Origin of the sequence: Natrialba sp. INN-245 (genome assembly GCF_009807105.1) — an archaeon.
Classification (GTDB): Archaea; Halobacteriota; Halobacteria; order Halobacteriales; family Natrialbaceae; genus Natrarchaeobius; species Natrarchaeobius swarupiae.
Genome location: NZ_WUBV01000059.1, coordinates 1 through 55,318, shown reverse-complemented (window position 1 = coordinate 55,318; position 55,318 = coordinate 1). Strand labels below are relative to the sequence as shown.

Below are 55,318 nucleotides of genomic sequence, written 5' to 3'. Positions count from 1 at the left end.
CAACGGTCACGCTGTACTACGAGGGAGTCCCCGTCGGAACGGCCTCGAGTGCGGACGTCGATGTGTGCGATCCGGTCGTGAACAGGACGCAGGGGGAGAGTTACGACTCGATTCAGGATGCGATCGACGATGCCGATGAGAACGACCGTATCAGAGTGTTCGGGAAGCGGTTCGAAGAGAACGTCACGGTCGACGTGGACGGGCTCACCCTGACGGGAGACTCGAAAAAGAAGAAGAAGGCGGATAAGAAATGGAAGCGGGACAATAAGACGAAGTGGAAGGACGACAAATCGAGGAAAGACGGCAAGAAGGCGAGGAAGAAAGACGACAAGAAGCAGGACGGGAAGGGGAAAACGAAAGCCGGCAAGACGGCGAAGAAGCCAGTCATCGACGGTGGCGTTTCGATCGAGGCGGACGGTGTTACGCTCCGCGGGTTCAGAATCGAAAATGATGACGGCCGAGGCATCGACCTCGATCCAGGGATCTCGGATGTGAAGATTCTGTGCAACAAGATCACCGCCTCGGAACAAGCTATCGCGGACAGTCTACCGGGAGGGATCTCGGATCTCAAGATCGCGAACAACGTCCTTCACACGAGCGGATCAGGTTCCCAGGTGGTGTACATCCACGGTGAGGCGAGTGGAGGGACGGATGCGGAAAACGTCAACCTCGTCAGCAACGTGATCAAGGCAGACGATCTCGATGGCGGACTCGCAGTGGGCCTCGAGGTCGACGGCGGAACCGTGGCGAAAAACACCTTCGCCGATCCGCCGACGGACTTCGGCCACCTCGAGCTGTGGGGTCCGGACGTGACAGTCAAATCCAACAAGTTCCGAGGACACAACCTCGGGGAGGACGCCTTCTACGTCGTGGACCAAGACAACACGTACCACCTAAACGCAATCCGCAAGCACAACCGCTTCGATCCACGGGCCAAAGTCGACGATAACGAAATTATCCCAAAGTAACCGTCACCGTCGGACACTGCTCGCTAATTCGTTGACCGATCCAGCCCGTCGCTGGCTTTCGATTATCCTCTCAAACGCTCTCATCAGCCGATTTACTATAGTAATCGTTGAAACGATTTACACACCGCTCGCACTCGAGCGGCCAGCACCGGTCGTGCTGGCCGCTGATTCGCGAGCGGGAGTGCAATGACTTTCAACGATCACTATAGACGACATGGGGATAACCCTATGACATATATCACGCACCAGGTATTTCAGCGGGATTCTCATGGAGTCACGCTCTATCGAGACGAACTTCGCCCCAGAACGATTCGCAGGTCGCGCAGAACGCCGGTCCCACCGTATCAGAGACGAACCGGAACACCACGCTCGTCCAGGTACTCTTTGGTCTCCTCGATCGAGTACTCGTCGAAGTGGAAGATCGAAGCCGCGAGTCCGGCGTCGGCGTTCGCTTCGGTGAAGACGTCGTACATGTCTTCGGGGCTGCCACAGCCGGAGGACGCTATCACCGGCGTGTCGACGACGTCACAGACCGCACTCGTCAGCGGCAGGTCGTAGCCGTCTTTGGTCCCGTCCTTGTCGATCGAGTTCACGAACAGTTCGCCCGCACCGCGGGACTCGGCCTCGGCCGCCCACTCGAGGACGTCGATGCCGGTCCCCTCGCGGCCGCCTTTCTTGGTGCACTCGAACCAGCAGGATTCGCCGTCGATCTCGACGTAGTGTTCGCCGCCCTCGTCGTACCGCCGCCGAGCGTCGACGCTGATGACGATACACTGGCTGCCGAACGCGCGGGCCCCCTCGTTGACGAGTTCGGGCCGCTCGAGCGCCCCAGTGGTGATCGAGACCTTGTCCGCGCCGGCCCGGAGCGTTTCCTTGATGTCCTCGGTCGTTCGGATACCGCCGCCGACGGTCAGCGGGATGAACACCTCGTCGGCGACGTCGCGGACGACGTCGAGCATCGTCTCTCGCCCCTCCGCCGAGGCGGTGATGTCGAGGAAGACGAATTCGTCGGCCCCGGACTCGTTGTACGCTTTGGCCATCTCGACCGGGTCGCCGGTGTATTTGAGGTCCTCGAAGTGAACGCCCGTATAGACCGCCGGATTCCCGTCGTCGTCGAGATCGACGTCGATACACGGGATGATTCGTTTGGTCAGCACCATTTCCTACGCGTCCGTTCGCACCGGGGATAGTAAAGGCGAGTGGATCGTGCAACGATCGTCAACAGATCGATCCGCGGACCTGCCCCAGACGATAGTCGCGGCGGACGATCGCCTCGTGGCGAACGACGGCTCGAGTCGGCGACGCCGACACCGCCAGACGGCGAAACGGAAGACGACGACTCGAGTCGACAAACGGCGACGATCACTCGGGTCGGCGAGACCGTTCGGTCACTCGAGCAGCCGTTCGCGGACCGCCGCGGCGGCGTCCGAAAGCGCGTCGAACCGGGCCCGCAGACAGGCGTACTCGCTGTACTCGTCGCTTACCGACACCTGCCGGTCGGGATCGCGATCGGCGTCTCGCTGAATCCGGTCGTCGGTCCACTCGAGCGTCTGGAGCGTCTCGGCGAGTCGTGCCGACGCGAGCGAGGGTCTCGTGAACGCCGCCATCGCGGACTCCGCTGCGTCGATGGCGGCCTCCCGTTCGGCCCGCACCTCGTCGATCGACGCCGGCGTCTCGAGGTCGCCGTCCTCGAACCGATCGCGGACGGTTCGGAAGGCGCGGTACTCCTGTTCGAATCGGATCGCGGCCGCGAGACCCGTCCCCAGGCGGCCGTCCTCGCGGGCGTCGATCATCCGATCCCGCGCGTCGTACACGGGGCGAACGGCGTCCCAGAGGAGCGTCTGCGGGAATCCCATCTCGAGTTCTCCCTCGACGAGTTCGTCGAGCCAGTCCGACTCGCCCTGATCCGGGAGGTCGACCTCCCCGGCGGCGTCGATCGAGACCGCGAGTGCGTCCGAAAAGACTGGCTCGAGGTCGACGCCGTCGACGTCCGCGTCGTATCGGTCGGCCAGGTGATCCCAGGCGTCGACCGTCGCTTCGACGAACTCGACATCGCCCGCACTCTCGCCGAGGTCAACGACGTTCGTGTGTTCGGTCACCCGCCAGCGATCGACGGTTCGCCGAGCGGAAGCCAGGTCGTCCTCGCGGTCGGCGGCGACGAGCGCCGCACGGAGCCGTCCGTCGTCGGAATCGTCGCCGCGGTACTCGAGCCCCTCGAGGCGGTCGTCGACGGTCGACTGGGCCTCGTCGTACTCGGCGGCGAGGTCGTCGAGATCGGGGTCCGCGTCGACGGCCGAGAGGGTCACGGCTGCCCCTCGAGCGGACTCGCGTGCTCCGGGGACGGAGACCCGGAGCGCACGGTAGCTCGGCTCCGGGGGCTCGAGTGCGTCCGAACGGTCGTCCGTCGCGCTCTCCCGTCGGCGATCGATCGACTCGCGAACGACGCCGTTGGGGACCGTCTCGACGGGGACTGGATCGGGAACGTCGGCGAGCAGGTCGTCGACGCGCTCGATCCCGCTCCCGATGACGTCGTCGTCGGGTTCGATCGGCACCGGTCGATCGGCTTCCGGCCGGGATTGCTCGAGGATTGGATCGACTTCCGACGGAGAGAAGCGGGTCGGGCCGTCGTCCCCGCCGATCGAGGTCTCGTTACAACCGGCGGCGACGGCCATCGACGCGGCGGCGACGCCGGCGAGGAACCGACGCCGGCTCGCGACCGGTCGGTCCGTCATGGCTCGCCTCCGGTCGCTCCGCCGGTGGTTTCGTCCGCCGATCCGTTCGTCTCGGACGCTCCGTCCAGCGAGTCGTGGACCGTCGGTGGACACGACATGCTCTCGCTGCTCGAGCGACTCGAGGGGGAATCCTCGTACGCACGCTGGACCCGGAAGAACAGCGCCTCCATCACCTCGCGGTCCGCTTTGCAGGGCGTCGTCGGGCTCTTCAGTGTCCGACAGTACTCCGTTCGGAAATTGTCGTCTCCCGCCTGCACGCTCAGCACGCGGCGTTCGTAACAGTCCTCGATCGTCCGCTGTACGACGACGACGGACTCGGTCTCGAAGTCGGTCTCCTCGATGAACGCCCGCGCCTCCGGTTCGTCTGGCGAATTGATCACGAGGTCGGCGGCGTCGTCGCCGTCAAGGAGAAACTGTGGGCGGCGTCGCGAGAGTTTCGCGTGACGATCGTCGTCGTCCGGCGGATCGTCGCTCGGATAGACGATCGCCTCGGCGTCGTCCGACCGAAGCGTGAGCAGGTCGTACTCGTCCGACGGTGTCGGATCCGTCCTCACACCTTCGGTTGCGTTGTGCTCGGCGGTCGTCGTTTCACCGACGTCGGTTCCCGTACAGCCGGCGACCAGCGCCGTGAGAGATCCGACTCCGCAGGCTACCAGCCGGCGGCGGGTGCATTCGCTGGAGGGCATTCACAGCGAGTTGTCGTTCTGCCAGTAAATACTCTCTGGATCGACGACTGGTTTTCGGATCGTCGCTGGCACGATTGAGACCCGAGGGGCGACCGCGCAGCGAACAGTATAAGGTCTCGAGTCGGCAAGGGCCGAATATGGTAGCCGATACCGAACACACGGACGACGATACAGCCGCCGACGTCGGTCACGACCTCGAGGCCGAACGGACGACCGCACCGATGAGCGAGTACACCGCGCGGGACGTCGGCGTCGGCGTCGCTATCTTTCTGGTCGGTACGGTGATCGCGTTCGGGATACCTCTCCTGTCGCTTGGCTTATAAGGAGATCAGAAGACGTACTCGTCGTCGTGGCCCATCATGCCGTCGTCCTCGAGTCCGGGGCCGCCGGTTCCTTCCTCTTCGTCCATCGGTCCGCTGGTCTTGTAGGCTTTGATACCCGTCGAGAGCAGATCCTCGATGGCTTCCTCGCGGTTGACGAACTCGCCGCGCTCGACCATCTGGGCGATCTGCATCTCGAGGTGTTCCGGGATAGTGATCTCTACTTTCGGCATCTGATTCGGCTTTCGGCGAGGGGGTATTTAGGTTTGACGGGGATTTTCCTCGGGTGTGCCTCTCAGGTGGTTTCCGTCGAGAAGAACGGCTATTGGGGCCCCTGTCGGAAAATCGGGACTGACGGTGAACGTGATACGGCTTGTTGTCGCGTTGTACCGGTGATCGCTCGGACGGGGTCATCGATCACCGGTACCGAACGACAACGGTCCGTATGAGTATCCGCAGAATCCGGCGGTTCAGGGCTCCGGTCGACGGCGGGACCGACGGTTACGAGTTCCCCATCATCGAGTCGATCGCGTTTTTGATCGACGTCCCCGGTTTGGTGATCGTCTCGAGCTGTTGGCTCATCTTTTGCTGATTGAAGTAACTCGCGAACGCGAGGATAGTCGGCGGCCAGAGCCCGACGAATAGTCCTCGTTGGCGGTCCCCGCGGACGAAGAAATAATACCACGAGAGTCCGACGGAGGCCACTGATGCGAGAAACGCCGGTCCCATCGCTTGTTCGCCGACCTCTTCGGCTGCCTGTGTGGATACGTCCTGTTCTGTCATCTGTTGTCTACTCGCCATACGCTACTTGAGTAGCCGAGACGCTACTAAGGGGTGGCGAGGGTTTCACGAGAAAGGCCACGACTGGGTTCGATCGATCGGCCTGTTCGAACCGTTTCGACCGCTACGCCGTCCTCCAAATATCGAATTACCACCAAGAGACGGACAGGAACGTTCGGTTCGCGATCGGCACGACGCCGTCTCCGACGCCAGTCGTGGCGGCTCGGTATTGGGTGAACGCCACACCTACGTCCGTTCGGCTACGATGGGGGAGTATGCGCGAAACCGACGTAACCGATCTCTACCAGGAGTTCGGCGAGGAGCGTCTTCCACCGGGACAACACGAGACATCGACGTTTCCGGTGCTCTCGATGGGAGAGACGCCCTCCTGGGACCCCGACAGCTGGGAGTTTACCGTGACCGGTGCCGTCGAGGAGGAGTTGTCGTTTACGTGGGCGGAGTTTCGGGAGTTGCCAGCCGAAACGCAGACGCAGGATTTTCATTGTGTCACCGGCTGGAGCAAACTCGACTGCGCGTTCACGGGAGTTCCGTTTCCCGAACTCGCGAGTCGCGCCGGCGTGATCGACGATCCGAACGATCGCGATTCCACGGGGAACCGAACCGAATCAGGCCGGGCCACCCACGTCGTGTTCTCGGCGCTCGATGGCTACACGACGGATCTGCCACTCGAGGACTGTCTCCGGGAGGAAGTGTTGTTCGCGTGGTCGTACGACGGCGATTCGTTACCGCCGGGACACGGGGGTCCACTCCGAGTCGTCACCCCCCACAAGTACGCGTACAAGGGTGCCAAGTGGGTCGACGGGATCGAGTTCCTGACGGAGGCCGAACCTGGCTACTGGGAGAAACGGGGCTACTCCCGGACGGCGAACCCGTGGCGAGAGGAGCGATATAGTTAGGCTGAAGACGGACCGGTCCTGAGTCTCGGTCGATGGATCGTACGTCGGGGGAGGGGCAACTGACGGCCGAATCGCCAGCGGATTCGAATCCGGACGAGCAGGCGAACGACCTGGTCGCCCGCAGCCGAGCCGTCGGTGACGTCTCGTTCGCCGCCGTCGTCGACGACGCGGAGCTCCCACGGATCCTGTGGGCCGCACCCGACGGTCTCGAGATCGCCGGACAGGGAATTGCGACCCACATTACTGCGACGGGCCCGGATCGATTCGACCGGCTCCAGGCCCAAGCGGAGCAGGTGTTCGACACGCTCGAGTACGACGGACCGGCGGTCGCCCGTCCCCGAGCGTTCGGCGGGTTTTCGTTTCACGACGGCCACGAGCCGACGCCGCCGTGGACCGGGTTCGACGCCGCCTCGTTCGTCGTTCCTCGCGCGTTCGTCACTCGGACCGAACGCGACGGCGTGTGGTTGACGGTCGTCTCGGACTCGGCGGGCGACGCCGACGATGTGCTCGAGCGGTGGGACGACCAGTTGACCGAGGGGCCGACGATGTGCTCGAGCGGCTCCGGCCCCGGGGTCGGCTCGACGCACAGAACGACGTCACCCTCTGCGTGGGCCTCACAGATCGAACACGCCCTCGACCGGATCGAAAACGACCGGCTGGTCAAAGTCGTGCTCGCACAAGCGCTGTCGGTCGACCTCGAGGCACCCGTCGACGTTCCGGAGACGCTCGAGCGCCTCCGTCGGCGGTATCCCAACTGTTATCGGTTTCTGGTCGGTCAGCGTGATGGCGGAACGTTCTTTGGGGCACCTCCGGAACGGCTGGTCTCGAAACACGGCGCGGACGTCGAAACCGAGGCGCTCGCCGGCTCGGCACCCCGGGGCGAGACGCCCGAATCCGACGACGAGTACGCGGATCGAATGTTCGACGACGAGAAACTCCAGCACGAACACGACCTCGTTGTTCGGGCGATCCGCGAGCAACTCGACTCCCTCGCACGCGAGTTGACGATCGACGACCGTCGCATTCGAAAGCTGGCGACGATACAACACCTGCAGACCCCGATCACGGCGACGCTCGAGCGCGACCGTCACGTCCTCGAACTCGTCGAAGCGCTTCACCCGACGCCGGCCGTCGGCGGCGTCCCGCCCGACCGGGCCTGGGAGACGATTCGCGAGACGGAAACGTTCGACCGCGGCTGGTACGCCGCACCGATCGGCTGGTTCGACGGCGACGGCGACGGCGAGTTCGCGGTCGGCCTTCGATCAGCGGTTGCGAGCGGCGACACCGCTACGCTGTTCGCCGGCAACGGCATCGTCGCCGACAGCGACCCCGACGAGGAGTGGGAGGAAGTGGAGCTGAAGTTCCGACCGATCCTCGACGAGCTTCGCGACCGATGACCGCACCGAACCGATCGACTCTCTGGGGCCGGATTCTCGTCGACGAACTGGCCAGCGGCGGCATCGAGGCGGTCTGTATCGCGCCTGGGAGTCGATCTACGCCGTTGACCGTCGCGTTCGCCGAACATCCCGACGTCGATGTCTACTCGCACCTCGACGAACGGTCGGCTGCGTACTTCGCGCTCGGACGGGCTCGACGAACCAGCGAACCGACTGCCCTCGTCTGTACGTCCGGCACTGCGGCGGCGAACTTTCATCCTGCCATCCTCGAGGCCGACCGCGCGAGGGTGCCGTTGCTCGCGCTCACCGCCGATCGGCCCCCGGAGCTTCGAGACAGCGGCGCGAACCAGACGGCCGACCAGGTCAAACTCTACGGTGACGCCGTTCGGTGGTACGCCGACCTGCCCGAACCCGAAGCGGACGAGCGGAAGGGTCGCAGCCTCAGAACGACGGCCGCGCGGGCACTCGCCCAGACGGTCGGCGTCCCCCCGGGTCCGGTTCACCTCAACTGTCCGTTTCGGAAGCCACTCGAACCGATCGACGTCCCGGGTTCGGTTCCGGAGGCGTTCTCGGAGACGCTCGCCGGATCGGGACGCGAGAAGGCGTTCGTCGAGACGGAAAAGGGGCGAGTGGTTCCGAGCGACGAGGCGATCCGATCGCTGGCGACGGCGCTCGAGGGAGCTGACCGACCGCTGATCGTCGCCGGACCGGCTGATCCCGCCGACCTGTGCGCCCTCGATCCCGACCGGATCGTCGCCGTCGCCGAGCGGGTCGGTGCACCGGTTCTCGCGGATCCGCTGTCGGGCCTTCGATTCGGTCCACACGTGGCTGATTCGGGCGATTCGACGGGATCGGCCACGATCGTCGGCGGCTACGACGCGTACGTCTCGGAGCTTCCCGAACCCGACGTCGTCGTCCGGTTCGGTGCGTCTCCGACGTCGAAGTCACTGCGCCACGCGCTTCGCGACGCGGACGCAGCGCAGACGCTGATCGATCCCGCAGGCGCGTGGCGCGAGGCGACGTTCACCGCGACAGATCACCTCGTCGCCTCGCCCGATGCGGTCTTCGAGCGATTGCTCGCGGAGCTCGCCGACTCTCCCGACGGAAGCGCTGATCCCGATCGGGACGGCTGGCTCGAGACGGTTTCCGAGGCGGAGCGTCGACACTGGGCGGTCCGCGACGATGCGACGACGGACGAAGCGCTCGCGGAAGATCCCTTCGAGGGAGCGATCCTCGCATCCGTTCTCGAGCACGCACCGGATCCAGCGACCGTGTTCGTCTCGAACAGTATGCCGATCCGGGACGCAGACCGGTTCGGCCGTCCGAACGATTCGAAGTTGTCCGTCATCGGGAACCGGGGTGTAAGCGGTATCGACGGGATCACGAGCACTGCTCTCGGCGCCGGAAGCGCGACCGACGAACCGCTCGTTCTCGTGACCGGCGACCTCGCGTTCTATCACGACGCGAACGGTCTGCTCGCGGTCGATCGCTGTGACGTCGACGCCACGATCGTCCTCCTTGACAACGACGGTGGCGGCATCTTCCACAAACTGCCGATCGAGGCGTTCGATCCGCCGTTTACGGAGCAGTTCAAGACACCCCACGGCCTCGAGTTCGAGGACCTCACAGCGCTCTACGACCTCGAGTTCGTGCCGGTCGATCCCGTCGACTTCGTGGACGCGTACTGCCGCTCGCTCGAACGCGACGGAACGCAGGTGCTCTCTGTCACGTTCGACTCCGAACGGAGCCACCATCGACGGGACGCACTCGAGGAACGGCTCCTGGAAGAACTCGTCACCGAGTGATCGAGTACAGGAATTTTCCTTGACACGTTCACGGCCGCAGGGCCCACCACAGCGCCATCGCGTAGCCGAGGGGGATCCAGACAAATCCGATCGCGAGCAGTCCGCGAAGCGAGAGTGGATCGACGAGCGAGAATCCGGCGAATCCGACCGGGAGTACGACGGCCCAGGATCCAAACAGCGCGGTCGCGATTCGTGGCATGGTGAGGAGGTAGGCGACGATTCCGAGCGTACACAGAACCAGGATTCCGTTGAACACCGGCGAAACCAGTGGCGTCACGCTCGTGTAGACGAGCACCGGATACAGCAGCCAGATACAGACGAGCGTCACCGCGGTCGAGTGTTCGATCGATCGGCCGTCCCACTCGAGGTCGACGTCGCCGTCCCAGTCTTTGACGGTGTACCGAAAGCTGGACGATCCGTCGCTCTCAGCCGTCGCGCCACCGGTTTCGTCGGTGGTCGCTCGCGTCGAACCCACTCGATCGGTGTTCGTTCGTGCCGTTCGCTTTCGACCGGTATCCGCGCTCGTACCGGTTGTAAACCGGTCGGCCGACGTCTGGCGTGCTTTCTCCCGCTGGCGTCGCCACCGCTGGCGAGCGTGATGACTCGAGTCGCGTCCGCCAACCGACGTCCCGCTGGCGTGTCGTCTGCTCGTCCCGCTGGTAGCGTATCGGTTGCTCGAGGAACCGCTCGTCTGTCGACCACTCGAAGCCCTGGTACTGTGTTTGCCCCTCGAGTCCGATTCGGCGACGGTTCGTCCCGTTTTCCCGCCCCGAGTCCCCGACGGGCCACTGTCGTCGTCCGAATCATGGCTCGAGTCCGCGGTCGTCTGACCCGCGTGTTCGGCGAGTCGAACGTAGGCGTCGTGTTCGAGTCGGTCGTACCGGGCGCGTTCCGTCTCGTCGGTGAGAATCGACTCGGCCGTCGACACGCGCTGGAACTGCTCGGCGGCGTCGGGAGCGTCGTTGTGATCGGGATGGGTCTCGAGAACGCGTTCACGGTATGCGTCCTGAATCTGGTCTTCGGTCGCATCCGGGTCGACCTCGAGTACGTCGTAGTACGTTTTACCCATCCGCCGACCTCGATTCTGCTGCCCGTCGTGAAAAACCATTCGGGTTAGTGAACTGTCAGCTTCGTGGAGGTGTCTTCGTGGCGGCTGTTCTCCGCGAGGAAACGAGACAGGCAAATTCCATATCGCTATATAGAATAGATGGCTGTGGGAGACGGTTTCGGAGTGTCGTTCTGTCCATTCGATCCTGCGGTCGGTTCGAACGGTGGTTTGCAGGATGGAAAGAAAGCGGAGACGTTCGTGTTCGATTCTTCACTTTCTCGACGGGGGACGTACCTTCGCTTCCGTCACGTTCGTCAACCGGACCGTAACTCGCACACGCTCTCCGGGAAAAACAGACGCGTTCTCCGCCGTGACGAGCGGTGGTCCAGTCGTGGTCGATATTGCTGTGACCCCGCGTTCTCGGATGGGATCAATCGATACTGATCGCTCTCGCAGCGGTCGCCTTGAACGAGGCGATAATCGGTTCCCCTCGAGCGATTTCCAACCGGTCCGAACTGGCATTCGTGACGAGCGCTTGCAACGTGACGTCGTCGGCGAGAGTGATCGTCACTCTCGAGACCGCCTCACCCGTGTCCAGCCGGCTAACCTCGCCCGTAAATCGATTTCGAAGACTCGTCTGATCCGTTCTGGGGGTTTCCGCCGGATCTGTGAGGACGACTGCATCGGAGCGGACAGTAATCTGTACAGTGGTCGCAGCTTCGGGGGTCCGTGCGAGTATCGGCCCGACCTCCGTCGCGACGGTCGCCAGTTCCCCGGTTCGGTCCGCGACGGTTCCCGTGAACACGGACTCCGTAACCCGTGCGACGCCGTCGAGTTCCGCGTCGTGTCGATCGTACTGGTTGAGTAACTCGCGGGCAGTCCGGGTCAGTTCTGTCCCGCCGCCGTCGCTTCCGCCTCGCTGTCGTTCCGTAATCGGTCCGACCGCGTCTTCGATCTCGACGACCCGGTTTTGCAATCGGGCGTAGGATCGTCCAAGCGCCTCGGCTGCTTTGTGCATCGATCCGTGTTGGTCGATCGCCTCGAGCATGTCGACGTCGCGTCGATCGATCGTGACGCCGTCGGCGGTCAGTTTCGTACTGTATTCCTTTTCGATCGTCATCGGTTTTCTCTCTCACGGAGGTGGCGACAGACCGGTTTGCCGGTCTCAGTATACCAGTTCGCCGTCGATAAACTTCCGGGTGCGTTCGTCTGCCGGATTCTCGAAGACGGTTTCGGGCGACCCGATCTCGATGACGTCGTTCTCGAGAAGCACCGCCACCCTGTCTGCGATTCGCTCGGCCTGGTGCATATCGTGGGTCGCGATTCCGACGCCGATTCCACGGTTTTTCGCCTCGAGGACGGCATCTTCGATGACCGCTGTATTTCGCGGATCGAGGTCCGACGTCGGCTCGTCGAGCAACAGCACGTCCGGTTCGTAGGCCAGCGCGCGGGCGAACGCGACTCGCTGGGCCTCGCCCCCGGAGAGTGACGACGCGTCCTGATCGGCTTTCTCCCGTAGCCCGACGGTGTCGAGGGCGTCGATCGCATCACCGGTTCCGTTCGTCCGTCCGACGAGCGTCGCGAGTTCGTGGCGAATCCGGTCTGGCCACGACTGACGGACTCGAAGCCCGTACTCGGCGTTGCGCCGAACGCTCGCGTCGAAGAGACTCGCCTCCTGAAACACCATCCCGATTCGCCGGCGGTACTCGAGTCGCCGTCGCTGTGAGATCTGCCAGACGGGTTCGCCCCCGTATTTAACCGATCCCCGGTCGGGGGCGTCGAACAGCGCGAGCAAGCGAAGCAGCGTCGACTTTCCGACACCTGACGGCCCGATGATCGCGAGGACTTCCCCTTGACGAACAGAGAGGGAGACGCCGTCGAACACCGTCTCGGTTCCGTAGCCGTGGTGAACGTCGATCGTGTCGAGCGTCATCCGTAGCGTCCACCTCCTCCGTTCCCGAGACGAACGACGAGCGCGTTGACGAGCAGTACGAGCGCGACGAGGATCGCACCGAGTATCATCGCCGTCCTGAACCGTCCCTGTCGCGCCTCGAGTTGGATCGCCGTCGTCAGGGTGCGGGTAACCGACGTTCCATCCGCGCTCGCGATATTTCCGCCGACGATGAGAACGGAGCCGACTTCGCTAATCGCTCGGCCGAATCCCGCGAGCACCGCCGTCGCGATACCGTATCTGGCTTCCTTGATCGTCACGAGGGCGACGTCGACTCTCGTCCCGCCCATCGCGTAGGCCGCATCGCGGACGTTCTGTTCGACGCTACTCACCGCGGCCAGGCTGACGCCCGTGATGACCGGCGCGGCGAGAGCAAACTGTGAGAGGATCATCGCCTCGGGCGTGAACACGAGATCCCACGTGCCGAGCGGCCCCTCGTTCGAGACCGCAAACAGCACGACGAGTCCGACGACGACGCTCGGAAACCCCATTCCCGTGTTGATGATCGACGCGAGCAGCGTCTTGCCGGGAAACTCTCGAAAGCCGACAAGGAGTGCGACCGGCAAGCTGAACGCCGTACTCAACGCGACGGCCGTGATGCTCACGTAGAGCGACACCCGGACGATACTTCGGATGTAGTTCCACTCGAAGGGGAACTCGGCGAGCAGTGGCGCAAGTGTCGCTGGCTCGAGTGACATCGGTCCTCGGATTACTGGTCTGAACCGTCCCAGTCTTCGGGGACGTACTGCTGGTAGTTTGGTTCCTCGGCGAGCGCTCTCGGGAAGAACAGCTGTTCTCCCCCCACGGTGTACCCTTCGATTATATCCTGCCCCTCGACGCTCGTGAGGAACCCGATGTACGCCATCGCGAGGTCGTAGTTCGCGTTCTCGTGAACGGCAGGGTTGATCGCGAAGATGCCGTAGGGGTTCGCGAGAATCTCCGGCCCGTCTTCTACCGGTCCGTCGACGTGGATCTCGAGGTCGATTTCGTCGATCATCGAGAGGTACGTGGCGCGATCTGTGAGCGTGTATCCGCCCCGTTGGGCGGTCTGGATGAGCACATCACCCATCCCTTGCCCCGCCTCGAGGTACCACTCGCCGAAGTCGTCGTCGACTCCCGCTTTGGCCCAGATCTCGCGTTCTTTGGTGTGCGTCCCCGAGTTGTCCCCGCGCGAGACGAACGTTGATTCCGAGTCGGCAATCTGGATAAACGCCTCGACGGCGTCGTCCTCGTCGGCGATCCCGGCAGGATCGTCCGGCTCGCCGACGACGACGAAGTCGTTGAACATAAGATCTCGCCGGTTGATCGCGTAACCGTCGTTCATGAACTCGTCTTCCTGGGAACGGGCGTGGACCATCACAACGTCGGCGTCGCCGCTTCGACCGGTTTCGATCGCGGCGCCGGTCCCCTGTGAGACGGTGTCGACTGTGACGCCGTAGCGATCCTGGAACGAGCCGTTGACCTCGTCGAGCAGACCAGTATCGTCGGTACTCGTCGTCGTCGTGAGCGTCAGCGTCTCGTCGCTGATCGTTGGTTGATCACCGCTCTCGTCACCGCCGAGTGCGGCGCACCCGGCAAGACCGACTGCGACCGTGGCCCCGATTCCTCCGACGAACGCCCGTCGTTGTATCGCCATGGATACCACGAGGGAGCCGTCGTACAAATAGCTGTGGCCGTGTCCGTAACCAGTTCCAGTTACAGAAACGATCCAACCGTCGGTATAGCCGCTGCTGTAAAACACCCATCGTTTCGTTCAGAATTTGACACAGCTCCGGAACAGGATGGGCCCCGGACAGTTACGTTCGAGACATCGTGCGGGACCGGTCTCATCTACCCCGACCCGTTCGGACGGGTGTCCGTTCCCGTTTCCCCTCGGACGAGCTGGCAGGTCAGGCGTCGCCCGTCCGCTCGGGCGAGTCCTCGCTTCCGTCTTCGCCGGTATCGACCTCACCACCGAGCTCGATCGTGTCCTCACCGTCGTTGTCGGCCGTCTCACTCGAGTCGTCGCTCGAGTCCGCCGACTCGTCGTCCGTGGTCTCTCCCGCATCCGCCGCGTCCGTATCCGCCTCGGCCGCGTCCGAGTTCGACCCTGCTTCGGTTTCGTCCGCGAGTTCCCCGTTGGAGACGGTCACCTGTGCGTTCTGGATGACCTTCTCGCCCATCTCGTACCCCGGCGTGTAGACGTCCGCGATCGTTCCCTCGGGCTGGTCGCTGTCGACGGTCATCATGACCTCGTGGCGCTGGGGATCGGTCTCGGTTCCGGGCTCGGGATCGATCTCGGAGACGTTCTCGTCGGCGAGCACCCGATCGAACTCCCGCAGGGTCATCTCGACGCCCTCGCGAAGCCCCTCGGCGTCGTCGCTTTCCTCACCGAGCGCACGTTTTAAGTTGTCGCGAACGCCGATAAGGCGTTCGACGAGATCCTCCGTCGCCCGGTCTTTGATCTGCTGTTGGCGTTTTTTCGCCCGCTTCTTGTAGTTCTGGAAGTCGGCCTGCTTGCGCTTGAGTCGACTCTTCAGATCGTCGATCTCCGCCTCGTACTCCTCGAGTTGGTCCTCGCGTTCGGCGAGGGCCTGCTCGCGGCTCTCGAGGTCGTCCTGGAGGTCGCCGATCGTGTCGGCCTGGGCGTCGACGCGCTCGGAGAGATCCTCGAGTTCCTCGCGCTGGTGGTCGACCGTCGAGGAGAGTTCCTGGACATCCTCGAGGACCGACGTGATCCGCTCGCCGAGTTCGTCGTCGTACTCGGTGACGCGGTCGAGGAGTTCCTGTAGGTCCTCGTCGGGCGCGCCCGTTCCGTCGGAGGCGCTCGATTCCGTCGTTTCCACCGGATTGGACGGCTCGTCTTCGGTCGATTCTGCCGCGTCCGATGCCGGTTCGGAGTCGTGCTCGTCTCCCTCGGACGTCTCCTCGGTTTCGGTAACCGTCGACTCGCCCTCGTCCGATTCTTCCTCGGACGGGGCTCCCTGGGCGGAGTTCGTGCCCTCGTCTTCGCTCATGTTCGGATCAACGAACAGCGGAAATAAAAGGGTTGAGGTCCCGTCGAGATTCGGTCTGTCCCGATCCCGACGACCGGTTTCGGTCCGCTCCGAACCGACCGGTCGTGGGTGGTGGGGAATCCCGACAGTATATGACCGACGGGTTCTCAGTACCGGCCGTGTCGCAGTCGTCCGACGCCGGTGACGGGATCGACCTCCGGTACGAAGACGGAACGATCCGGATCGGCGGCGACGCCGCCGTCGTTCGGGCCCTCGAGGAGACAGTTCCCGCGCTCTCGAGCGATCGCCGATCCGGTGGCTGGCGCGTCCCAGCGGTTCGCTACGCCGACCTTCGGAGCGCACTCGCCGAGCGAGCCGTTCCAGTCGAGGATCGCGTGCTCACACTCGAGTCGGTCCCTCCCCTCGAGTCGGCGTACGAACTGCGTTCGTACCAGCGTGAGGCGCTGTCGGCGTGGCTCGAGACGGATCGATGGGCAGATCGTTCCGACGGCAGCGAAAATGGGGTCGGCCGCGCTCCTGCCGGCGTCCTCGAACTGCCGACGGGGAGCGGAAAGACCGTCATCGCGCTCTCGGCGATCGAGCGTCTCTCCGTGCCGACGCTGGTCGTCGTCCCGACGATCGACCTCCTCGAGCAGTGGGAACGCGAACTCGAGACGGAGTTTCGGGTGCCGATCGGCCGCTTCGGTGGCGGCGAGCAACGCCGGGAGGCGATCACGGTCTCGACGTACGACTCGGCGTACCTGAAAGCCGATTCGATCGGCGACCGGTTCGGCCTCGTCGTCTTCGACGAGGTTCATCACCTCGGCGGGGAAGGGTACCGCGAGATCGGACGGCTGCTCGCCGCGCCCGCGCGACTGGGTCTCACCGCGACGTTCGAGCGGCCGGACGACGCCCACGAGGTGATCGCTGACCTGGTCGGCCCCGTCGTCTCCCGTGTCGACGCCGACGACCTCGCGGGCGACCACCTCGCCGCCTACGACGTCAAACGCCTCGAGGTCGACCTGACGGCCGACGAGCGCGAGGCATACGAGCGAAATCAGGAGACGTTCACAAACTACCTCGCGAAATCGAACATCCGGATGCAAAGTGGCTCGGACTACCAGGAACTCGTCAAGCGCTCGGGGACCGATCCCGAGGCTCGCGAGGCGTTGCTCGCGCGCCAGCGCGCCCGGGAGATCGTGTTCGGGACCGCGGCCAAACTCGAGGCACTCGAGGGGATTCTCGACGACCACCGCGGCGAGCGGACGATCGTCTTCACCGCCCACAACGACCTCGCGTACGACGTCAGCGAGCGGTTCCTGATCCCGACGATCACCCACCAGACCGCCGCCGCGGAGCGACGCGAGATCCTCGAGCGCTTTCGTGACGGGACCTACACCCGGATCGCCACCTCGAACGTCCTCGACGAGGGCGTCGACGTTCCAGACGCCTCGGTCGCCGTCGTGCTCTCGGGCAGCGGGAGCGAACGGGAGTTTACCCAGCGTCTCGGTCGAATCCTCCGGCCGAGCGCGGAGACGGATCGATCGTTGCTGTACGAGGTCGTCACCGCGGATACGTCGGAGGAGAGCATCGCGGCCCGTCGCCGGTGAGTATCGCATGCTCGGGAAAGATCAACGGTATGTCGACAATGGTCGAGGAACAGCAGCGGTGGCTCGAACGCGCTCGAGGAGAACGGGCGGTTCCCGTGTCGGCAGTTCCCGCGTCGCAGGTTCCCGTTCTGCCGGTTCCCGCGTCGCGGGTCTCCATGGCTGGGGGCCAAAACGGGTGAGAGACCACATCGTGATAGAAAACTACACGGCGAAAACGTTCGTATCGATTCAGATCGAGCATGGACATCGGATTTGACGTCGGCGTTCTCGCTCGGCTGCTCGCCTTGCTGGTCGTCCTCCTGATCGGAGCGGGGTTACGATCGTCGGGAGTCCTCGATGCGAAACGGACCGCGCGGCTCAACGCCGTCGCCTACTACGTAGCGCTCCCGGCGCTCATCTTTGTCTCGACGTACGATCAGGCGATCGGCGAGTTACTGTCGGTTACGCTGGTCGGCGGATTGTTATTCGTCCTGTTTACGACCGCCAGCCTGGCGTGGCTCGTCCATCGCGGACAGGAGACGAACGGTCGCCGGAGCGTCGCGATCGTCCAGTCGTACCACTCGAACCTGGGGTATCTCGGCTTGCCCCTGGTCGCTGCGACGTTCGACGCGCAGGTGACCGCGGTCGCGAGCGTCGTCCTCGGCGTCGTGACGCTCGTTCAGGTCCCGATGACGATCGTTGTCCTCTCGACGTTCAGCAGTGCCGACGCAAATCTCGTCGACGAACTCCGAGGGCTTGCGACGAACCCCGTCCTCCTGTCGCTGATCGTCGGGCTCGGCGTCGGCTCTATCGGCGTCGCGCTTCCGACCGCCGCGGCGACCGGTCTCGACGCCGTCGGCTCGCTGGCGTTACCGCTGGCGCTGCTCTGTGTCGGTGCGTCCCTCGAGTTCGACGTCCCGGCGGTCGACGTCGGCGCGACCGGCACCGTGGTCGGGCTGAAAATCGTCTGCATGCCGGTGCTCGCGTGGATCGTCTTCTCGACGTTGGCCGTCGACACGCCGACGTTCGTCGCGTCGGTCGTGATGCTCGCGACCCCGACCGCCGTCTCGACGTACGTCTTCGCCGCAAAGCTCGAGGGCGACGAGGAGTTCGCCTCCCTGAACGTGTTCACCACTACGCTCGTCTCGGTCGTGACGCTGTTCGTCGTCATCACGCTGTTGACGTGACGATCGCGTTTCGCCCAGCAGTGCAGGCTTGCCAAACCACTCATACGGATTACTGTAACGATTTACCGGCGCAACCGCAGGACGGGTCGCGGTTGCGCCGGAAATGACTTACAGTAAACCGTATCAGGAGCCGTGTCGCCGAAACAGCGGTGCCGCGGCACCGGTCGAGAGCTCCTCGGGTGGCAACTTCTCGGTGTCGCTCGCGCTGGCGAGGTAGATCGCGCTGTTGAGCAACCCGATGTGGCTGAACGCCTGCGGGAAGTTCCCGAGGAACGTTCCGTCCGATTCGTGGATCATCTCCGAGAGCAATCCGAGCGACGAGGTGTGCTCGAGAAGCGACTCGAAGATCTCGGTCGACTCCTCGAGGCGGCCGGAGAGCGCCAGCGCGTCGACGAGCCAGCACGAACAGATGATGAACCCGCCGGGTTCACGCGGGCGGGCCGGGCTGTCCGCGAACCGAAAGACGAGGCCGTCGTCGGTCGTCAACTCCTCGAGGATCGTATCGATCGTGTTCTGGACGCGCTCGTCCTCCGGCGGTAAGAAGTCGTACAGCGGGATCAGGAGGGCGGTCGCGTCGAGAGCGCCGTCGGCGTCGAAGTACTGGACGAAGCTCTCGCGTTCCTCGTCGTATCCGCGTTCTTCGATCGCGTTCCGGACGTTCTCGCGTTCGCGTTTCCACCGGTCGGACGGCCCCTCGCGGTCGTACTCGTCGGCCAACCGGAGCGCGCGGTCGAGTGCCACCCAGCACAGCAGCTTCGAGTGAACGAAGTGTTTGTGGAGGTCGCGAAACTCCCAGATCCCCTTCCCTTGCTCGTCCCAGTGGTCACAGACGTAGTTCGCGAGCGCGCGGATCGACTCCCAGTCGTACTCGGAGAGGCCGTCCTCGTACCGAACGGTTTCGTAGATACCCTGAACGATCGTTCCGTAGATGTCGAGTTGTTCCTGTCCCGCGGCTGCGTTACCGATTCGGACCGGCGTCGACTCGCGGTAGCCGGAGAGATGCTCGAGGTACTCCTCCTCGAGATCCGTTCCCCCGTGGAGGTCGTACAGCGGCTGGATATCCGCGGGCGTTTCGTGGCCGATCTCCCGGAACCACTCGAAGTAGCGGCGGGCTTCCGTCGACTGGCCGACGCTGTGAAGCGCCTGAATGGTGAACTTCGCGTCGCGAATCCAGTTGAACCGGTAATCCCAGTTGAGTTCTCCGCCGATCTCCTCGGGCAGCGACGTCGTCGGCGCGGCGGGGATTGACCCGGTCTCGTCGTGGATCAACACCTTGAGCACGAGTGCCGATCTGACGAGGACGTCCCGCCACTCCTCCTCGAAGTCAAAGATGTCAGTCGCCGCTTGCTCACAGCTTTCGAGCCACGCTCGCCAGTACTCGACGGTCTCGTCGAGGAGGTCAGCATACTCGTCGTCAGAGCGACGGTTCGCCCCGCCGTACTGGAGGCAGAGCCAGCGTGAATCGCCCTCGTGGATCGTCAGCGTCGTCGACGCGATGTCCTCGTCCGCGTCGATCTCGAGGTCGACGTCGGTGTGGAGATAGAGCGACCCCGGTTCGTGGTCGTGGGTTCGGTCGTTCTCAGGGGCGACTTCCCCGTGGTCGCTTTCCGATCTCTCCCGCTCCTCGAGCGCGACGACGTCGCCGTTCTCGTCGCACTCGAGAGCGATCGGAGACCGTGCGTAGTCAAACCGTGGCTCGAACACGACGTCCAGGTCGAGGGAGCCGGAGACGCCGGTGACGTTGCGGTAGATCGCTTGCTGTGCCTGCTCGTCGGCGGAGTCGCCCTCGCGCTCGAGTTCGTCGTCGTTCGGATCACGGAGCGCCTCGGCCCCGGTAACTGGCATGAAATCGGTCACCGTCGCCGTGCCGTCGTCCGTCTCGAACGTCGTCTCGAGTACGTTCGTTCGATCGACGTACTCGTGGCTCGCGTCGTACTGCCCGGTGGGACGGACGGCGAATCGACCACCGTCTTCGGGATCGAGGATCGCCGCGAACACGCTCGGTGACTCGAGGTGGGGGAAACAACACCAGTCGATCGATCCGTCACGACCGACGAGGGCACAACGGTCGTCGTTGCCAACGATGCCGTACGCGTCTATTGGGAGGAATTCGTCGTCCATGAATCGGGTTCCTGCGTGGGTATGATACGGATTGCTGTAACTATTTACCGGGGCAACCGCAAGGCGAGGCGCGGTTGCCCCGGTACGGACTTACAGCAGTCAGTATGAGAGTACTGCAGTGGACCGGTCGAGTGGCAGTAAACTACGTTCGACGCGGACCAGGAAAAACGTAGACTGTGCGATAGCCGCCCCGTTTCGTAGCCGGGGATACCGATAACCGCGGCGCGTTTTCTGGCAGTGACCGAGGACCCACTGTTTCGCAGGGCCGTCGTCACAGTCGGTACTGGACGGGAAGTCATCCCTCCGAGAACTGGAAAGGGAGTCAGCCCTCTCGAGAATGAGTGCATTTTTACTGACCGACCGCAATTTCCTGGTATGGCAGTCCATAACAGCCGGGAGGAGGGCGATCGTGTCGGCACGCTCCCTGGTGTCGTGCCATTTTCACTGCAGTACTCGACCCGATTGAGCTGGGAGTTGGGGTCACGTTCCGTACAGGACGAGGAAGCGACGCTTCTCGGTACGTGGACCCACGAGGGCCGGAAGTGGCGATTGTCCCTGTTCGCGGTGACGAGTGAAACCGCCCTCATCCGCGTTCGGACGCCCGTCGGGCGAGAACGGTTTTACGGCGCGATCCGATCGGAACTCGACTCGGCTCTCCAGGAACTTGAATCGACTCCGTTGTGGCACCGGATCGACTAGGCTGTATCGATACTCCGGCACAGTTGCTACACTCATACGGATTGCTGTAACTATTTACCGGGGCAACCGCAAGGCGAGGCGCGGTTGCCCCGGTACGGACTTACAGCAGTCAGTATCAGCGGATACTGACACGTATCAACCCTGAGGACCAGTCGTGTCCGACAGACTCCCCCTGTCGACCGACGGAAGCGACACCGCGACGGTGGCTGTCGAGCGCGCCGTCGATGTGTCGGATCGGTACGACGCGCAGTTGCACGCACTCTACGTCGCGGAGCGAACGCGAGCGGAACAACCCAGAAGGGATTCGAGGGAACGTCGTCGAAGAACTGAGCGAGAGGCGAGACGTGATCGTCATCGGCTCGACCGGCGCGTCGGATAACGGAGAAGCTGGTCGGGACGGTCGGTCTCGTTCGTACCGGAACGGACCGTTTTTGCCGCCCGGTCCCGAACTCGGGATGGATGCTGACCAAGGACCTGTTGCGCGTCTCGAGGGCCGGCGGGGGGTACCACCCCCAGTTCGCTAAGCGGGAGCACCGCCCGCTGGCCGCCCGCGTCGTCGGGACCTATCAGGGCCACGCCGGCGAGACGCGTGGCGACCTCGAGGACGCCCTCGCCGATCTGGAAGCCGACGCCCCCGACTTCAAACTCGTTCGCGGGTTCGCGGCGCTGCTCGAGCGCGACGCGACGTTCGAGACCGAAGCGCCGATCGAGCCGGAGCGAGCGCGCCGGGCCGCGTTCGAGGCCGCAGAGGCGGTCGGCGTCGTGACCGACGACGACAGGTCGGCCGCGCTCGCGGACGCCGCCGACTCGCTCGCGTGTTCGAACACTGACCTCGAGCGGTCGCTGTACGCCGACCTCGAGGAACGGCAGGTCCTGACGGCGATCGACGCTCGCTGGAATCCCGACGACCTGATCGCCCAGTACAACCTCTCGCTCGCACAGACCGCGCTGTTCGACGCGACCGAACTTCGAGTTCGCTCGAGCGATCCGAAGGCACTGGTTACGGCGGTCAAACGGTTGCGGCTGATGTACGACATTCACGTACCGGACGGCGAGACGACCGACACACTCCACGGTGGGGCCGCCGACCTGGCGAGCGACCGCGAGGTCGTCGTCACTGGACCCACACACCTCTTTCGGGCCACACGGCGGTACGGAACCCGGTTCGCCCGGCTCTTGCGGTCGATCGCGAACGCCGACGAGTGGTTCCTCGAGGCGACGATCGACGACCGCGGCACCGACAGACGCCTCTCGCTCTCTCACGAGGACCCGATCGAGGTCCCCGACGCCGATCCCGTCGCCGACGTCGAGTTCGACAGCAGCGTCGAGGCAGAGTTCGCCGCCCGCGTCTCGACGCTCGACCTCGAGTGGGACCTCGTTCGCGAACCCGAGCCCCTCGCGACGGGAACGCGGGTGATGATCCCGGACTTCGCGTTCGACTACCGCCACGGCGGGTTCCGGGTCTTCCTCGAGATCATGGGCTTTTGGACGCCCGAGTACGTCGAGAAGAAACTCGCCCAGCTCGAGGGGCTCGAGGACGTCGAGCTGATCGTCGCCGTCGACGAATCGCTCGGCGTCGGCGAGGAGATCGCCGCGCGGGACTTCCGGGCGATTCCCTACTCGGGAACGGTCAGGGTAAAAGACGTCGCGGACGTCCTCCGAGAGTACGAACGGCAACTCGTCGCCGAGAGCGCCGCCGACCTTCCCGACCAGATTCGCCCCGACGCGGACGTCGTCACGCTCGAGACGGTCGCCGACGAGCACGGCGTCAGCGAGGACGCCCTCGAGGCGGTCGCGTTTCCGGAACACGAACGGGTCGGACGGACGTTGCTCCGACCGGCGACGCTCAAGGCCGTCGGCGAGGAGATCGACGCCGGCGTGGCGCTCTCGGACGCCGAAGCCGTCCTCGAGAGCTACGGCGCGAGCGACTCGAGTGCGATCCTCTCCGAACTCGGCTATCGCGTGGAGTGGGAGGGACTCGCGGGAGGTACAGTCGTCGAGCGATAACCGCTTCCGTCGGCTCCGAGGGCACCGCCGCGTGAATCGTCTGTGCGACCGGCACGTGCAATCGTTTTGTCCCGTCGCGTCGAAGACCCCGAGAGAGCGATGTTCTCTTCGATCACTCCCGAAACCGGGTGGCTAGACCAGACGTACCCGTACGTTCGCATCGGCGACGGGCCGAAAGCCCTGCTCGTGATTCCGGGTCTCGGCGACGCGATGTTCGACGGCGAGTACGGCTCGACCGGCGCGGTGCTCGCCTGGCGAGGATTTGGCCACTTCACGGACGAGTACACGGTGTACGTCGTGAGCCGACCCCGCGGACTGTCGGAGGACCAGACCATCGAGACGATGGCCCGTGACTACGCGCGCGTTCTCGAGACCCACGTCGGCTCCGCGTCGGTGTTGGGTATCTCGATGGGCGGACTGATCGCCCAGGAACTCGCCCGAATCCGTCCCGACTTACTCGAGCGTCTCATCGTCGCGGTCTCGGGCTGTCGTCTCTCGGCGAGCAGTCGGCCGATGGGGCGGGAGATGCGCGGGCACGCACTCGACGGCGAGTGGATCGATATCCAGTGTCAGCTCCACGAGGCGATGTTCACGGGTGCGCGTCGCCGACTCTACCCTGCGTACTCACGAACGCTTGGCCGCCTCCGGCCGCCCGAACCCGCTACCCCCAGTGACGTCGTCGTCTCCATCGACGCGGTCCTCGCGTACGACGGCTCCGACCGACTCGCGGAGATCGATCCCCGTACCCTGGTCATCGGCGCCGACGACGACCCGTTCTTCCCCGAGGAGATCCTTCGTGAAACGCATTCCGGACTCCCCGACGCCCAGCTCGCGATGTTTCGAGGGGCCAAACACGGCGTCTTCCTCGAGCGAAAGTCCGCGTTCGACAACTGGACGAAGCGGTTCCTCGAGGGGGAGGAAACGCACGTTCGCCAGCACCCGCGGTGATCCCGGATCGGCAGCGATCGGCTCTTGGAGTGGAGATCGCAATCGATACAGGTCACCTACCGATGGTCCCCTGACGCGTTATCGTCGCGTCGCGGTCGACGAGGAACGCGACCGCCACCGTCTCTTCCAGTGCCGTGATCGTCACGTCCGTTTCTCCGACCACTAGCCCGCTTTCCGCTTCATCGAACCGAACGTTCCCGGCCTCGAGTGCCCCCTCGAAGACGTAGAAGTAGCCGTCCCAGCCTGTGATGTCGGGAAGCCTGGCGCTCGCTCCGTCCTCGAGGCGGATATCGTAGAACTCCACCTCATTTCGAACCGAAAACGGTGCGTCCGATCCCTCGGGTCCAAAGAGGGAGCGCCACTCGTTTGTGGCCGGCTCCGGGATGGGACCGTGTTGGATGGTAGGCTCGAGATCGAGGCTGTGTGGTCGAACGAAAATCTGTAGCATTCGCAACGGCGGATCGTCGGCGAGCGTCCGTTCTTCGTGCCAGAATCCGTGGCCCGAGTTCATCACCAGCAGGTGATCCGAATCCGTAATCACCGCGTTTCCCTGCCGGTCGTCGTGACGCATTACGCCTGCGGGAACCCAGGAGACGATCTCGTCGTTCCGATGTGGGTGCATCGAGATCAGTGTGTCAGGGTCCATAAACGACTCGACGACGGCCGCGAGCGGGCCGTATCCGTGATCGTCGTGATCAGGATGATTCCGTCCAGGAAAGTTGAAATGTATCCTGAACGAGCCCTGATTCTGTGAGACGTCCGTGCGCGGGGATTTGTAGAGAGTAGTCGAGGACCCAGGTGTCATCGCAACTTCCTAGGGACGATGGACACATATGTCTGTGCCGTCGCCGTTTCGCGGCCGTGTCGATACGCTCATCGGGAGTATCGTCGTCAACCGACGGTATCGCCACCGTCTATCGTGGCTGTGTTTCGACCCGTCGCAGGAACACGAACACGTCTCCGTTAACCCCTGTCAGTCGCGAGAGATGTCTCGCTGGCGCCCCTTCGGTACCATCGAGCGCAGTTCGCCGTGGACGTAGAGACCGATCCCGAGCGGCTCGCGCGAACCCCCGATCTCGTGGGCGGCGATCAGGTATCCCCAGTCGCCGTCCCACGCGAGTTCCTGGTCCTCGCCGGCGGTGAACCGCCGTGCCGCCTCGCGCTCGAGATCGATCACGCACGCGCTCGCGTGGTGTCCGAAGCGCTGGGCGAAGTCGGTGGTCGGTTTCCAGTGTTCCTGGCGGGTTCGCAGGCAGGTCATCCCGATCGCCTCGATCTCGAGCCGCGTCGGGGACTCCCCGGCGTAGATCCAGATCTTTCCGGCTCCTTTCTCCCAGAACGTGTAGTCCTCGAAGGTTTCTGGCGGGATTGCGAACCGATCCTCGAAGTACTCGAGGACCGCCGCTCGGCTGACTCGTCCCTCGACGGTCCGCTCCGCCTCGGTTGCGGGCAGGCGGTCGAAGCGCTGGCCGTCGTTCGACTCGAGGCCCCCGCTCCCGTCTTCGGACGCTCCGTCGGCGTCGGTGTCGTCGACCATCAGCCGGTCACCTCCAGTTTCGCGACGAAGAAGCCGCCGGTGTCGTTCTGGTGTGGGTAGATTCGGGCAGTTCGCTCGAGCGACGGATCGAACTCGTCGCCGTTCCACACGGTCACTCCAGGCGAGTGCTCGAGGTCGAGATCGAAGTCGGCGACGCGACAGGACTCGTTCTCTATGGCGTGTTGAACGACCGCCTCGTTCTCCTCGGGGGCGAACGTACAGGTCGAGTAGACGACGGTCCCACCTTCGCGGGTGGTCTGGATCGCTCGTCGAAGGATCCCCTTCTGGATTCCCGCAACTGAGTGAATGTGGTCTTCGGACCAGTTGTCCAGCGCGTCGGGGTTCTTCCGAATCGTTCCCTCACAGGAACAGGGAGCATCGACGAGCGCTCGGTCGAACGAGTCGAACGAAAAGCGCTTCAGCGAGTAGTTGCGGGCGTCGTCGTTCGTCACCGCGAGACTCGTCGCCCCCAGTCGCTCAGCGTTGAACCGCAGCGCGGAGATCCGCCCGAGGTTGTTGTCGTTGGCGACGACGGTTCCTCGGTCGTCCATCAGTGCGGCGATCTGGGTCGCCTTCCCGCCCGGGGCAGCACAACAGTCCCAGACGCGTTCGCCGGGCTCGGGGTCGAGAACGACCGGCGGGACGGCCGACACCTCCTCCTGTCCGTGCGTAAAGCCGTGAAAGGAGGCCCACGTCGAGCCGGGCGAGTCGGTCTCGAGGCCCAACACGCGGGGGTTCCACGACGCCTGCTCGAATTCGACGCCTTCCTCCTCGAGTGCGGTGGTCGCCCGATCGACGGACGCTTTGATCGTGTTTACGCGGACCGCGTTTCCGAGGGGGCGCTTGCAGGCCGCGAGAAACGCCTCGAACTCGTCGACGATCGGCCGATACCGCTCGAGTGGCTCCATCGACTCGTGATTCGGCCACCCTGCGTTTGTGAGTTTCGAACCACTCCAGCGTGACGAGCGCCGTACCGATGCGCTCCGAGTCGACGGCACTCGACGCCGTGTCGAATCCGTTGTGTTCCGCCCTCGCCTTTATACTGGTTCCCACGCTTTCCTCGAGTATGGCACGGATCTGCATACAGGGACCGGACGTCGCCCTCGAGGACCCGATGTTGGTCGAGGGGTTCCCGGGTGTCGGCCTCGTCGGCAAGATCGCGACCGACCACCTGATCGACGAACTCGAGATGGCGTATCACGCGAGCGTCCACTGTGAGGGACTTCCCCGAATCGGCGTCTATCGGAGCGGCAATCGAACCGTGCGGCCGCCAGTCCGAATCTACGTCAGCGAGGAACACAACCTCCTCGCGCTCCAGAGCGACGCCCCGATCGCCTCACAGGCGGTCGAAAGCGTCGCCGAGTGCGTAAGTGCCTGGATCGGAGACCAGGGGGCGACGCCGATCTATCTGAGCGGCCTGCCGGCCGAACGTGACGAGGACCGACCCGAGATCTACGGCGTCGCGACCGGCGAAACCGGGGAGACGCTCGAGCGCCACGAAATCCCGGCCCCGTCCGAAGACGGCGTCATCACGGGTCCGACGGGTGCGCTCATCAATCGGGCGGCCCAACGAGACGCCGATAGTCTCGGCCTCGTCGTCGAGTGTAGCCCGCAGTTTCCCGACCCCGAGGCAGCAAGCGTTCTGCTCGAGGACGCCATCGCACCGATCGCCGACCTCTCGATCGACGTCCGGGATCTCGTCGACCGCGCCGAGGAGATCCGACAGAAACGCGAACAGCTCGCCCAGCAGATGCAGGCGATCGGCCAGGACGAGAGCACGCAGGCCCAGCCGCTCCGGATGTATCAGTAACGCACAAACCGTTTCCCGACGAGGACGAGATTCGCCGTCCCGAACGAAATCCGTCGTCGTATCGGCATCAGAACAACTTCCACGTGTTTTTTATTCTCCGAACCGTCCACGATGAACAGAGATGCCTGCGTCCACTGCGTCGTACGATATGGTCGTCGTCGGCGGCGGCACCGGCGGCTGTTTCGCCGCGGCGACCGCCGCCCGAGCCGGCCTCGACGTTGCCCTCCTCGAGCGAAAGACAGCGGCGGAAGCCGGGAAGATCGCCTGTGGCGACGGAATCAAGGGAAAAAGTTCGTTCCCCGACGTCGTCGACAGAGAGCGGATCAAAGACGAGTCCTTCACGAACCGGAGCATTCGCCGCGGAATATTCGAGAACCCCAAAAGTGGCGAATCCCTCGAGATCCCCTTCGGCCAGACCGGCGCGGTCGTCGATCGGCTTGCGTACGGACAGGTGTTGCTCGACGAGACGGACCGTGCGGGCGCAGAAATCCACTACGAGACGGTCGTCAACGACGTCGTCCAGCCCAACGGGACGGTAACCGGCGTCACCGCTGTTCGCGACGGCGATCCCCTCGAGTACGAGGCCGACGTCGTCGTCGACGCCGCTGGGTCACTCTCCGTTCTGCAGGATAAAGCCGACTTCTCCTCGTCGACGTTCGATACGAACGTCAACTACTCCCAGTTCTGTTCGGCCTACCGCGAGGTGCTCGAGGTCCCCGATCCGGTCGAGTGGGACGACGCACTCGTGTTCAAGCCGACGAAAGAGCTCGGCTACCTCTGGTATTTCCCACGCTCGTCGACGGAGATCAACGCCGGGCTCGGCTTTCAGATGACCCAGGAACCGGTCGAACTCGTCGACGTGCTCAAAGACGACATCGCGAACCGGTCGGAGTTCGCGGGCGCGACGGTCAAGAACAAACTCGGCGCGGCGCTTCCAACTCGCCGGCCGTACGATTCGGCCGTCCACGCCGGGTACGTGGCCGTCGGCGACGCCGCCGGACACGTCAACCCCTGTACCGGCGGGGGAATCCCCGGTGCGGCGAAAGCCGGTCACTGGGCGGCACAGGTCGCGATCGACGCGATTTCGGACGGCGACCTGAGCGAGGCGGCGCTGTGGGAGTACAATCAGCGGGTCCAGACCGACTTCGGCAAGCGCTTCGCCGCGATGGATCTCTACAACATCTTCGGCACCGCTCACGAACTCGACGAACTCGTCTCGATCATCACCGCGTTACCCGGTCAGCAACTCGTCGACGCGATCGGAAAGAAGGGAACGGCCGACATGGGACTCGGGCTCAAACTCAAGACCCTCGCCAAGACGTTCGGTCATTGGGACGTCCTCTATGAGCTCTACAAGGTTCAAAACGCCGCCGGCTCGATCAAGGACGTCTACGACAGCTATCCCGCCTCGCCCGACCACTTCAGCGCATGGCAAAGCGAGCGTGACGGCGTCCTCGAGCAGGTGTACGAGATCACCGGTGCCGAGCCGAAGTACTGACCCACGCCGAAGCGCCTCTCGAGTTCTCGACGGTGACTTCGAACCCCGCTTCCTCACCCGCAACCCAAACCCATTTTCCCGCGCTGTCCGTTCGCTCGCATATGGTAACCGACGACACCGACGGGAACGCACCGGAATCGGCTCCGACCGCGAGCGACATACCGATGCTCGGGCTCGGAACCTGGCAGAACGAGGACCCCGGCCAGTGTGTCGAGAGCGTCCGAACGGCCCTCGAGATGGGGTACCGTCATATCGACACCGCACAAATTTACGACAACGAAGCGGCCGTCGGCGAGGGGATCGAACGGGCCGACGTCGACCGCGGGGACGTCGTCCTCGCGACGAAGATCTGGATCTCGAATCTGGCCCGCGAGGACGTCCTCAAGACGGCTCGCGAGAGCCTCGATCGCCTCGGCGTGGAGTATGTCGACGTGCTGTACGTCCACTGGCCCGCGCGGACGTACGATCCCGAGGAGACGCTGGAAGCGTTCACGGAACTCCACGAGGAGGGGCTGATCGAGAATGTCGGCGTGAGCAACTTCCTCCCCGAACAGGTAGCGGAGGCCACCGCGGTCAGCGACGTTCCGATCCTCGCCAATCAGATAGAACTCCATCCGCTGCTCCCACAGGACGACGTTCGGGAGGCGTGTGCGGCCCACGACATCGAAGTCGTCGCGTACTCCCCGCTCGCCCGCGGCGCGGTCTTCGACGAGCCAGTGCTCCAGGAGATCGCCGCCGATCACGGCGTCAGCGAGGCCCGGGTGAGTCTGGCGTGGCTCCGCGAGAAAGGCGTCATCGCGATTCCGAAAGCGACGTCCGAAGCGCACATCCGCGATAACTGGGGATCGCTCTCGCTCGAGCTTTCGGCCGACGAGATCAACGCCATCGACGCCATCGAGACGAACGAGCGACAAGTCGATCCTGGGTTCGCTCCCTGGAACTGAGTGCGAAGCCGATCGTGAATTCGAGGTCGTCGCCACGGTGGCGATCCCAGCAGAACGATCGACTTCACGTAGTATCCGGATAGCCGGCACAGTCACGACCTGTCTTCCGGTTTCCCTCTCGAGTTACCGACCTGTCGTTACTGAAGAAAGAGAAGGAAAGTTTACGGTACACCGGCAGTTTGGCTTGCGTATGTCAACCCACTCTCGGAGAGGTGGCGGAGGTGGGATCGTCGGCGCGATCAAAGCCGACCTCGCCCGGTTACATGGCGCGTGGATGGAACTCGTCTTTCCACGCCAGCGTGGCCGTGGCCACTCCGTCATGGGCAAGTGGAAGCCCGAAACGCTCCCACAGAAGATCGGCTACTACGCCTGGAGTACGTTCGGGACGCTGGGCTTGCTCTTTCTGTATCCGCTGACGGTTCTCGGATTCGCGACCCGCTTTTACGCGGTGAAACTCGACTCGACACAGGCGCGACTCGGCATCGTCGGTGTCACCGGAATCGCGGTACTCGCCTGGGGGACGTTGACCGTCGTCGCCCACTTTCAACTCCCGTGGGACGAGTTTCTCGCCATCGCCGCGGCGAGTGGTGCCGCGGTCGTCTCGACCGCACTCGCGGCCACGTTCTCGAAGGTCGGCGGCCGCGGAACGTCGGTCCTGCTCGCGTACCCGTTCGCGATGACGGCGCTGTTTCTCCCGCCCGTCGTCGCCGCGCTCGTCACGCCAGCACTTCAGCCGTACGTACTCGATCCCAGCTACGAGTTCGCGATCTGGATCCTCGACAACGTGTTGTTCGTCGCCGGCCTCAACGAGTGGCTACGGGCCAACTTCACGCTCGAGGGCGCGGCCTACGCCGCGATGTGGGTCGGCATCTCGTTTCCCGTCGGCTGGTTCCTCGGAATTCCGATCGCACTCGCCGACCTCGTTCGACCGTCCGAGGAGTAACACCGTTTGACGCTCTCAGAGCGGATCTTCTTCGAACCTGTCGAGTTCCGTGATCGTTCGAACCGTTCAGATCCGCGACTCGAGCAACGTCGCCTCGTCGTCGATCTCCCGGCTGTGTAACGCGACTCCGGACTCCCGGTCGAAGACGTGAATCGCCGATTCGGGAAACCGAGCGATGTAGTGGGTTCCCTCCTCGATCCGTCGCATCCCGTCGGTCGTCACGTTGAACTGTGAGTCGTTCTCGTCGGTTCGAAAGCCCGCCAGAAGGTTGTTCTCGTTGCCCATCGGTTCGACGACGTCGACGCGAACGGGGAAGTCGTGTGCCGTCTCGCGTGCGTCGAGGACCTCGATATCCTCCGGCCGAATGCCGAGAACCAGCGTGTCGTGTCCAGCCAGTTCCGACCGGATCGACGAGGAAAGCGGATACTCGAAGCCGGCACCGACGAGTCGGTCGTCCTCGAGGCTGACGTCGAAGAAGTTCATCGACGGCTCGCCGATGAAGCCAGCGACGAAGAGATTTTTCGGCCGATGATAACACTCGAGGGGAGTTGCGACCTGCTGGAGTTCGCCGTCGTCGAGGATGGCGATCCGGTCACCCATCGTCATCGCCTCGGTCTGGTCGTGGGTGACGTAGACGGTCGTCACGCCGAGGTCGTGCTGGAGGCGTTGAAGCTCCATTCGCATGCCCGACCGGAGTTTGGCGTCGAGATTGCTGAGTGGTTCGTCCATCAAGAAGACGGCCGGATCGCGGACGATCGCCCGTCCCAGCGCGACGCGCTGTTGCTGGCCGCCCGATAACTCGCCCGGCTTGCGCTCGAGGAGGTCGTCGATCTCGAGCATCGTCGCGGTTTCCTCGACCCGTTCGTTCATCGTCTCGGTGTCGAGGGTCGTCGACTCCTCGAGACCGAAGCGCATGTTCTCGCGGACGGTCATATGCGGGTACAGCGCGTAGCTCTGGAACACCATGGCGATCTCCCGCTGTTGGGCCGGCACGTCGTTGACGACGTCGCCGTCGATCGCGATCCGTCCGTCCGAGATCGTCTCGAGGCCGGCGATCATCCGGAGTGTGGTCGACTTGCCACACCCCGAGGGCCCAACGAGGACGAGAAATTCGCCGTCGTCAATCTCGATCGAGACGTCGTCGACCGCGACGATGACGTCGCCGCCGTCGTCGAAGCGCTTCGTCACTCCGTCGAGTGTGAGTTTAGCCATGGATATCTTCGGGTTCGTTTGCCTGTCCGTTCGTTCTCGAGTGCCAAATCGTCTGGTGTCGGATCATGATGCGCCTGTGATTCCTTTCGCGAACTGTCGGCCGAAGATGACGTAGATGATGATCGTCGGCAAGGCGGCGATGAACGCGCCGGCCATCTGGATGTTGTACTCCTGTGCCATCGATCCCTGTAACTCGTTTAGCGACTGGGTGACGACGTAGCTCGACCGCGAGGTGACCAACACCAGCGCGAACAGCAGGTCGTTCCAGACCTGCGTGAACTGGTATATCAGCGTCACCGCGAACATCGGGAGCGACAGCGGCAGGACGATCCGCTTGTAGATGCCGAACGCGTTGGCACCGTCTATCTTCGCTGCCTCGATCATCTCGTCGTCTAACGTCTTGTAGTACGACCGAAAGAGGATCGTACAGATCGGGATCCCGTAGGCGGTGTGGGTGACCGTCAACTCGAGCAGGTCGGCCTGATTCGCGAGAAACGGTGCAAACGAGAGGAGGCCGGCGAGATCGACCGCGGACCAGAACTGCCGAAGCGGAACCAGCACCGACTGGTACGGCAGGAACACACCCGCGAGGAAGATCACGAGGATACCGATCTGGCCGCGCCAGGACAGCTTCGTCAATCCGTAAGCCGCGAGACTGCCGAGCGTCGCCGAGAGGATCGTCGCCGGAACGACGAACATCGCGCTGTTGATCAGCCCACCCTGCATCGCGGCGAACGCGAGTTCCCACGGCTCGACGGTGAACCACTCCGGCGTTGGTGGGGTCACCGGGGTGGTCTCGACGAATCCGGTTTGCGTCTTGAAGGCGGTCGTCAGCCCGGCCCACAGCGGCGAGAGATAAAAGCCGATGAGGCCGGCGAGGACGACGTACAACGCGACGCGTTGTGCATCGACGGTCTCGATCGTCTCCGGGAGACGGCCCTCGCCTGTGCCGGCGTCGGTCGGTTCGGCGGTCGTCATCAGAGATCACCTCGTTTGTACTGCAGGTACAGGTAGGGGGCGACGACCGAGAGCGCCATCAGGAAGAGGACGGTCGCGATGGCAGCTCCGTAGGCCCACTGGGTTCGCGAGAAGGCGACGCGGAACATCATCACCGCGAGGATGTCCGCGGAGCGACCGGGGTTGTCCCCGAACATGACGAAGATGAAGTCGAACGCCTTCAGCGCGAACACCATCAACACGACCGCCGCGGAGGTCGTCGACGCGCTCAACTGCGGGACGATCACGCGCCAGTACATCGGGAGCGAACTCGCGCCGTCGACTTTCGCCGCCTCGTAGTGTTCGTCCGGAATCGCCCGCAAGCCGGCGAGGTAGACGACCATCGCGTAGCCGCTGAACTGCCACGTGAGCGCGAAGATGATCGCCGCCAGCCTCGTCCGCGGATCGCCGATCCAGTTCAGCGCGAGAACGTCCAGCCCGATCACACTCAGGACGACGTTGATCGTCCCCGTACTCGGATTGTACATCCATGACCAGAAAATCGCCGTCACGACGAACGATAACGCCATCGGCAACAGGTAGATCGTCCGGAACGTATTCTCGAAGCGGATGTTCTGATCGACCAGAATTGCGAGGACGAGTCCGATCGCGAGCGAGACCACGGTGAAGGCGATCAACAAGACGATCGTGTTCCGAAACGCCGCCCAGAACGACGGATCGTCCGGCATCTGGGTGTACATCTCGAGCGTGAGATTCGTGTAGTTGGGCTGACCCAGGCCGCTCCAGTCGGTCAGCGAGATGAGGAGATTCCAGCCGACCGCGCCGTAAACGAACCAGCCCATCAACAGCGCCGGCGGCAGCCAGAACGGGATCGCCTGGATCGCGTCGCTGTGTCTCAATCGGGCGAGCCTCCCTCGTCGCTCCGGCTTCGCCGTCCCGCCGTCGGTCACCACGCTGTCGCCGTCGCTCGAGTCACCGTCGGCCGATGGTCGTTTCTCACGCCGCCGGACACGCGCGAGTAACCGATCCATATCGAATACCATGACGAATTCGGGAGGCGTCGCCTAGAAGATGGCGACGAGGTTTTCCGTCGTCTCGTCGGGGTCCCAGTTGTCCGTAAAGACCGCGAACTCCTCTTCGACCTCGCTCGCCAGGGCGGGCTCTAAGCCGCTTCCATGCGAGACCGAGGTGATCTGGGCGTCGGACGCCTCGAAGTCCGCCATCTGGTCCTGCAGGAACGGCGGGAACTCGTCGGTCGGGACGTCGGTTCGTGGCGGAATCGACCCCTTGTTCGGGTTGAATCGCTCCTGGGCGTCGATCGTCGAACAGTAGTTGATAAACGCCTCCGTCGCCGCCGGCGAGGGGTTGTTCGTTGGCATGACGAACGAGTCCATCACCAGCGTGTAGACGTCCTCGGTACCGGGAACTGCCATGTACTCCCAGTCCTCGCCGTACTCGAAGTCATCCGCCGCCTGATACTCGCCGGCGGCCCAGTCGCCGTTGTGGTGGAACGCGGCGTCGCCGGTGATGACGTCGGCGTTGGCTTCGTCCCAGGCGACCGTGCCAGCGTCCTCGTTGAAGTACTCCTGTGAGTCGGCGACGAGGGCGAGCGAGTCGTTGATCTCGTCCTCGAGATCGGCGGCGTTGCCGTCGAGGAACTCCTGGTACGTATCTGCACCGTGCTGGCCGGTGAAGATCACTTCCCAGAACTGGAGGATACCCCACGGCTCCTGGGTCTGTTGGGCGAGACCGACGTAGCCGGCGTCCTCGGCGGTTGCGAAGGCGTCGACGAGACCCTCGGGACTGTCGATCGCGTCGACGTCGATACCGGCGTCCTCGACGACCTCGACGTTGTAGAAGACGTTGTTCAGCCGGTGGATGTTGATCGGAACCGAGACGATGTCGCCTTCGGGACTGGCCGCGTCGACGACACCCTCGAGGTAGGCGTCGTGAGCGTCGTCCTCCCAGAGATCGCCGACCGGCTCGAGCGCATCGGCGTCGGTGTACGGACGGAGCGCCTCGCCGGGCCAGATTTGGAACGTACTCGGCGGATCCTCGTCGATGACGCGGGTCTGGATCGCCGCGTCGATCGCCGCACCCGCACCGCCGGGTGCGGGATTGTCCTCGATCTCGTAGTCGGGATACTCCTCCTGGTAGCCGTCCAGCAACGCGTTTAACGCTTGCTCCTCCCCGCCGGCGGTCCACCAGTGGACGATCTCGAGTTCGCCTTCGCCGGCGTCCCCGTTTCCGGTATCGTCAGTACCGACATCGCCGTTCCCGTCTCCGTTTCCGTCGTCGATCTCCTCGTCCTCTGCACATCCTGCGAAGGCAACCGCACCAGCTGCCGCGGTGCCCTGAAGGTATCGTCGTCGTGAAAGTCGGTTGTCCTTCCCCATGGGTATTGCTTCCATTTCACGTTGGTTGGAGACTCATATAAGATTGTTGTATTTACTCTGCTACGAGTAGTTATATATTTTATACGGTTGGTAAACAGACACGTACTCGAATCGACTCGTCGTTCGAGCGAACGAATTCGTCGACGAACGATTCTTCGCGGGCGTCGACATCGACGGAGTGACTCTGTTTCGCCTGCCGTCGTGGTCAGACACCGAACAGTATAACAAGCCGGGAGTGACCAGAGTTCGTCATGAGAGAGGCGCTCGGCTACCCGACTCGGGGCGAACACGCCGAAAAAGCCCTGCTCTCGGCGTGGCTCTGCGTTCTCGTACACTCGATCGTGATCCCGGTCGTAACGCTCGTTCCGCTGCTTGGCTACGCCGCGACGATCCTCGCGGACGAGAACGACGAACCACCGTCGTTTCTCGAGCGCGCACTCGTGGGCCGGAGTCTCGGAGCGACGGTACTCGTCGTCGGTTACGGCGTCGTTCCCGTCGGGACCGCACTCGTCGCGATCCTGTTGTTGACGGGCGGCGACCAGCCGCCGACGGACGCCGACGCCCTCTTCGTTCTCGTCGGGTCGACCGCGGTCCTGGCCATGCTCGCCGCGTACGCGTACCTCGTACCGATCGCACTCGCGAACTACGTTCGAGCCGGCTCGCTCCGTGCGGGATGTACGGGGCTCGGAGCGGTAGCCGGCGATGCCGTCTACTTCGTCGGCTGGGCGTCGGGAGCGATTGTGCTCCTCGTCGGTGTCGGCATCGCGGGAGCGTTCGTCGATCTCGGCGGCATATTCGCCGTCGTCGGCTCGTTCGTCGGTGCCTACGCGGCTCTCATTGCCAGCCGACGGGTCGGTCGCGGATACGCCGCCGCGACGGAGTAAACCCGCTGGTGACTACATGTAACCGAGGTCGCGCAGTCGCTCCATCAGGTCCTCTTTGTCCTGGGCGCGGCCGGCACGCTCGGTCGTTCCCTCGAGATCCTGCAGCCACGCGGGATCTTCGTCGCTCTTTTCCGTGCTGATCTCACTGCCGAGCGACCGGAACCCGGCGAAGTACTTCGGGGAGACGGGGATGTCGTCTTGAGTTAGATCGTTCGGCAGGTCGTCGTCGCTCTGGGGGACGTAGCCGCCGTCGGGGAACTCCGCGACGGTGTCGGGGACGACGAAGTTCCAGAACGCCTCCCACACCGCGGCCTCGTCGAACTGGAGGATCGGTTGGACCCGATCGTGGGGCGGGTAGATGTCCGGATCGTGTCGCGGGGAGAAAAACGTCTCGTCCGCGCGGGCCTCCTGTTCGTCCCAGCGGACGCCCGAGATGACGCCGTCGACGTCGTACTCCTCCAAGGCGTCGTTGAGCGCGACCGTCTTCAGCAGGTGGTTGCCCGCGTAGGTGTCGAGCAGGAACGGGAACGTCTCTTCTTCGTACTCGAGGATGTTCTCGACGTGGTGGCGGTTGTGGTCGCCGAGTTCGTCGACGGGGATGTCGTCGCCGGGCTCGAGGTCGTTCTCGCCGACGTACTGGCCGATGTCTTCGTTGCGCGCGTAGATCACGTCGAGATCCCACTCGTCGGCCCACCGGTCGACGAAGTCGTGGATCGCGTCGAAGTGCTGGTAGTGGTCGATGAAGATCGCCGGCGGGACCTCGAGGTCGTACTGCTCTGCAACCTCTTTCACGAAGTAGAGCACGAGCGTCGAGTCCTTCCCGCCGGTCCACATGACGGCCGGATTCTCGTACTGCTCGAGTCCGTCCCGCGTGACCTCGATCGCCTTCTCGATCTTGTCGTTGATGTGTTGGTAGTCGACCGGGTCCTCGCCGTCGCCGTCGTCGTAGTCGACGTCGACGTACTCTGGAAAGTTCGTTGGCATCGTCGTGTAATTAGATATAATTACCATATTTAAACCGTTTGGGAGACCGGAAACCTCTGACGGAAGCTGAGATCGGGCACGGCCAGCGGTGACGCCGTTGCTCCAGACTGCTCGAGTGTTCGAACGGCCGGCTGACTCCCGTCGCCGAACGCCTCGAGCCGTCTCGAGGGCGTTTTCCCGTCGGCCGTTTGGGAATCTGTTACAGCCGTCGTGTGAGCGGATGGCGTAGAGTCATCGAATCGGGATTGGAATCGCCGAGACAGGTCTCGGCGATATTGGTGACTACCGAAATGAACATATCTCTGAGAGACCGAAGCCGCCGGTCGAATCGATCAATCGTGTCGCCGATCAGTCGAGCGTCGGCGCTTCGAACGGTCGCTCGGGTTCGTCCACGTCGAGACCGCGCTGGAGCAGGCGGACGATCCGGTCAGCCGCGGTTCCGTCCCCGTAGGGGTGTGGGGTCGATTCCGGCGTCCAGTCCTCGCGAAGCCCCGCACGAATCGCGTCAGGATCGGCACCAACGAGTCTGTTCCACCCGCAGTCGACGGTCTCGACCCACTCGGTCTCCGCCCGCAGCGTGAGACAGCGCGTGCCGAGGAAGAACGCCTCCTTCTGAACGCCGCCGGAATCCGTCGCGACGCGCTCGGCGGCGTCGAGCAGTCGGACGAAGTCGAGATAGCCCTGGGGTTCGATCACCTCGAGTTCGTCCGTCGCACGAGCCCAGAGTCCATACTCCCGCAGACGACCGACCGTTCGTGGGTGTGCGGGGAAGACGACAGGAAGCGGTGCGTCGGCGAGTCCGTCAAGGATCGACGCGAGCGTCGATCGATCGTCGGTGTTTCCGGCGCGGTGGACCGTCGCCAGAACGAACTCGTTCTCGCTGACCTCGAGATCGTCGAGGATCGTCGACCGGCGTCGCGATCGCTCCCGCGCGTCGAGGATTGCGTCGTACATGACGTCGCCGGTCCAGTGAACGCCCGCCGTAATTCCCTCGTTCTCGAGGTTTGCTACCGCGGCCTCGCTCGGCGCGAAACAGAGCTCCGAGGCGTGGTCGGTCAGCACCCGGTTTACCTCCTCGGGCATCTCCCAGTTGTCGCTTCGCAGTCCCGCCTCGACGTGTGCGACGGTGACGTCGCGTTTCGAGCCGACGATCGCCCCCGCGAGCGTCGAGTTGGTATCGCCGTAGAGCAACAGGACGTCGGGCCGGGTTTCTTCGACGACTGGCTCGAGTGCCGCGATCATCTTCGCCGTCTGGCGGCCGTGGGTGTCCGACTCGACGCCGAGATGGTACTCCGGCTCCGGAATGTCGAGTTCGTCGAAGAAGACGTCGGAAAGTTCCTCGTCGTAGTGTTGGCCCGTGTGAACGAGGATCTCCTCGCCGGCCTCGCGGAGTTTCCGCGAGACGACCGCCGCTTTGACGAACTGCGGGCGAGCACCGACGATCGAACATACTCGCATCAGCGGCTCCACCTCCGACTCTCGACACCGTGGATCCCCGCCTCACTGGTCAACCGTAATGCCGTGTCCGCGGACAGCCCGCTCACGGTCACGGACGCGTTCCGATCCACCTCGAACGCTGAAACGGCGGGACCGACTCGGCGATTGGAGGGCAAAGAGCGGTCAGAGCGGAGACGCCACACGCGCGATCACCTCGTAGTTCATGGCAGTCACCCGTTCTAGAACGGAGTATATCGTTATCTGGCTGTTACCCGAACGTTCGCGTCGACGACACGCTTTTCGGGTCGACGGGGTCACGAAACCGACACAGATGCGCCGCCGCCGGTGAAAATGGTGGCGATACTGACGACTCTCACCGACGCGATGATAGCACGTACGCGTCGTAGTAGTCGGTTCCGTCGATTCGTTAGGCGGTCGTTCCACCGTCTCCGGCGGCGTTACGTACCTCTTTCTCGTAGGAATCGTCTCGGTTTCTCGTCCGCCCTCGAGCCGTGCGCTGTCGGCTATTGCTTTGGCAAGCCTGCACTGCAGGGTCGAATTCGATGGTGTGGTTCGATTCGGCCCTGCAGTCGACGCTCGAGGCTGGTCGACTGAGATGGCGACCGGGAAGAAGTAGCCGATTAGTCGGTGATGAACTTGTTGTCCCGCCAGTTGACTCCGGAATCGCCGGAGCCGTGATCGCGGGGGCCCTCGACGACTTCGATGTTTGCGGGACGTGGCTCTCCCTCGACGATCCGGGTCGCCTCGAGGTCGCCGTCGTGTTCGGAGATTGCCGTCAGCGTTCCTTTCTCGGCGGCTTCGGCGATCTCACAGAGGACGAGGAACATCTCGTACTGGAGCAACGAGTTCTGGAGAACGGTCTCGCGGTCGCCTTTGAACGCCGCGAACTCGACGAGTTCGGACTCGATCTCGTCTTCTTCTTCTTCGTCCCAGCGGAAGGAGTTTCGTCGCTCGTCGGGATCTTCTTCGTACACCCTGTTTTCGGTGACGCTGGCTTTGAGCTGTGCGCTCGGGGTGTACTTGCTGACCGACTGGTCCTCGGCGACCGCTTTGAGAATGAGCGTGTTGTTTCGCCGCGTGATCTCCACGTCGTCGATCCCGTCTGGGAACGCCGCCTCGTCGATATGCTCGCGAAGATCTTCGAGCGGCAGTTCGAGCGTCGAGTGCAACCGATATACGTGTCTGGAATCCTCTGTTGACATAGTGGGGAAGGTGTGCGACGACAGCGTTCGTACTCCCAGTACGGGCGCGTGACTTATATGATCTGCTATTAACTACGTGTCCTTCCCCTCCGGATAAATTCAACACTGCCGCTCGGGGAGGTTTTCTTCGAGCGCGGGAGACTGCGACGGCGCGAATCGTTACTCGGCGTCGAGCGTCTCGGCCAGTTCGTCGCGCTCCTCGAGTTCCGCGAGAATATCCGATCCGCCGACGAACTCACCGTCGACGAACGTCTGTGGGATCGTCTCCCAGCCGCTGTGTTCCTCGAGGGCCACGCGATACTCGTCGAGGGACTCGAGAACGTCGACCGTCTCGTACTCGTCGCGGTACTGGTCGATCAACCCGAGCGCGCGCCGGGAGTAGCCACACTGGGGCATCAGTTCCGTCCCCTTCATGAAGAGGACGACGTCGTTGTCCGCGAGTACCGATTCGACCTGTTCGTCGACCTCCTCCTGATCGAGGCCCTGGTTCGGTGGGAAGTCCATGTCTACCCATAGGACCGTCGACGGGATAGGCCTTACCTTGTCGCACATCGCTGTCCACGTTACCATCACTAGTCTCGATACCGTCACAGATGATCGGGGGTTCGCCAGTATCGAGTGACCGTATCAGGACCGATCCGTCACGTCGATACCGTCCGCGAGCAGTCTCTTACGCACTGCAGTCCGGTCGACCGTTCCCGACGGCGTCCGCGGGAGCGACTCGACGACGGCGACCGTCTTCGGTCGTTTGAAGCCCGCGAGGCGATCAACGCAATGATCGAGTACTGCGTGGACATCGAACTCGTCGGTGCCAGCGGCCGGCACGACGAGCGCCGAGACGCGCTCGCCCCACACCTCGTCTTCGACCCCGACGACCGCCGCGTCGTCGACGCTCGGGTGGGCTCGAAGCGCGTCGACCACTTCGCCGGGATCGACGTTCTCGCCGCCCGTAACGATCCGATCGCTCCTGCGGTTGAGAACCCACAGCCGGCCGCCGTCGTCCCTGTAGCCGACGTCGCCGGTGTGAAGGCCCCTCTCGGAGAACGCACCCTCGGTGTGGGCCGACTCGAGGTACCCTGGCGTCACCGTCGGCCCCGAGACGACGAGTTCACCCGCTTCCCCCGCGGTGACGGGTGTTCCCTCGTCGTCGACGATCGAGACGTCGGTAGTGACGAGCGGCCGGCCGACCGTCCCCTCGTGTTCGACCGTCTCCTCGGGCGTCGCGGTCGCGATCTGTGAGGCCGTCTCGGTCATGCCGTAGGTCGGGTGGACCGGAACGCCGGCTTCGCGACAGCGCTCGAGCAGGTCGTCGGTCGCCGGCGCACCGCCCAGCAGGACGAATCGAAGTGAGTCCGACGGCCGCCAGTCGTCCTCGAGCAGCCGTTTGCACATCGTCGGGACGAGCGAGACGCCGGTGATTCCGTACTCGTCGATAACGCGGGCGGTTGTGTCGGGTGAGAACGGCCGCTGGATCACGACCGTCGTCCCGTAGAGTACGGACCGAACGACGGGCGCCAGCCCGCCCATGTGATACATCGGGAGACAGCACAGCCACCGATCGGCGGGATCGACGCCGAGGCGGAACGCGGAGGCCGTCGCGCTAGCGACGAGGTTACCGACCGTCAGGCACACGCCCTTCGGCTCCCCGGACGTCCCCGACGTGAACATGATCAGGTGGGTTCGGTCGCACTCGAGGGGAACCGGCGTTACTTTCCCGTCGCCACGACCGCTCGCTCTCGAGGCGGCGTCCGCGCCCCTGTCTGCCTCGAGCGCCGACCGAATCGACGGTACTGCCTCGCGCTCTGACTCGTCGACGGAGACGACAGAGCAGTCTGCGACCTCGAGTGCGAGCGATTCGGTCGCCGACTCGCAGACGATCGCGTCCAGATCGGTCCGTGCGACTTTCGACTCGAGTTCCGTGGCGGTCTCGCGGACGTTCAACGGAACGACCGCGACGCCACGGCGCATGGCGGCGAAGTAGACCGCGGCGAACGCGACGCGGGTGTCCATCAGTACGCCGAGTCGGTCCTCGGGTTCGAACGATCCGGATTCGCTCGACTGTGCGATCGCACCCTCGAGGTCGCAGACGACACGGTCGACACACCGGTCGAACTCGGCGTACGTCCACTCCGTTCTTGGGTCGGAGTCGCGGCCCTCGACGGCGACGACCGCCCTCGCATCGGGACTCGTCGAGGCACGATGCGAGAGGAGATCCCGCGTCGGCCACTCGAGCGATCCCGCGATCACGTTTCCAACACCCCGTCGATACCCAGCCCTTTCGCCTGCGGAACGACGGCCGCCCCGTTCTCGATCAAGACGGGGTCCCGGCCGAGGTCCTCGGCGAGCAACTCGGCAGTCGCGAGCCCGCAGGCGGGGATGCCGGGAATCGATGCCGCGAGGTGGATCGCTCCAGTGCGCGCGACGACGCCGTCGATCGTCGTCGTCACGATCGGCGTCAACCCGAGTTCGGTCACCCAGACCGCCATCTTTCGCGCCACGTCGATCCCGCCGAGCGCCATTGGTTTCAAGACGACGGCGTCGGCCGCTCCTGCCTCACAGATCGCGTCGACGCCGTGTTCGAGCACCCCCTCGTCTACGGCGATCATCACGCCGTCGCTTCGCGCCCGGAGCGCGGCGTGGCCCTCGAGTGCGCCGGCCGGAAGCGGTTGCTCGAGCACCGAGAGTCCAATCTCGTCGAACGCCTCGAGGGCGGTCTCGGCCTCCTCGAAGGTCCAGGCCTCGTTGGCGTCCGCACGGAGTGTCACGCCGCTTCCGGTCGCCTCGTCGGCCCGGCGAACCCGTTCGACGTCCTCCTCGACGCTCCGGATCCCCACTTTCAGCTTGCAGGTCCCGAACCCACGGTCAGCGGCCTCACGAGTGTCGGCGGCGGTCTCAGACGGGGAACCGTCCCCGACCGTCGCGTTTACCGGCACGCGGCCGACCATCGGTCCCCGTCCGAGATACTGGTACAGCGGCGTCGCCTCTCGCCTGGCCTGGAGGTCGGCGAGCGCGAGCGAGACCGCGTGTCGGGCCGCGACCTGGCGGTCGACCGCCTCGAGGGCGGCGCTCGGACCGCCGCTGCGGATCGCCTCGCGCGCTCGCTCGAGAGCCGCCTCGCAGTCCGAGACGGACTCGGTCCAGCCGGCGAGCGGAGTCGCCTCGCCGTAGCCAACGGTCGCATCGGCGGGTTTCCCGCCGTCTCCGTTACCGTAGCCGACGACTTTGACCAGAAATCCGTCCCGACTCTCGATTCGACCGTCGGCGGTCTCGAGCGGCGACGACAGCGGGAGCGAGAACGGACGGGACTCGAGAGCGAGTGTGGCGTCGGTCATGCAATCACCAGCCCGACCGCGAACAACAGCGCGTAGATCGCCAGGAGCTTGCCGGTCGCCTCGAGTGCGGGGTTGAGTGCTTCACCGTCGGTTTTCGTTAGGATGGTCCGTGCGACCACCGCTGCGTAGGGGACGGAGACGAGCGGGAGCACGACACCGAGACCGAAGCCCTCGAGCCAGAACCAGACCGGAACGAGGTACGCCAACACGAGCAGGGCGACGTACTCGACGCGGCTCCAGCGGTAGCCGAGCCGAACTGCGAGCGTTCGTTTGCCGGCTTCGGCGTCGGTCTCCTTGTCGCGAACGTTGTTGACGACGATAATACAGGTCGAAATAGCCGCGATCGGGAGGCTGGCACCGAACGCCTCGAGGGTGATCGTACCGCCTGGAGCCGTTGTCGGGAATGCACCGACGGGAGCGACAGCCGCAGCCTGCACGTAGAAGGTACCCATCACGGCGACGATCCCGAAGAAGACGAAGACGAACAGATCGCCGAGTCCGTGGTAGCCAAGCGGGTACGGCCCGCCGGTGTAGGCCCAGCCACAGAGGACGCTCACGAGTCCGATCACGAGAATCGGAAGCCCGCCGACGTAGACGAGGTAGGTCCCCGAGAGTATCGCGAGCCCGAACGTGACGATCGTCGCGAGTTTGACCCGCTCGGCGGAGATGATCCCCGCTTGCGTGACGCGGGTAAACCCCTCTCTGTCGTCGGTATCGGCACCCTTGATCGCGTCGTAGTAGTCGTTCGCGAAGTTCGTTCCTACCTGGATAAGAGCCGCACCGACGAACGCCATCAGCGCCGGCAACGGCGCGAAGACGCCCTCGGCCATCGCGAGACCCGTTCCGACGATGACCGGTGCAGCGGCCGCCGGCAACGTCTGCGGCCGGGCGGCCATCACCCAGGCCTTCGTCCGTGACATCTCGACCTCGGCCGTACTCATCGTTCGAGTGTCCGACTCGAGAGAGTGTCAACGTTGGCATTGCGGGCGCACACGACTGGCCTTTCGCGCGCTCGAGATCCCCTCGTGATACGGTTTACTGTCCCGATGGTCCGGCGAACCTGCAGACTGGTCGCGGCTTCGGCGGTACTGATAGGGGTTATCGTAGCCTACCGAGGGTCTCGAAACCGGACCTTCGGCACTGTCTCTCGGTTCTCCAGCGAGAAACTCTGAACTTCTACGATAACCCCTATAACTGACAGGAAACCGTATGAGACGAAACTCGGTTCCTGATCTAACCGGTCGCACAGCTATCGTGCGATCGAGCCTGCACCGGCGGTCAGTGATAAGGGTTACCCTCGGAGTCCACCGTTCCCTCGGGAAGACCCAAGAGATATCGCTGACGGCCAGGTCCTGGGATCGTCGAGTCGCGACGTTACTCCCTATGAGTACGCCAGAGGCTACAGTTCGCCCTGTTCGCTGAGATCCTCGATGATGTCGTCGACGAACGTCTCGACGTCGTCGTAGGGAAAATCACCGCCGGAGGTCTTCGTATTCAGTTCCATCGCCGTCATCGAGAAGTCGCCGGACTCGAACGTCGTCCCCGGTCCATCCGGGAGCGCGGGTACGAGATCCATCGGACTCGAGATCGGGTAGTCGGCACCTTCGAACGCGTCGATCATCTGGTCACGGAGTTCGTCTTCGTCTGTCATCGCGTCACTCACTTTCCCCCGATAAATAATAAATTTGTAGGTAGTTGGAACAGCGTTCGTCGTCATCGCCGGTATCGAATGTAGGTAGGCTGGAGTATTCTCCGAAACAATAATTAATGCGCGGTGTGGAATCTGGGCACATGGCGAAAGATACCGTCAGATACCCGGACGAGGTCGTCGAAGAGATCGACGCGCTCGTCGACGACGGTATGTTCGAGAGCAAATCCGAATTCTACCGCTTCTCCGCGGAGTACGTCCTCTCGTTGATCAACCCCGAACACGACGTCAAGACCTTCAACTTCGACGAGATCAAGACCGAACTCGATATCTCCGAGTCAGACCACGCACGAGCGCTCGGCACCGACGGCGGCACCTTCTTTCTCGACGCCGTGATCACCGTCCGGAAACAGGGATTACGGGGCAACTACGAGGCTGCCGAACGGTTCATCGACACCCACTACGACGCGACCGACCAGGAGTGTATCATCTTAGAGGAGTTGCTCGGAACGTACCGAGAACGGCCCGAGTGACTGCCCGTCGAACTCGGATCCTCCCCAGTGGTCGGCGTGCACTCGCTACTTGGTAGCGAACGGTTCGCCCAGCGTCTCGAGGTCGAGATGCTCGCCGACGAGCCTCGCCGCTCGAGCGTACGGCGTTCGATCGCCCGACTCGCGGTCGGTGGGCTCCGCAAAACCCACGCCGTGTGGACGCTCGACCCCTGCCTCGGCCGCGACACACTCGAGGAACGCCTTCCGGACGGCATCGTCGTCGAACAGGCCATGGAGATACGTCCCGAGAACGTTCCCGCGCGCCGCACTCGAATCGCCAAGCGGACGGGAGATGTCCGCACCATCGAGAACCCGCGTCCGGCCGGCGTGAATCTCGTATCCCGGCGCGGTTCCGTCGGCTCCCGCGAGCAGCGGCGTCGCAGCTCCGTCGACCGGAACGGTGGTGCGTTCGAGCCGTTTCGCCGATCCGAACCTAGTCTCGACCGGGAGGAGGCCGATTCCGTCGACCGTTTCCGCGTCTCCGGTCCCCTCGAGGGAGGCGTTCGTGATCCGCTCGCCGAGCATCTGGTAGCCCCCACAGAGGCCGACGACCGGACCGTCGAACGCCCGGAGGCGGTCGGCGAATCCCGACGCGTACAGCGCGTCCAGGTCGTCGACCGTGTTCTTTGTCCCGGGGATCACGACCGCGTCCGCGCCGACCCCCTCGAGCGGGTCGTCCCTGCCGGGAGGGTCGATCGACGTTCCTCCCCGTTCGTCTGCGTCCCCTCGACGGACCGGGACGAAGACCACCGAGACGCCCGGCTCGGCCGCGAGCGCCTCGAGGTCCGTCGCGTTCGAGAGCCGCGGGAGTCGGGGAACGGCGATCGTGATTCGTCGGTCGTCGGGGACCTCGTCGTCGTCGCCGAGAACCCCGCCGGTGTCGGCGTCCGGGAGGGCGACGCTGTCCTCCTCGGGAAGTCCCGGATCGTCGTACGGGAGGACGCCGACGATCGGAACGCCGGTTTTCGATTCGATCTCCGCGATTCCGGGCTCGAGCAACGTCGGGTCGCCCCGGAACTTCGTGATGGCCGCGCCGACCACTCGGTCGCGAATCCCCTCCGGCAGCAACTCGAGGGTACCATAGAGGCTCGCGAACGCGCCGCCGCGTTCGATGTCCACCAGAAGGAGAATGTCGGCGTCGGCGAAGCGGGCAGTCTCGACGTTCGCCAGATCCCTGTCGTGGAGGTTGATCTCGGCGATGCTCCCCGCCCCCTCGGCGACGATCACGTCGTTGTCCGCCGCGAGTCGTCGGAAAGCCGCTTCGGCGGCCTCTCGAGCATCCTCCCAGTGATCATCGTAGTACGCCCCCGCCGAGAGGTGATCGCGGGCCACGCCGTCGATCACCAGCTGGCTCTCGCCGTCGCCGCGCGGTTTCAACAGGACGGGATTGCAGTCGGTCGTCGGCGTCGTCCGCGCCGCTCGAGCCTGGACGAACTGGGAGACGCCGATCTCACCCCAGCAGTCACTCGCGGATTTCCGCCGTTCGGGGCCGTTCGGGGGCTCTCGACTCTCGGGGCTGCTCGGTCCCCCACGTCGCCCGGAACCGTCGCCGTCGTCTCCGTCGCCTGGTCGATCGGGGCGGACGACGACTCGAGCGTTGTTGCTCATGTTCTGTGCTTTAAATGGTGCGACGGCGACGCCGCGGTCGGCGAGCAGGCGACAGAGGCCGGCGGCGACGGTCGACTTCCCGACGTGACTCGCCGTGCCGGCGACGAGGAGGGTCCGGGCCATTCGCGTGACTGTACTCGCGGGGCCTCGAGTATCGGCCTATCGGTTCGGCCGAACGTCCGACACCGCTGTCTGCGGATCGACGCTACTCTTCGTCGTCCTCGCGTTCCGGCGGGTCGCCGCCCTCGAAGACCACCTCCTCGCCGGGGTGGGGCTCGATGTGGCTCAGGATCTCGTGTGGCACGTAGCCGATGTTGTACCCCTGTGCGTCGTGGAGGACGATCCCTTCGTCGTACTCGCGGAAGTCGAAACAGTTGATCTCCTCGTAGGCGTTTCCGGGTTTGTAGACGACTTTCATACAGGCCTCGTCGACACATCGCCCGTTCGCGCTGTGGCTTGCAGGTGAAAGGGATTTTCAGGATCGGTAACTGGATGCGCTGTGACGGGAGTCCGTTACCCCTCGAGGTGGCGTCGCTCCCACCGGGGACCCGCGCGACTCGAGAGGGCGACCCCGACGCCGGCGAAGCCGAGACCCGCGATGACGAGGACGCCGGCGACGGTCGGCGACGGTGGAACGACGACGAAGCCGGCGACCAGCGTCGGGACGAGCGCGACGGCGACGCCAGCGGTGAACGTCGCGAACCGGACGGCGTCGAAGAGGAACTCGTTGGGCGAGAAGCCGGCGAGGTAGACGGTGAGCCCGTAGTAGTACAACGCGTAGCCGCCGAGCAGCGCCGCGCCCACGACCGCGTCGAGAAGCGTCGCCTCGAACCAGACGACCGCAGCGAGGTAAGGGACGCCGACAGTGGGAACGGCGACGAGGACGAACGCCGTCCGTTTGGCCCGAAACACGGCCTCGACGGAGACGGGGTAGACGAGATACGACTCGAGGGAATCGAACTCGGTGAGCCAGTTGTAGGTCGTAAACGCCGAGAGACCGAGGACGCCGCCGAAGAAGATTCCGGGCGCCGGCTCGATGCCCGTGATCGCTGCGACGACGCCGACGAGCGCGGCCACGAGTGCGAGCAGGATGCCCGCCGAGACGAACGGTTTCCAGACGCCGCCGGACGACCGCGAGAGGTCGAGGAGCGTCTTCGCGACCAGCGCCTCGTTGCCGACCGGGAGTACGTCGTGTAGCCTGGCGAATCGGTCGCTCGCCGTCCGCGTCGGTCGAGCGTAGGTCGGATCGTACGCCCAGAGCGCCGCCGTCGAGACGGCGATCGTCGTCACGGCGACCGCGAGCGCCTCGAGGGCGGCGGTCGGAACGAGGAACCGCCCGACATGACCGCCGACGCCGGCGACCCACGCGCCCGCCGCGACGACGCCGATTCCAGCCAGAACGAGCCGGATCGGGACCCCACGACTCCGGGCGGCCACCAGTGCGACGGTGACTGCCATCCCGAACGCGAAGACCAGCGAGAGCGAGAGCCAGTAGCCGAGGACGGCGACCGGAACGGCGACGAGCGCCGATTCCGAACCCACGGCCAACGGACCGGATACGACCGGTGAGTCCGCTCCTCTCGCGAGTGGGACGGCACCCATCGCCATGGGTAACAGGATGACGGCCGCGTAGAACATGCCGTCTTTCAGGAGAAAGATCGCGAGCAGTCGCGTACGCGAAAGCGGGAGCGTCGTAGCCGTCGAGAGCACGAGCGAGAGCCGCCCGAACACGTTCTCGAGCATGTCCGACCCCGCAAACGCCGCGGTTCCGCTGTAGAGCCCGAAGCCGAGTGCGAGGACGTGACCCCAGCGAGCTACCGTCCCGGCGGCGGTGCCGGTCTCCGTGAGCGCGACCGACGCGGCGACCGCGAACCCGGCGACGACGACCGGAAAGAGCCCGAACCGCCAGCCGCCGAACAGCCGCGTGTGGAGCCGCCACTCCTCGCGGGCGAGCGTCGTAAACAGTGTCCAGTTCGGCACAGAGTGGGATCCGCCCTGCTCCCGCCCGGCGGTCGTGCCGTCGCCTGCCGTCATGGGTGAACCCGGTCGGCCGCAGGGAGATCGCGAGCACCGGCCTCGTCGACGTGGGCGAGGAAGACATCGAGCAACGATCCGTCGTCGACCCCGTCCTCGAGCGGGCGCTCGGCGACGATTTCGCCGTCGACGACGATGCCGACGCGGGAGCAGATCGACTCCGCGACGCCGATGTTGTGCGTCGAGACGAAGACGGCGTTGTCGTCGGCCGCATACTCGAGGAGGAACCGCTTGACCTGCTCCTGGACGAGCGGGTCGAGATTCGCCAGCGGTTCGTCGATGAGGACGACCTCGGGTTCGTGGACGAACGCCTGTGCGATCATCACCTTCTGCTGTTGACCCCGTGAGAGATCCGTATGAAGCGTCTCGAGTTTGTTCCGGAAGCCGAGTCGATCCGCCCACAGCTCGGTGCGTTCCGCGACGAGCTCGGGATCGAGGTCTCGAACGATCCCGACGAACTCGAGGTACTCCCGCGGCGTGAGGAAACTCGGCGGTGAGCCCTGCTCGGGCAGGATGCCGACCCGGCTCCGCGTCTCGAGGGGATCGTCGGTCGGATCCGTCCCGAGGACGCTGATCGTGCCGCTATCCGGCCGGATCTGGCCGGTCAGTGCACGAATGGTCGTCGTCTTCCCGGCCCCGTTCGGCCCCAGAAAGCCGAACAACTCCCCGCGTTCGACCGCAAAGTCCATTCCGTCGACCGCCTGGACGGTGCCGTACGACTTCTCCACGTCGTCTACCCGGATGACGGTCATCGACTCGAACTGTTGTCAAGGCCTGGTAATAACTGTGCCGACGGGCCGGCCATCGCTGAACCCGTGGCCGTCGACCGGCTTCGTCGTGGCGTCGACTCAGGCGAGGCTCAGTACTCCGTCCCCCGCCGCGCCCGCTGGCCGTCCTCGATCGGGTGTTTCTCCTTGCGGACGTTCGTGATCAGGTCGACCCGATCCTCGAGGTACGTCGGTTTCTCGTGGCTTCCGGAGAAGACGAGTTCGAGATCGTCCGGCTTCGCGTCGATCAACTCGAGGACGTCCTCCTCGTCGAGCAGTCCGCGGTCCGCGGCGTACAGCACTTCGTCGAGGACGAGCATGTGCACCCCGTCCTCGGGAGGCGCGTCGAGGTCGATCGGTTCATCGAGGGCTGCCTGCTCGGCGGCCGCGAGCAGTTCCTGGGCGCGCTCGAGCCCCGCCTGTGCCTGTCGTTCGTGGTCAGCTTCGTCGCTGCCGTCGGCCATCCCGTGCCAGCCGTAGTGGCCGAGGTTCTCGTAGCTGATCCCCGGCAGCGCGTCGATCGCGTTGTACTCGCCCCGGACCGCCTCGACACTCGAGGCACCGCCTTTCATGAACTGCAACACGTGAACGCGGTAGCCGTGACCGGCGGCGCGCATCCCCATGCCGAGCGTCGCGGTCGTCTTCCCCTTCCCGTCGCCCCACCAGACCTGGACGAGGCCGAACTCCTCCGGCGCGGCGGGTTCGATGCGTTTCGGTTCGGGCGACCGGCCCTTACCAGGCGTGTCCTCGAGGGTCGAATCCGGCGATTGATCGTCGTCCATGCGCGTCCAGTCGAGGCGATCGACCATGTAGCTGTCCGATCGTGATCCAACCGGAGTGGTGACGTCTCGACGATACACCCCCGGACCAAACGGCTCTTTAGGGACCGACCCTAACTCGTTCGCACCGCTATGACACCCGACCGCTCCGTCGACGACTCGCCGGAGTTCGAGTCGGTAGCCGCCGCCCTGGACGATGGGGACTGTCGTCAGATCGTCTCCGTACTCGAGGAGCCGATGACCGTCGACGAGATCGCCACTCGAGCGGAGCTTCCACTCTCATCGACCTACCGAAAACTCGACCAGCTGACGAACGCCGGACTCGTCGACGAAGCCGCAGACGGCCGCCGCGGCCGGAATCGCAAATCCCGATACGTCGTTACGTTCGAGCGGATCGGCATCGAACTCGACGACGACCGGGAGTTTCGAGTCAGTGTCGAGCGAGCGAAAGACCACCTGTTGGCGCTCTGGTCCGAGGTTCGCCGAGAAGTGTAGGCCGTGTCGGAAAAACTGGTTCCGGACCTCGACCGTCGAGGAGACAGCAAACCACCAGTGCCTTCGGGCAGTCGCTACTGGTCGGGAGCGACGTTCTCGGCGAACCGGTCCCGAACTTTCTCGACTTTCGGCGCTGCGTGCATCCGACAGTAGGCGTCGGTCGGATTCTTCTCGAAGTAGTTCTGGTGGTACTCCTCGGCCTCGTAGAACGTCTCGAGCGGTTCGATCCCGGTGACGATCCCCTCGTAGACGCCCTCGGCCTCGAGTTCGTCGACGAACGCCGCTGCGGTCTCGAGTTGGTCGTCGTCGTGGGCGTAGATCGCCGAGCGGTACTGCGAACCGACGTCGGGACCCTCGCGGTTCAGCGTCGTTGGATCGTGGATCGTAAAGAAGACCTCGAGAAGGTCCGCGTAGGCGATCCGGCCGGGATCGTACTCGAGCTGGACGACCTCCGCATGGCCCGTTCGGCCGGAACAGACCGCCTCGTACGTCGGATCTTCCGTCTCGCCGCCCGCGTAGCCGGAGGTGACCGACTCCACGCCCTCGAGTTCCTCGAAAGCCGCCTCGACACACCAGAAACAGCCGCCGCCGAACGTCGCGAGTTCCATGGTCGAATCTACGGCCCGCGCGAGGAAAGATGTGACGGGAGAATCCGATTGGTCGACGAGAAGCGATGAACGGTCTCGGTTAGCCGTCGGCTCGCCAGATGAGCAACGCGCCGTCGTCGACGCGCTCGAGCGACTCGAGAGAGAGCGTCGGAAACTCCGCGACGAAGCCGTCGCCGTCGACCAGCGTCGGCGCGTCGCGCCCGCCGATCACCGTCGGGCCGACGAACACCCGAAGCTCGTCGACCAGCCCGGCTTCGAACAGCGAGAAGATGAGTTCGCCGCCACCCTCGACCATGATCCGTTCGAGGCCAGCCGCCTCGAGCGCCGCAAACGCACGCAGGAGATCGACGCGGTCCTCACCCGCAGTCACCAGCTCCGCACGGTCTGCGAGATCCATCCGCCGGTCGACCGGTGCGGCCTCGCTCAGACAGACGTACGTCGACGCGGCGTCGTCGACGATTGCAGCGTCGGTCGGCGTCCGCCCCGTCGAGTCGACGACGATGCGGGCCGGCTGTTCGGGATCGCCCTGCTCGCGTCGGCGCTCGCACAACTGCTCTTCTTTGACGGTGAGACTCGGATCGTCCGCCAGGACGGTGCCGACGCCGACGACGACGGCGTCGCTGTCGGCCCGGAGCCGATCGACGCGGGCGAAGTCCTCCTCGCCGCTGATCGCGATCTGTTCGCGACGCCTCGAGGAGAGCTTGCCGTCCGCGCTCGTGGCCGCGTTGACGACGACATGCATAGGGAGGTCTCCGTGGTGAATCCTAAAGAAAACTGGCTTCTGGATCGTTGTGGTCGTCGTTCGAACAAACCGACTGGCGATGGATCCTCGAGTGAGTGCAAAACGCCGGTCAGTACCAGTACCACGTGTGCTCACTGCACTAGGTCCGCTCGACCGACAGTCTTGTCAAAGATAGTATACGGTACTCCGTGTCAAAACCGGTCGTCGGCCGACTCCTCCGCCCGTTTCGTCGATGAACGGTTTCGATGAACAGTTTACGGGCGCGAATCCGGGTTTGGTGTCCACCAAATCGGGAGCGGGATTTACGGTGTCGTCTCCGAAACGAGTTCTCGAAGCGATGACGGCCCTCCCCGACTGGATCGACGACCGACTCGATCCCGAATTGGACAAGAAACTTACCCAGCGCCACGTCGTCGAGACGATGCTCAACTCCGGACGTCCGTTCCTCTCGGCCCAGCAGATCCGCGCCCGCGTCGACCCGGACGTAACCAAAGAGACGGTCCGAAACCGGCTCAACGAACTCCGGAGCATCGACGTCGTCGCTGCGGAGACGTATCCCGAGTCGATCACGCTGTACTACGTCGACCACCCGGAATCGAACTGGCCGCTGTCACCGGAAGACCGGCGAAAACTCGCTCACGAGACGCCCCTCGAGACGCTATCGCTGGGCGATTTCGTTCGGCTTCGCAACCCAGCGGGGATCAGAACGTTGGTGCTCGCGGGCTTCCAGTTGAGTCTGTTGTTGTTCTGTCTGGGAGCGATCGCGGCCGTTCTCGGGATCGATCCGACGGTCGGGAGCGAGAATGGCCTCTGGGAGGCGGCGGGAAACCTCTTTCTCGCCTGCTTGCTGTTGCTGTTTGCGGAGCGTGCCGCGCGTAAAATCCGTGCCGACGGACTGGAGGGATTGCTCCCCGTCGGCCGAAGAGCCCCAGCTGAGTAACGAACGAACCAGTACACCAGTTACGAACAAGATTACCGATGACAACCGAACGAGACGTCCCGAACGCCGCATCGTCGACCGATCCCGGACCGGCGCTCCTCTCGGAGCGACCGCTGCTTGGAGTCTTCGTCCACGTGATCGGTCTGTTGACCGGAATCGTGGGTCCGGGGATCCTCTATCTGGTCTCCGACCGGGAGTTTACCCGCACCAACGCTCGAAACGTCTTCAACTGGCAACTGTTGGTTTTCACTGCATTTCTGGTGGTGATGGCGTCCGTCTTCGGCTGGATTCTCGTCGTCGAGTGGACGCCGATTCCTGACGTTCTCGCGCTGGGGTGGTTCCTGCTCATCTTCGTCGCGATGCTCGGGCTCGTGATCGTTACGCTTCTGAACCTGATCTTTCCCCTGGTCGCGACCGCGAAGGCGATCTTCGGTGACGCGTGGACGTACCCGCTCACACCGGATTTCCTCGCGTGGATCGCCTCGTACGTGGATCGATAACGGCAAAACGAGAACCGAACCGGGGGTCCGCTACGCTCGAGTTCGAAGCCGCGCGGCGACCAGGTCTTCGAGGTCCTCACGCAGTTCGTCGACGGCGATTTCCTCTAAGACGGGCACGAAGAACCCCTCGACGAGCATGTTGCGCGCTTGTCGGTCCGGGATTCCGCGAGAGGTCATATAGAGCAAGTCCTCCTGGTCAATCTGGCCGACAGTTGCGGAGTGGCTGGCTTCGGTGTCGTGGTTGTTGATTATCAGCTTCGGCGAGGCGTCGGCCTCGGACTCGTCTGAGAGCATCAGCGTATTCTCGCGCTGGTAAGAGCTGGTGTCCCAGGCCTCACGACCGACGTCCTGGACGCCCTCGTAGACCGACCGGGCGACGTCGTCGGTGACGCCGCGGGTCACGAGATCCGCGGTGGTGTGCTCGGCGCGGTGCCAGACCTTCGCGTCGATGTCGAAGTGCTGGTCCTCGTGACCGTAGAAGGCCCCGACGATCTGCGTCTCGGAGCTGTCGCCGTTGAGTTCGGTCTCGACGCCGGACTTGGTTAACTGGGTGCCAAGATTGACCTCGATCCAGTCGATCGTGGCGTACGTCTCGGCGTTACCGCGTTTGAGCGCGAAGTTGTAGGCGTCCTTCGAGAGGTTCTGAAGGCTGCCGTACTGGACGTTGCTGTTCTCGCCGGCGACGATCTCGACGATACCGCTGTAGTACTGTTCGTCTTGCTGTTTACCGGTGGACTGGCGCTCGAGGATCGTCACGGAACTCGACTCCTCGGTGACGACGAGCGTGTAGTTGAACAGCGAGCGGGAGTTTTGCTCGGTTCGGATGGTGACGTCCTCGGCGTCGACTCCTTCGGGGACGTAGACGACGGTTCCGGTGCTAAACAGCGCCGTCGAGAGTGCAGTGAGGTAGTTCTCCTGGGGATCAACGATGCTCCCGAAGTGGTCCTCGATGAGGTCTTCGTGCTCCTGAACTGCGTCGGACCACGGGAGGACGTCGACCTCGTCGGGACCGACCTGATCCTTGTTCTCCGCTGCGTTCAGCGGGTCCACGAGCGACTCGAAGTCGAGGTCGTGGAGGTTCGTCCAGTCCCGACCCGGCGTCCGAATGACGTCGGGCATGTCGAGGTCCTCGAGGGCCTCGAGGGCCTCGAGACGGGTCTCTAAGAGCCACTCGGGTTCGTCTAACTCGCCCGAAATTTGGCGTACCTGTTCTGCCGTCAGATTGGCGTGTAGCTGCGTGCTCATATCAGATCTCGGGATTATCCGAGACTTCCCTCCATCTCGAGTTCGATCAAGCGATTCAGTTCGACCGCGTACTCGATGGGCAGTTCCTCCGTGATCGGCTCGATGAAGCCGGCG

54 protein-coding genes (1 of these 54 cut by a window edge) are annotated in these 55,318 nt (G+C 64.1%); 19 read left to right on the top strand and 35 right to left on the bottom strand.

All coding sequences use genetic code 11. The annotated features are described in order from the left end of the window. A protein-coding gene (locus GRS80_RS15540) for a hypothetical protein (protein WP_160048358.1) crosses the window boundary here: on the top strand, positions 1-968 show its 3' portion. It extends 967 nt beyond the left edge of the window; the window shows 968 of its 1,935 coding nt (coding positions 968-1,935); the start codon falls outside the window, past its left edge; it ends in the stop codon at positions 966-968. 344 nt (positions 969-1,312) lie between these two features. On the opposite strand, the gene hisF is transcribed toward GRS80_RS15540, so the two are convergent. The 3 genes from hisF to GRS80_RS15525 all read right to left on the bottom strand — a co-directional run bounded on the left by hisF (position 1,313) and on the right by GRS80_RS15525 (position 4,386). Beyond that, on the bottom strand, positions 1,313-2,128 hold the full coding sequence (hisF, locus tag GRS80_RS15535) for an imidazole glycerol phosphate synthase subunit HisF (protein WP_160048357.1): 816 nt from the start codon (positions 2,126-2,128) through the stop codon (positions 1,313-1,315). Between the two features lie 228 nt (positions 2,129-2,356). Continuing rightward, positions 2,357-3,700: a hypothetical protein gene (locus tag GRS80_RS15530; protein ID WP_160048356.1), complete on the bottom strand. Its 1,344-nt coding sequence runs from the start codon at positions 3,698-3,700 to the stop codon at positions 2,357-2,359. Continuing rightward, positions 3,697-4,386 carry a hypothetical protein gene (locus tag GRS80_RS15525; RefSeq protein ID WP_160048355.1) on the bottom strand — a complete coding sequence of 230 codons (690 nt, stop codon included), beginning with the start codon at positions 4,384-4,386 and terminating at the stop codon, positions 3,697-3,699. The genes GRS80_RS15530 and GRS80_RS15525 overlap by 4 nt, the downstream gene beginning before the upstream one ends. A gap of 137 nt (positions 4,387-4,523) precedes the next feature. Here GRS80_RS15525 and GRS80_RS15520 point away from each other — a divergent pair, with 137 nt between their 5' ends. Beyond that, positions 4,524-4,709 carry a hypothetical protein gene (locus GRS80_RS15520; RefSeq protein WP_160048354.1) on the top strand — a complete coding sequence of 62 codons (186 nt, stop codon included), beginning with the start codon at positions 4,524-4,526 and terminating at the stop codon, positions 4,707-4,709. A gap of 5 nt (positions 4,710-4,714) precedes the next feature. Here GRS80_RS15520 and GRS80_RS15515 read toward each other — a convergent pair whose 3' ends face one another. Further along, a complete protein-coding gene (locus GRS80_RS15515; protein WP_149082343.1) occupies positions 4,715-4,939 on the bottom strand; it encodes a ribbon-helix-helix domain-containing protein in 225 nt (74 codons plus the stop codon). Between the two features lie 268 nt (positions 4,940-5,207). Then, the gene (locus GRS80_RS15510) at positions 5,208-5,507 is read right to left on the bottom strand and encodes a hypothetical protein (protein ID WP_160048353.1); all 300 of its coding nucleotides are present in this window, start codon (positions 5,505-5,507) and stop codon (positions 5,208-5,210) included. 254 nt (positions 5,508-5,761) lie between these two features. On the opposite strand from GRS80_RS15510, the gene GRS80_RS15505 reads away from it, so the two are divergent. From GRS80_RS15505 to menD, 3 genes are read left to right on the top strand one after another with little or no spacing between them, the layout of a single operon-like run. Further along, a complete protein-coding gene (locus GRS80_RS15505) occupies positions 5,762-6,403 on the top strand; it encodes a sulfite oxidase-like oxidoreductase (protein ID WP_160048352.1) in 642 nt (213 codons plus the stop codon). A gap of 32 nt (positions 6,404-6,435) precedes the next feature. Then, positions 6,436-7,800, top strand: a complete 1,365-nt coding sequence (locus GRS80_RS15500) for an isochorismate synthase (RefSeq protein WP_160048351.1) — start codon at positions 6,436-6,438, stop codon at positions 7,798-7,800. Beyond that, a complete protein-coding gene (menD, locus tag GRS80_RS15495; RefSeq protein WP_160048350.1) occupies positions 7,797-9,605 on the top strand; it encodes a 2-succinyl-5-enolpyruvyl-6-hydroxy-3-cyclohexene-1-carboxylic-acid synthase in 1,809 nt (602 codons plus the stop codon). The genes GRS80_RS15500 and menD overlap by 4 nt, the downstream gene beginning before the upstream one ends. A gap of 28 nt (positions 9,606-9,633) precedes the next feature. Here menD and GRS80_RS15490 read toward each other — a convergent pair whose 3' ends face one another. The 6 genes from GRS80_RS15490 to grpE form a co-directional block, all read right to left on the bottom strand. Further along, positions 9,634-10,674, bottom strand: a complete 1,041-nt coding sequence (locus GRS80_RS15490; protein ID WP_160048349.1) for a DnaJ domain-containing protein — start codon at positions 10,672-10,674, stop codon at positions 9,634-9,636. 409 nt (positions 10,675-11,083) lie between these two features. Beyond that, a complete protein-coding gene (locus GRS80_RS15485) occupies positions 11,084-11,773 on the bottom strand; it encodes a TOBE domain-containing protein (protein WP_160048348.1) in 690 nt (229 codons plus the stop codon). A 45-nt stretch (positions 11,774-11,818) separates the two neighbouring features. Then, positions 11,819-12,586, bottom strand: coding sequence for a phosphate ABC transporter ATP-binding protein (locus GRS80_RS15480; RefSeq protein WP_160048347.1), 768 nt, complete (start codon positions 12,584-12,586; stop codon positions 11,819-11,821). Beyond that, positions 12,583-13,302, bottom strand: a complete 720-nt coding sequence (locus GRS80_RS15475; RefSeq protein ID WP_160048346.1) for an ABC transporter permease — start codon at positions 13,300-13,302, stop codon at positions 12,583-12,585. Before GRS80_RS15475 ends, GRS80_RS15480 begins: the two co-directional genes overlap by 4 nt. Before the next feature lie 11 nt (positions 13,303-13,313). Further along, positions 13,314-14,240: a substrate-binding domain-containing protein gene (locus GRS80_RS15470; protein ID WP_160048345.1), complete on the bottom strand. Its 927-nt coding sequence runs from the start codon at positions 14,238-14,240 to the stop codon at positions 13,314-13,316. Positions 14,241-14,493: 253 nt separating this feature from the next. Further along, complete coding sequence (grpE, locus tag GRS80_RS15465) at positions 14,494-15,600, bottom strand: nucleotide exchange factor GrpE (RefSeq protein ID WP_160048344.1); 1,107 nt, start codon at positions 15,598-15,600, stop codon at positions 14,494-14,496. Between the two features lie 131 nt (positions 15,601-15,731). On the opposite strand from grpE, the gene GRS80_RS15460 reads away from it, so the two are divergent. Both GRS80_RS15460 and GRS80_RS15455 read left to right on the top strand, forming a co-directional pair. Next, complete coding sequence (locus GRS80_RS15460) at positions 15,732-17,189, top strand: DEAD/DEAH box helicase family protein (protein ID WP_160048343.1); 1,458 nt, start codon at positions 15,732-15,734, stop codon at positions 17,187-17,189. A 239-nt stretch (positions 17,190-17,428) separates the two neighbouring features. Beyond that, positions 17,429-18,355 (top strand): AEC family transporter, encoded by a 927-nt coding sequence (locus tag GRS80_RS15455; protein WP_160048342.1) that lies wholly within the window; start codon positions 17,429-17,431, stop codon positions 18,353-18,355. Between the two features lie 123 nt (positions 18,356-18,478). Here the strand turns inward: GRS80_RS15455 and GRS80_RS15450 are convergent, their stop codons facing one another. Continuing rightward, positions 18,479-20,476, bottom strand: coding sequence for a glycoside hydrolase family 15 protein (locus GRS80_RS15450; RefSeq protein WP_160048341.1), 1,998 nt, complete (start codon positions 20,474-20,476; stop codon positions 18,479-18,481). A 375-nt stretch (positions 20,477-20,851) separates the two neighbouring features. On the opposite strand from GRS80_RS15450, the gene GRS80_RS15445 reads away from it, so the two are divergent. From GRS80_RS15445 to GRS80_RS15430, 3 genes are all read left to right on the top strand, one after another. Then, entirely contained in the window at positions 20,852-21,175 is a 324-nt protein-coding gene (locus GRS80_RS15445; protein ID WP_160048340.1) for a hypothetical protein, read from the top strand. A 459-nt stretch (positions 21,176-21,634) separates the two neighbouring features. Then, entirely contained in the window at positions 21,635-23,182 is a 1,548-nt protein-coding gene (locus GRS80_RS15435; RefSeq protein ID WP_160048338.1) for a DUF790 family protein, read from the top strand. 99 nt (positions 23,183-23,281) lie between these two features. Then, the gene (locus GRS80_RS15430) at positions 23,282-24,130 is read left to right on the top strand and encodes an alpha/beta hydrolase (protein ID WP_160048337.1); all 849 of its coding nucleotides are present in this window, start codon (positions 23,282-23,284) and stop codon (positions 24,128-24,130) included. 52 nt (positions 24,131-24,182) lie between these two features. Here the strand turns inward: GRS80_RS15430 and GRS80_RS15425 are convergent, their stop codons facing one another. From GRS80_RS15425 to GRS80_RS15415, 3 genes are all read right to left on the bottom strand, one after another. Continuing rightward, positions 24,183-24,776, bottom strand: coding sequence for a pirin family protein (locus GRS80_RS15425; RefSeq protein WP_235019770.1), 594 nt, complete (start codon positions 24,774-24,776; stop codon positions 24,183-24,185). A gap of 327 nt (positions 24,777-25,103) precedes the next feature. Beyond that, complete coding sequence (locus GRS80_RS15420; RefSeq protein WP_160048335.1) at positions 25,104-25,667, bottom strand: hypothetical protein; 564 nt, start codon at positions 25,665-25,667, stop codon at positions 25,104-25,106. Then, on the bottom strand, positions 25,667-26,575 hold the full coding sequence (locus GRS80_RS15415; protein ID WP_160048334.1) for an RsmB/NOP family class I SAM-dependent RNA methyltransferase: 909 nt from the start codon (positions 26,573-26,575) through the stop codon (positions 25,667-25,669). Before GRS80_RS15415 ends, GRS80_RS15420 begins: the two co-directional genes overlap by 1 nt. A gap of 158 nt (positions 26,576-26,733) precedes the next feature. On the opposite strand from GRS80_RS15415, the gene GRS80_RS15410 reads away from it, so the two are divergent. The 4 genes from GRS80_RS15410 (at position 26,734) to GRS80_RS15395 (ending at position 30,862) form a co-directional block, all read left to right on the top strand. Further along, the gene (locus tag GRS80_RS15410; protein WP_160048333.1) at positions 26,734-27,477 is read left to right on the top strand and encodes a PAC2 family protein; all 744 of its coding nucleotides are present in this window, start codon (positions 26,734-26,736) and stop codon (positions 27,475-27,477) included. 121 nt (positions 27,478-27,598) lie between these two features. Further along, positions 27,599-28,975, top strand: coding sequence for a geranylgeranyl reductase family protein (locus GRS80_RS15405; protein WP_160048332.1), 1,377 nt, complete (start codon positions 27,599-27,601; stop codon positions 28,973-28,975). Between the two features lie 101 nt (positions 28,976-29,076). Continuing rightward, complete coding sequence (locus GRS80_RS15400; RefSeq protein ID WP_160048331.1) at positions 29,077-29,919, top strand: aldo/keto reductase; 843 nt, start codon at positions 29,077-29,079, stop codon at positions 29,917-29,919. Between the two features lie 190 nt (positions 29,920-30,109). Then, positions 30,110-30,862: a hypothetical protein gene (locus tag GRS80_RS15395; RefSeq protein ID WP_149082318.1), complete on the top strand. Its 753-nt coding sequence runs from the start codon at positions 30,110-30,112 to the stop codon at positions 30,860-30,862. A gap of 66 nt (positions 30,863-30,928) precedes the next feature. On the opposite strand, the gene ugpC is transcribed toward GRS80_RS15395, so the two are convergent. The 4 genes from ugpC to GRS80_RS15375 all read right to left on the bottom strand — a co-directional run bounded on the left by ugpC (position 30,929) and on the right by GRS80_RS15375 (position 35,442). Further along, positions 30,929-32,074 (bottom strand): sn-glycerol-3-phosphate ABC transporter ATP-binding protein UgpC, encoded by a 1,146-nt coding sequence (ugpC, locus tag GRS80_RS15390; RefSeq protein ID WP_160048330.1) that lies wholly within the window; start codon positions 32,072-32,074, stop codon positions 30,929-30,931. 63 nt (positions 32,075-32,137) lie between these two features. After that, on the bottom strand, positions 32,138-33,052 hold the full coding sequence (locus tag GRS80_RS15385; RefSeq protein WP_160048329.1) for a carbohydrate ABC transporter permease: 915 nt from the start codon (positions 33,050-33,052) through the stop codon (positions 32,138-32,140). Then, a complete protein-coding gene (locus GRS80_RS15380; RefSeq protein WP_160048328.1) occupies positions 33,052-34,062 on the bottom strand; it encodes a sugar ABC transporter permease in 1,011 nt (336 codons plus the stop codon). The genes GRS80_RS15385 and GRS80_RS15380 overlap by 1 nt, the downstream gene beginning before the upstream one ends. Positions 34,063-34,095: 33 nt before the next feature. Further along, complete coding sequence (locus GRS80_RS15375) at positions 34,096-35,442, bottom strand: ABC transporter substrate-binding protein (RefSeq protein ID WP_235019769.1); 1,347 nt, start codon at positions 35,440-35,442, stop codon at positions 34,096-34,098. A gap of 236 nt (positions 35,443-35,678) precedes the next feature. On the opposite strand from GRS80_RS15375, the gene GRS80_RS15370 reads away from it, so the two are divergent. Further along, positions 35,679-36,311: a DUF4013 domain-containing protein gene (locus GRS80_RS15370; RefSeq protein ID WP_160048327.1), complete on the top strand. Its 633-nt coding sequence runs from the start codon at positions 35,679-35,681 to the stop codon at positions 36,309-36,311. 12 nt (positions 36,312-36,323) lie between these two features. On the opposite strand, the gene GRS80_RS15365 is transcribed toward GRS80_RS15370, so the two are convergent. The 8 genes from GRS80_RS15365 to GRS80_RS15330 all read right to left on the bottom strand — a co-directional run bounded on the left by GRS80_RS15365 (position 36,324) and on the right by GRS80_RS15330 (position 44,938). After that, positions 36,324-37,295: a phosphoadenosine phosphosulfate reductase family protein gene (locus tag GRS80_RS15365; protein WP_149083020.1), complete on the bottom strand. Its 972-nt coding sequence runs from the start codon at positions 37,293-37,295 to the stop codon at positions 36,324-36,326. A gap of 348 nt (positions 37,296-37,643) precedes the next feature. After that, positions 37,644-38,753: a UDP-N-acetylglucosamine 2-epimerase (non-hydrolyzing) gene (wecB, locus tag GRS80_RS15360; RefSeq protein WP_160048326.1), complete on the bottom strand. Its 1,110-nt coding sequence runs from the start codon at positions 38,751-38,753 to the stop codon at positions 37,644-37,646. Positions 38,754-39,373: 620 nt separating this feature from the next. Further along, entirely contained in the window at positions 39,374-39,955 is a 582-nt protein-coding gene (locus GRS80_RS15355; RefSeq protein WP_160048325.1) for a hypothetical protein, read from the bottom strand. Between the two features lie 159 nt (positions 39,956-40,114). Then, a complete protein-coding gene (locus GRS80_RS15350; protein ID WP_160048324.1) occupies positions 40,115-40,459 on the bottom strand; it encodes a glutaredoxin family protein in 345 nt (114 codons plus the stop codon). Positions 40,460-40,582: 123 nt separating this feature from the next. Then, positions 40,583-42,199, bottom strand: a complete 1,617-nt coding sequence (locus GRS80_RS15345) for a class I adenylate-forming enzyme family protein (protein ID WP_343161606.1) — start codon at positions 42,197-42,199, stop codon at positions 40,583-40,585. Beyond that, entirely contained in the window at positions 42,199-43,287 is a 1,089-nt protein-coding gene (locus tag GRS80_RS15340; protein WP_160048323.1) for an o-succinylbenzoate synthase, read from the bottom strand. The genes GRS80_RS15345 and GRS80_RS15340 overlap by 1 nt, the downstream gene beginning before the upstream one ends. Next, positions 43,284-44,228 (bottom strand): 1,4-dihydroxy-2-naphthoate polyprenyltransferase, encoded by a 945-nt coding sequence (locus tag GRS80_RS15335; protein ID WP_149083014.1) that lies wholly within the window; start codon positions 44,226-44,228, stop codon positions 43,284-43,286. Before GRS80_RS15335 ends, GRS80_RS15340 begins: the two co-directional genes overlap by 4 nt. A 458-nt stretch (positions 44,229-44,686) precedes the next feature. Next, the gene (locus GRS80_RS15330) at positions 44,687-44,938 is read right to left on the bottom strand and encodes an MTH865 family protein (RefSeq protein ID WP_149083013.1); all 252 of its coding nucleotides are present in this window, start codon (positions 44,936-44,938) and stop codon (positions 44,687-44,689) included. A 140-nt stretch (positions 44,939-45,078) separates the two neighbouring features. Here GRS80_RS15330 and GRS80_RS15325 point away from each other — a divergent pair, with 140 nt between their 5' ends. Then, entirely contained in the window at positions 45,079-45,468 is a 390-nt protein-coding gene (locus GRS80_RS15325) for a CopG family transcriptional regulator (protein WP_149083012.1), read from the top strand. A gap of 45 nt (positions 45,469-45,513) precedes the next feature. On the opposite strand, the gene GRS80_RS15320 is transcribed toward GRS80_RS15325, so the two are convergent. The 5 genes from GRS80_RS15320 to GRS80_RS15300 all read right to left on the bottom strand — a co-directional run bounded on the left by GRS80_RS15320 (position 45,514) and on the right by GRS80_RS15300 (position 50,677). Further along, positions 45,514-47,217, bottom strand: a complete 1,704-nt coding sequence (locus GRS80_RS15320; RefSeq protein ID WP_160048322.1) for a cobyric acid synthase — start codon at positions 47,215-47,217, stop codon at positions 45,514-45,516. Positions 47,218-47,299: 82 nt separating this feature from the next. Then, on the bottom strand, positions 47,300-47,512 hold the full coding sequence (locus GRS80_RS15315) for a hypothetical protein (protein WP_160048321.1): 213 nt from the start codon (positions 47,510-47,512) through the stop codon (positions 47,300-47,302). A gap of 95 nt (positions 47,513-47,607) precedes the next feature. Further along, entirely contained in the window at positions 47,608-49,128 is a 1,521-nt protein-coding gene (locus tag GRS80_RS15310) for a hypothetical protein (RefSeq protein WP_235019768.1), read from the bottom strand. Further along, on the bottom strand, positions 49,125-49,880 hold the full coding sequence (locus GRS80_RS15305; protein WP_160048320.1) for an ABC transporter ATP-binding protein: 756 nt from the start codon (positions 49,878-49,880) through the stop codon (positions 49,125-49,127). The genes GRS80_RS15310 and GRS80_RS15305 overlap by 4 nt, the downstream gene beginning before the upstream one ends. A gap of 107 nt (positions 49,881-49,987) precedes the next feature. Beyond that, positions 49,988-50,677 carry a cob(I)yrinic acid a,c-diamide adenosyltransferase gene (locus tag GRS80_RS15300; RefSeq protein ID WP_160048319.1) on the bottom strand — a complete coding sequence of 230 codons (690 nt, stop codon included), beginning with the start codon at positions 50,675-50,677 and terminating at the stop codon, positions 49,988-49,990. Between the two features lie 129 nt (positions 50,678-50,806). Between GRS80_RS15300 and GRS80_RS15295 the strand changes: the two genes are divergently transcribed. Next, positions 50,807-51,169: a helix-turn-helix domain-containing protein gene (locus GRS80_RS15295; protein WP_149083007.1), complete on the top strand. Its 363-nt coding sequence runs from the start codon at positions 50,807-50,809 to the stop codon at positions 51,167-51,169. Between the two features lie 74 nt (positions 51,170-51,243). On the opposite strand, the gene msrA is transcribed toward GRS80_RS15295, so the two are convergent. Both msrA and GRS80_RS15285 read right to left on the bottom strand, forming a co-directional pair. Next, positions 51,244-51,777: a peptide-methionine (S)-S-oxide reductase MsrA gene (gene msrA / locus GRS80_RS15290; RefSeq protein WP_160048318.1), complete on the bottom strand. Its 534-nt coding sequence runs from the start codon at positions 51,775-51,777 to the stop codon at positions 51,244-51,246. Between the two features lie 79 nt (positions 51,778-51,856). After that, a complete protein-coding gene (locus tag GRS80_RS15285) occupies positions 51,857-52,519 on the bottom strand; it encodes a 2,5-diamino-6-(ribosylamino)-4(3H)-pyrimidinone 5'-phosphate reductase (RefSeq protein ID WP_160048317.1) in 663 nt (220 codons plus the stop codon). Between the two features lie 337 nt (positions 52,520-52,856). On the opposite strand from GRS80_RS15285, the gene GRS80_RS15280 reads away from it, so the two are divergent. Beyond that, positions 52,857-53,459, top strand: a complete 603-nt coding sequence (locus GRS80_RS15280) for a hypothetical protein (protein WP_160048316.1) — start codon at positions 52,857-52,859, stop codon at positions 53,457-53,459. Positions 53,460-53,497: 38 nt separating this feature from the next. Continuing rightward, positions 53,498-53,959, top strand: coding sequence for a DUF4870 domain-containing protein (locus GRS80_RS15275; RefSeq protein ID WP_160048315.1), 462 nt, complete (start codon positions 53,498-53,500; stop codon positions 53,957-53,959). Positions 53,960-53,989: 30 nt separating this feature from the next. Here GRS80_RS15275 and sufD read toward each other — a convergent pair whose 3' ends face one another. After that, positions 53,990-55,204, bottom strand: a complete 1,215-nt coding sequence (gene sufD, locus GRS80_RS15270) for a Fe-S cluster assembly protein SufD (RefSeq protein ID WP_160048314.1) — start codon at positions 55,202-55,204, stop codon at positions 53,990-53,992. Positions 55,205-55,318: the final 114 nt, after the last annotated feature.

Excerpts from the sequence above, each read along its gene's own strand:
- GRS80_RS15520 (WP_160048354.1), top strand. The coding sequence starts at position 4,524 with ATGGTAGCCGATACCGAACACACGGACGACGATACAGCCGCCGACGTC.
- GRS80_RS15490 (WP_160048349.1), bottom strand. The coding sequence starts at position 10,674 with ATGGGTAAAACGTACTACGACGTACTCGAGGTCGACCCGGATGCGACC.
- menD (WP_160048350.1), top strand. The coding sequence starts at position 7,797 with ATGACCGCACCGAACCGATCGACTCTCTGGGGCCGGATTCTCGTCGAC.
- GRS80_RS15420 (WP_160048335.1), bottom strand. The coding sequence starts at position 25,667 with ATGGTCGACGACACCGACGCCGACGGAGCGTCCGAAGACGGGAGCGGG.
- GRS80_RS15510 (WP_160048353.1), bottom strand. The coding sequence starts at position 5,507 with ATGGCGAGTAGACAACAGATGACAGAACAGGACGTATCCACACAGGCA.
- GRS80_RS15300 (WP_160048319.1), bottom strand. The coding sequence starts at position 50,677 with ATGGACGACGATCAATCGCCGGATTCGACCCTCGAGGACACGCCTGGT.
- wecB (WP_160048326.1), bottom strand. The coding sequence starts at position 38,753 with ATGCGAGTATGTTCGATCGTCGGTGCTCGCCCGCAGTTCGTCAAAGCG.
- GRS80_RS15365 (WP_149083020.1), bottom strand. The coding sequence starts at position 37,295 with ATGCCAACGAACTTTCCAGAGTACGTCGACGTCGACTACGACGACGGC.
- GRS80_RS15525 (WP_160048355.1), bottom strand. The coding sequence starts at position 4,386 with ATGCCCTCCAGCGAATGCACCCGCCGCCGGCTGGTAGCCTGCGGAGTC.
- hisF (WP_160048357.1), bottom strand. The coding sequence starts at position 2,128 with ATGGTGCTGACCAAACGAATCATCCCGTGTATCGACGTCGATCTCGAC.
- GRS80_RS15320 (WP_160048322.1), bottom strand. The coding sequence starts at position 47,217 with ATGGCCCGGACCCTCCTCGTCGCCGGCACGGCGAGTCACGTCGGGAAG.
- GRS80_RS15395 (WP_149082318.1), top strand. The coding sequence starts at position 30,110 with ATGTCAACCCACTCTCGGAGAGGTGGCGGAGGTGGGATCGTCGGCGCG.
- GRS80_RS15430 (WP_160048337.1), top strand. The coding sequence starts at position 23,282 with ATGTTCTCTTCGATCACTCCCGAAACCGGGTGGCTAGACCAGACGTAC.
- GRS80_RS15435 (WP_160048338.1), top strand. The coding sequence starts at position 21,635 with ATGCTGACCAAGGACCTGTTGCGCGTCTCGAGGGCCGGCGGGGGGTAC.
- GRS80_RS15515 (WP_149082343.1), bottom strand. The coding sequence starts at position 4,939 with ATGCCGAAAGTAGAGATCACTATCCCGGAACACCTCGAGATGCAGATC.
- GRS80_RS15415 (WP_160048334.1), bottom strand. The coding sequence starts at position 26,575 with ATGGAGCCACTCGAGCGGTATCGGCCGATCGTCGACGAGTTCGAGGCG.
- GRS80_RS15325 (WP_149083012.1), top strand. The coding sequence starts at position 45,079 with ATGGCGAAAGATACCGTCAGATACCCGGACGAGGTCGTCGAAGAGATC.
- GRS80_RS15355 (WP_160048325.1), bottom strand. The coding sequence starts at position 39,955 with ATGTCAACAGAGGATTCCAGACACGTATATCGGTTGCACTCGACGCTC.
- GRS80_RS15480 (WP_160048347.1), bottom strand. The coding sequence starts at position 12,586 with ATGACGCTCGACACGATCGACGTTCACCACGGCTACGGAACCGAGACG.
- GRS80_RS15380 (WP_160048328.1), bottom strand. The coding sequence starts at position 34,062 with ATGGATCGGTTACTCGCGCGTGTCCGGCGGCGTGAGAAACGACCATCG.
- GRS80_RS15400 (WP_160048331.1), top strand. The coding sequence starts at position 29,077 with ATGGTAACCGACGACACCGACGGGAACGCACCGGAATCGGCTCCGACC.
- GRS80_RS15275 (WP_160048315.1), top strand. The coding sequence starts at position 53,498 with ATGACAACCGAACGAGACGTCCCGAACGCCGCATCGTCGACCGATCCC.
- GRS80_RS15470 (WP_160048345.1), bottom strand. The coding sequence starts at position 14,240 with ATGGCGATACAACGACGGGCGTTCGTCGGAGGAATCGGGGCCACGGTC.
- GRS80_RS15475 (WP_160048346.1), bottom strand. The coding sequence starts at position 13,302 with ATGTCACTCGAGCCAGCGACACTTGCGCCACTGCTCGCCGAGTTCCCC.
- GRS80_RS15370 (WP_160048327.1), top strand. The coding sequence starts at position 35,679 with ATGAGAGAGGCGCTCGGCTACCCGACTCGGGGCGAACACGCCGAAAAA.
- GRS80_RS15445 (WP_160048340.1), top strand. The coding sequence starts at position 20,852 with ATGGCAGTCCATAACAGCCGGGAGGAGGGCGATCGTGTCGGCACGCTC.
- GRS80_RS15340 (WP_160048323.1), bottom strand. The coding sequence starts at position 43,287 with ATGACCGACGCCACACTCGCTCTCGAGTCCCGTCCGTTCTCGCTCCCG.
- GRS80_RS15450 (WP_160048341.1), bottom strand. The coding sequence starts at position 20,476 with ATGGACGACGAATTCCTCCCAATAGACGCGTACGGCATCGTTGGCAAC.
- GRS80_RS15505 (WP_160048352.1), top strand. The coding sequence starts at position 5,762 with ATGCGCGAAACCGACGTAACCGATCTCTACCAGGAGTTCGGCGAGGAG.
- grpE (WP_160048344.1), bottom strand. The coding sequence starts at position 15,600 with ATGAGCGAAGACGAGGGCACGAACTCCGCCCAGGGAGCCCCGTCCGAG.
- GRS80_RS15425 (WP_235019770.1), bottom strand. The coding sequence starts at position 24,776 with ATGGACCCTGACACACTGATCTCGATGCACCCACATCGGAACGACGAG.
- GRS80_RS15330 (WP_149083013.1), bottom strand. The coding sequence starts at position 44,938 with ATGACAGACGAAGACGAACTCCGTGACCAGATGATCGACGCGTTCGAA.
- msrA (WP_160048318.1), bottom strand. The coding sequence starts at position 51,777 with ATGGAACTCGCGACGTTCGGCGGCGGCTGTTTCTGGTGTGTCGAGGCG.
- GRS80_RS15310 (WP_235019768.1), bottom strand. The coding sequence starts at position 49,128 with ATGACGGCAGGCGACGGCACGACCGCCGGGCGGGAGCAGGGCGGATCC.
- GRS80_RS15410 (WP_160048333.1), top strand. The coding sequence starts at position 26,734 with ATGGCACGGATCTGCATACAGGGACCGGACGTCGCCCTCGAGGACCCG.
- GRS80_RS15485 (WP_160048348.1), bottom strand. The coding sequence starts at position 11,773 with ATGACGATCGAAAAGGAATACAGTACGAAACTGACCGCCGACGGCGTC.
- sufD (WP_160048314.1), bottom strand. The coding sequence starts at position 55,204 with ATGAGCACGCAGCTACACGCCAATCTGACGGCAGAACAGGTACGCCAA.
- GRS80_RS15405 (WP_160048332.1), top strand. The coding sequence starts at position 27,599 with ATGCCTGCGTCCACTGCGTCGTACGATATGGTCGTCGTCGGCGGCGGC.
- GRS80_RS15375 (WP_235019769.1), bottom strand. The coding sequence starts at position 35,442 with ATGGAAGCAATACCCATGGGGAAGGACAACCGACTTTCACGACGACGA.
- GRS80_RS15335 (WP_149083014.1), bottom strand. The coding sequence starts at position 44,228 with ATGAGTACGGCCGAGGTCGAGATGTCACGGACGAAGGCCTGGGTGATG.
- GRS80_RS15305 (WP_160048320.1), bottom strand. The coding sequence starts at position 49,880 with ATGACCGTCATCCGGGTAGACGACGTGGAGAAGTCGTACGGCACCGTC.
- GRS80_RS15285 (WP_160048317.1), bottom strand. The coding sequence starts at position 52,519 with ATGCATGTCGTCGTCAACGCGGCCACGAGCGCGGACGGCAAGCTCTCC.
- GRS80_RS15315 (WP_160048321.1), bottom strand. The coding sequence starts at position 47,512 with ATGAAAGTCGTCTACAAACCCGGAAACGCCTACGAGGAGATCAACTGT.
- GRS80_RS15350 (WP_160048324.1), bottom strand. The coding sequence starts at position 40,459 with ATGGACTTCCCACCGAACCAGGGCCTCGATCAGGAGGAGGTCGACGAA.
- GRS80_RS15500 (WP_160048351.1), top strand. The coding sequence starts at position 6,436 with ATGGATCGTACGTCGGGGGAGGGGCAACTGACGGCCGAATCGCCAGCG.
- GRS80_RS15460 (WP_160048343.1), top strand. The coding sequence starts at position 15,732 with ATGACCGACGGGTTCTCAGTACCGGCCGTGTCGCAGTCGTCCGACGCC.
- GRS80_RS15455 (WP_160048342.1), top strand. The coding sequence starts at position 17,429 with ATGGACATCGGATTTGACGTCGGCGTTCTCGCTCGGCTGCTCGCCTTG.
- GRS80_RS15530 (WP_160048356.1), bottom strand. The coding sequence starts at position 3,700 with ATGACGGACCGACCGGTCGCGAGCCGGCGTCGGTTCCTCGCCGGCGTC.
- GRS80_RS15385 (WP_160048329.1), bottom strand. The coding sequence starts at position 33,052 with ATGACGACCGCCGAACCGACCGACGCCGGCACAGGCGAGGGCCGTCTC.
- GRS80_RS15280 (WP_160048316.1), top strand. The coding sequence starts at position 52,857 with ATGACGGCCCTCCCCGACTGGATCGACGACCGACTCGATCCCGAATTG.
- ugpC (WP_160048330.1), bottom strand. The coding sequence starts at position 32,074 with ATGGCTAAACTCACACTCGACGGAGTGACGAAGCGCTTCGACGACGGC.
- GRS80_RS15295 (WP_149083007.1), top strand. The coding sequence starts at position 50,807 with ATGACACCCGACCGCTCCGTCGACGACTCGCCGGAGTTCGAGTCGGTA.